Here is a 55059-nt window from a genome sequence, read left to right on the forward strand (position 1 = left end):
TGCCGCGGTGGCCGGCGGCGAGTGGGAAGAGTTCTGAGCTGTATAGGCCGCTACTGGTCTCGACTTGATACAGCCGAGATCGGCAGCGGTTCCATCCAGTCGGATTTTGTCAACGAATTTATATTAAGTTATTGCGCATATTAGAGGGAAGATATCGTGCCCTGGCAAGTCTTGATCGGAAATGTGGCGGCGGTCTCGCTCGTTATTTCGGTATGGATGCACCTGCATTACAAGCTTTACCGTCTTTCCAAGGTCCAGGCAGAACTCGGCTTCGGCTTGATGATGGGGCTTGGAGCCGTCTTGTCGATGCTGCTGTCGGTCGAGGTCGACAGCGGCTATTTTCTCGACCTCCGTTCGACCTTGCTGGCGGTCTCGGCCGTCTACGGCGGTCCATTGGCGGTTCTGATGACGGCAGCTCTCACGTCGGTGCAGAGGATCTCCATGGGTGGCGCCGGTGTCGAGCCGGCATTGATCTCGATCTTGCTGGTCTCCGTGTTCGGACTGGCGGTTCACTTCCGGTTCGGCAGAGGCTCGGCGGATGTCAAAAAAGCTCTGGCCTGTGCCGTCATGGTGGCCGCGGTCACATTGACGTTGAGCATTTTCCATCGCGGCGGCTGGTCGCATATCACGACCGTCAGCCTTGCCGTCATCGGCGTGAAATTCGCAGCGACTTTGGCCGCGGCATCCGTCATTACCTATTTCCATGCCTTTACCCTCGAGCGGGATATCTTGAAGGCCGCGCTGACCCAGGCGCCTGATTTCCATTATGTCAAAGACCGCAACAGCCGGTTCGTCGTCACCAACCTCAACGTCGCGCGAAACCACGACCGCACCAAGTCTTCGGAGATGGTCGGCCTGACCGATTTCGATCTCTATCCCAGCGAAATGGCGCAGATATTCTTCGATCGCGAACAGGAGATCATGGTGACCGGCGAGCCCATCGTGGACTTCGAGGAACCGCTCGTCGAAGATAACGGCCGGGAACGCTGGTTCGTGACGTCGAAGATCCCGTTGAGAAACCGCCACGGCGATCTGATCGGGCTTTCCGGCGTGACCCGCGATGTCACCGAGAAAAAGCGTCTCATTCAGCAGGCCCTCGACAGCAAGAATGTGCTTTCCCAGGCAATGACGGAAATGTCCGATGGCCTTGCCATGTTCAATTCCGAGGGCCGGCTGGTGTTCTGCAACGATCAATATCGTGCCGCCTTTCCCCGCTCCGCCGATGCCAGGCAGCCCGGCGCCGATATAACCGACATCCTGCGGGCCGTGATGCGAAACGGCGAGCGGATCGACGTCGGCCCGGAGGCCGGCGAGGGCTGGATAGAGACGGAAGCAGCACAGCTTTTCCTGACCCACGATAGTGAAATGCCGATGTTCGATGGACGCTGGCTCAGGCAGCGCACGCGTTTGGCGGCCGACGGCTCCGCCTTGGTGGTGGTTTCCGACATCACCGCGATGAAGCATTCCGAGGAACGGCTGACGCAACTCGCCCTGAAAATGAAAGGGCTGGCGGACACCGACGCATTGACCGGTATTGCCAATCGACGCGTATTCGACGAGGCGATCTCGGAAGAGTTTGCGCGCGCCCGCCGGGCCGAATCCGCTCTCAGCCTGCTATTGATCGATGTCGATCACTTCAAGGCCTACAATGATACCTACGGTCACCTCGAAGGAGACAATTGCCTGAGGATGATCGGCGAGGTTCTCCGCTCGATTGCCAAGCGGCCCTCAGACCTCGCGGCGCGATTTGGCGGGGAGGAGTTTGCCATTCTGCTTCCCGGCACCGACCGGGATGGCGCGCTGCGGCTCGCCAAAATGCTGCGTTCGACATTGCATCGGCGGGCAATCCCGCACCGTGAAAGCAGCAAGACGATCGTGACGGTCAGTATCGGTGTGGCGCACATGTCGGATCGATTTGCGACGTCGGCAGAATTGGTCGAGGCTGCGGACCGGGCGCTTTACGCGGCAAAGAAACATGGCCGCGACCGCGTCGAGGCCGCCGCCGCTCAAGCAAGAGCGGCGTGACTTCGAACACTTCGAACGCAATTCCGTCTCTGCGCAAACGTCATTTCGCAAGCTTGCCGATCGCCTCGATCTCGTTCGTCCATATGCCCGCCGCATAGTCTTGCGGCAGTCGCGCCAGCAGCAAGGGGTCGTCGATGCCGGTCGAAAAATCGCTGCCGCGATAGGGGCCGAGCACGAAGACCTCGGTTCCCGCATCCGCCATCCGGTTGAGAAAACGGTCCGGCCAGCCCCAGAGCCACGGGGCGATATTGATCGGCACCAGCATCGTCCGATGCTTGCAGGCGTCCGGCAGCACGCCGGTCCAGCCATAGCCGATATAACCGAACAGGCAGCCCTTCAGGCTCTGGCGCGAGGCGGTCCTGATATCGGGCGAAAGCCGACGGACGACGTCGATCGGCTCGTCGCCGCCGTAAACGATGATCTCAGCTCGCCGTGCGGCGGGAAGCCCGTTGAGCACGGCGGCGAGCTTTTCGCCTTCGGAAGGGTCACGGCTCTTGACGTTGATCAGGAAGCGCCGATCCGGAAAGGTCGACAGCACCTCGGCAAGCGTCGGCATCATGCCGATGCCCCGGCCGCGGAAGGGAAAGCTCTTGCCGCCATCGGCGGTATAGCCGTAACCGATGTCGAGCTTCTTCATGTCGGCCATCGCATGCGCACGCGTGACCCCGTGCCCATCGGTGCGGCAGTCGAGCGTCCAGTCGTGAAAGACGGCGAATTCGCCGTCCGTCGTCGGATGCACGTCGATCTCGACAATATCGGCGCCGGCGGCAAAACCGGCCTGCATCGAGCGGACGGTGTTTTCGAGATAATCATGTTTCGGCGGCAGCATGCGGGCGGCCGTGCAGGTGTCGTTCTTCAGATCGGTTTCGTCGAACCGCTGGGCGATGCCGCGATGGGCGAGCAGCACCGGCTTTCCCGGCCGATGCTCCGCTAGAAGGCTGGTATTGTTGAGGTAGATGCCGGCCGCAGCGAGTGCTACGGCCGCCGCGCAATAGAAAAGCTTCCTGCCCAATTCTGCCCCTCCTGATTGCATCGAGGGATATGACAGCTGGAAAGCGATTCTGGTTGTTGTTGGGCTGTTTTCCGGCTTTTCTGGAGCAGGGCTGGGAAAAGGCGAAACGATTTGCCGCGCAAGAGCATAGGATGTCGGAATCTCGTTTAGCCGGTCGTCTTCAAGACGGACAGGCCATGGAGAACACCAATGACGATTACCATTACCGCCTTTGAACGGTCACCCGATCGCGGCAAGGGGCTGGCGCGCGACATGCGGGTTCGCTGGGCGCTCGAGGAAGCGGGTGAGCCTTACGAGGTCCGCCTTGTCTCGTTCAAGACGATGAGAGAACCCGCGCATCTGACCCTTCAGCCTTTCGGGCAGATTCCCACCTATGAGGAAGGCGATCTCGCGCTCTTCGAGTCCGGGGCGATCGTCTTCCATATCGCCGAGCGCCATGCCGGCCTGCTGCCGGAGGAGGCGAATGCCCGGGCGCGGGCGATCGCCTGGATGTTTGCCGCGCTCAACACGATAGAGCCGCCGGTCTTCGACCGCGCCCTCGCCACAATCCTGGAGCGCAACGAGCCCTGGTACGAGCAGCGCCTGCATGCCCTCGAAGTCAGCATCCGGAAACGGCTGGACGATCTTTCCCGTCGGCTTGGCGATGCCGACTGGCTTGACGGCGCCTTCAGCGCCGGCGACCTTCTGATGGTAACGGTTCTGCTCAGGCTGAAGGGATCGGATCTATTGGCCGACCATCTCAACCTTGCCGCCTATGTCGCCCGCGGCGAAGCGCGGCCGGCTTACCAACGTGCCTTCGCCGCGCAGCTGGCGGTTTTCACCGCCGCATCGGCCGGCTGATCACTGCCGCAACAATCGAGTGTTATCGCCATGGAACCACACGACGACGAGCTCATCCGTTTCGAAGCGCAGGGCGCAGCAACTTTGCCGGCGGCAGCAGTCGAAGGGCATGTCGCGCGCGACGGTGCCCGCATCTGGTATGCATCCTGCGGCGCAGGTCCCCCTGTCATTCTGCTGCATGGCGGCCTTGGTCACAGCGGCAACTGGGGCTATCAGGCCCCGGCTCTGTTGCGCCGCGGCCGCCGCGTCGTACTGATTGACAGCCGCGGCCATGGAAGAAGCACCCGCGATGCCCGTCCCTATACGTATGAGCTGATGGCCTCCGACGTGCTCGCCGTCATGGACGCACTGCATCTCGACAAGGCGGCCATCGTCGGCTGGAGCGACGGCGCCTGTATCGCCCTGATTCTTGCCATGACGGCGCCCTCACGTGTCGAGGGGGTCTTCTTTTTCGCCTGCAACATGGATCCGAGCGGCACGCTGGAATTCGTCCCGACCCCGGTCATCGACCGATGCTTCAGCCGGCACGCCAAGGACTATGCCGCATTGTCCACCACGCCTGACGATTTCAATCTATTCGTCGAGGCGGTCAGCCTGATGATGCGGACGGAGCCGAACTACCAGGCCGCCGACCTGGGCCTGATCCGGGTGCCGGTGGCCATCGTCCTCGGCGAGCACGACGAATTCATCAAACCCGACCATGCCGAATATCTTGCCCGCAGCATTCCCGACGCACGGATGATCTATCTCAAAGGTGTGAGCCATTTCGCGCCGCTGCAGCGGCCGACGGCGTTCAACGCGGCGGTGGCGGCCTTCCTGGATGGGATCGGTTCATGAAACGATCCCTCTGGCCTCGCGTCCATTTCCCGCTATCTCTAGCCTCATGAGACCTGATGCGCTGCTCTATCCCACCCCCGAAGGGCTCTATTGCCCGGAAGGCGGCTTTTATGTCGATCCGGTACGGCCCGTCGAGCAGGCGCTCGTCACCCATGGTCATTCCGATCACGCTCGGCCGGGCCATGTGAACGTGCTTGCCACCCGCCAGACGCTCGACATCATGCGCCTGCGTTATGGCGGCGGCTTCTGTGCCAGCGAGCAGGCTGCTGCCTTCGGCGAGGAACTGCTGATCAACGGCGTCAAGGTGAGCTTTCATCCGGCTGGCCATGTACTCGGCTCGGCCCAGATCGCCATCGAGAGGAACGGCACCCGCATCGTCGTCTCCGGCGATTACAAGCGCCGCCCCGACCCGACCTGCGCCGCCTATGTGCCGGTGCCCTGCGACGTCTTTATCACCGAGGCGACCTTCGGCCTGCCGGTCTTCCATCATCCCGATCCGATGGATGAGATCGGCAAACTGCTGGCTTCGCTCCGGCAATTTCCCGAGCGCACCCATCTCGTCGGCGCCTATGCGCTGGGCAAGGCCCAGCGCGTCATCCGGCTGCTGCGTGACGCCGGTTATGCCGAGCCGATCTATATCCACGGCGCCATGGAAAGGCTCTGCGACTATTATGTCGGGCAGGGCATCGATCTCGGCGACTTGCTGCCGGCGACGATCGAAAGCCGCGACAAATCCGCCTTCACAGGCGCCGTCGTCATCGGCCCGTCCTCGGCCTTTGCCGATCGCTGGGCCCGCCGCTTCAACGAACCGCTGCCGGCCTTCGCCTCCGGCTGGATGATGGTGCGACAGCGCGCCAAACAGCTCGGCGTCGAATTGCCGCTGGTCATCTCGGATCATTGCGACTGGCCGGAATTGACGGAAACCATCCGGGAACTGCACCCCGCCGAAGTCTGGGTGACCCATGGCCGCGAGGAGGCCCTGGTGCGCTGGTGCCAATTGCAGGGCATCAAGGCAAAGCCGTTGCATCTGGTGGGTTATGAGGATGAGGGCGATTGAGGAGATGAGCAGCATCCTGCGCCAAAACCCCTCCCCAACCCCTCGCCACAAGGGGGAGGGGCTTAACGTGTGGCCCTCGCCGCATTCATTCTTGAGCGCAGCATATGCAGCCGCCTTGTTGGTTTGCGAGCTGGTGCCACAGCTTAGTCCCTCCCCCTTGTGGGGAGGGGTTGGGGAGGGGTCTTTTTCCCGAATTGGGAGGCTTCCATGAAAGCCTTCGCCGATCTCCTCGACCGCCTGGTCCTCACCCCCAGCCGCAACGGCAAGCTGAAGCTGCTGACCGATTATTTCCGCGACACGCCGGACCCCGACCGCGGCTACGGCCTTGCCGCCATCGCCGGCACGCTGGAGGTGCGCAACGTCAAGCCGGCCATGCTGCGCGAGCTGGTGCTGGAGCGCATGGACGAGGTGCTGTTTCGCTATTCCTACGATTATGTCGGCGATCTCGCCGAAACCATTTCGCTCGTCTGGGACAATGAGCGGGATATCGACCGTTCGGCCCTATCCCAGCCGCGTCTCGGCGAGGTCGTCACCGGCATGAATGCGCTCGGCCGCACCGAAGTGCGCGGCTTCGTCCGCGATCTGCTCGACCGGCTGGATGCCTCCGGCCGCTTCGCCTTCATCAAGCTGGCGACCGGCGCCATGCGCATCGGCGTTTCCGCTCGCCTCGCCAAGCAGGCGCTGGCCGATCTCGGCGGCAAGGACGTCACCGAGATCGAAACCCTCTGGCACGGACTGCAGCCGCCCTACGAGGCGCTGTTTGCATGGCTGGCTGGGGGCGGCGAGAAACCGGTCCTCGCCACACCGGCAATCTTCCATTCCGTCATGCTCGCCAATGCGGTGGAGGAGGGGGATCTCACGGGTCTCGACCCGGCCGACTACGCCGCCGAATGGAAATGGGACGGCATCCGCGTCCAGCTCTCGCGCTCCGGCGACAGGCGCAAGATCTATTCCCGCTCCGGCGACGATATTTCAGGCGCCTTTCCCGACATCCTCGAGGCGATCAGTTTTTCCGGCGTCGTCGATGGCGAGCTGCTGGTTGGCGGCACCGCCCGCTCCAACAGCCCGACGCGCACCTTCTCCGACCTGCAGCAGCGCCTGAACCGCAAGACGGTGACGGCAAAGATGCTGGCCGACTACCCCGCCTTCATCCGCAGCTATGACCTGCTCTTCGACGGTGAGGAGGATGTTCGCGGCCGCGCCTATATCGATCGCCGCGCGCGCCTCGCCGAGATCATCGACCGCGCTCCGCACGACCGTTTCGACCTCTCTCCGCTCGTGCCTTTTTCGGCCTGGGACGAGCTCGACGCGCTGCGCGCGGCCCCGCCCGATCCGGTCATCGAGGGCGTGATGATCAAGCGCCGCGACAGCATCTATCAGGCCGGCCGGATGAAGGGCCCCTGGTTCAAGTGGAAGCGCAATCCGTATAATGTCGATGCGGTGCTGATGTATGCCCAGCGCGGCCACGGCAAGCGCTCCAGCTATTATTCCGATTTCACCTTCGGTGTCTGGGCCGATGACGAGGACGGCGAGCAACTGGTGCCGGTGGGAAAGGCCTATTTCGGCTTCACCGATGCCGAACTCGAAGTGCTCGACAAATTCGTGCGCAACAACACGACCGAGCGTTTCGGTCCGGTGCGGGCGGTGCGCGCCGACAAGGACTTCGGCTTCGTCGTCGAAGTGGCCTTCGAAGGCATTAACCGCTCGACCCGGCATAAATCGGGTGTCGCCATGCGCTTCCCCCGCATCGCCCGCCTTCGCCCCGACAAGCCGACTTACGAGGCCGACCGGCTGCGCACGCTGATCGCCATGATCGACGCCAAGCCGCCGTGATCTCGACCGACCGGCCGGAAAACGCGACGCTGTACCCTCTGTGCTGGACCCCCTGCGCAACAATGACGCAGGGCCAATTTTCAACATGATGTGTATTGGCGGCAACGATCTTCCGGTGCAGATTTTGCTCTGCTGTTCCAGGCCGGGGAAATGATTGGGTGCTGCCTTATGAGCTCGCGTGAACTAAATTCCTTTTTCCTTCAGCGCCGTGCAGTGCTTGCCGGTATCGCCGGTGCACTCGTCCTGCCGCAAATGGCCGCCGCTTTCGATGTCCCGGATGAACCGCGGCTTGCCAAGCATGACTACGCCCAGGTCCGCCACCATTTCCGCACGAAGCTGTTGCAGAAGGGCCCGGCGCCCGACAAATACGAGCCGCTGGCAGCGCCTGCCGATGCCGAGAAAATCTTTTACCGTTCCGGTTACGGCGGCGAGCTCGAACTTGCGGCCTGGGTTTCCAAATACAAGCGCGAGCGCGCGCCCAAGCCCGCCGTGCTCTTCCTGCACGGCGGCAACGCCATGGGCATCGGCCACTGGCAGTTGATGAAGCCCTATATGGATGCCGGCTACGTCGTGATGATGCCGTCGCTGCGCGGCGAAAACGGCCAGATGGGCAATTTCTCCGGCTTCTATGACGAAGTCGACGATGTGCTTGCCGCCACCGAGCGCCTGGCGCACCTGCCGGGCGTCGATTCCCAGCGCCTGTTCATCGCCGGCCATAGCATCGGCGGCACGCTCACCATGCTGACGGCGATGAGCACCCATAAATTCCGCGCCGCCGCGCCGATTTCGGGCAATCCCAATGCCTTCCGCTTCTTCAGCCGCTATCCCCAGGATATCCGCTTCGACGACAGCAATGCGCATGAATTCGAGGTGCGGTCGGCGCTGTGTTATGCCCAGAGCTTCAAATGCCCGGTCCGTGTTGTCCACGGCACCGAAGAGGCCCATTTCAACGACCGCGCCGATCTGCTCGCCCGCCGCGCCCGCGCCGCCGGCATCCATATCGAGACCGACACCGTCGCCGGCAATCACACCTCCGCGCTGCCGGCCGAGATCGAACAGAGCATCCGCTTCTTCCACGGGGTGGCGGCCTGATTTTTCGCGGCCGCTTCAAATACAGGCCCATTGGGCCTATATTCCCGGCATGACGACGGACGCAGAGACAATGATCGTGCCGAACGACTTCCCCGAGCTGAAATCGCTCGTCTGGAATCGTGATCCGGCCTGCCTGCGAGGCTTTCGCGCTGTATGAACGCAATGGCGTTTCGTCGATACCGGCGCTGACCGAGCGAGAGGTGCAGCTGATCCGCGATCTGGCTGCCACCTATGGCAATGGCGTCCTGCTCGTTTCCTGATTTTCCGTTCGCGCCGGCTCTGGTCGTCTTAGCTCCCGGCCTTCCCACCCCAACGCCAGCCTCGCGCCAGCCGCATATGCCATCGTCCCGGCAGATATCGCTGTCTCGCCGATCGTTGATAAGGGTGGTTCCATGAATTTTCTGCGCCGGGTCTTCCCGATTGCCGGGCTGGTGATCGCAGTTGCGTCGCTCAGCGGCTGCAACATCCTCATTCCCGATGTCGCCGCCGATTCGCCGGCCCGCTTCGTTCAGGAAACCTCGCCGGTCTTCTATCAGCCGCCCGGCGTCGATCCGCGCCGGGTGCGGCCGATCCCAGATCAGCCGGTGCCCCAGACGCGTGAGCTCTACAAGACACAGTTCCACCAGACCTACGGCCTGCCGGTCACCAATCCCGTGCACATGGCGATGTATGGCGAGCTGCGCGACGCGGATTTCACCCTGCCGGCGATCCCGATCAGCCGCGTGCAGCCGCAGTTCCTGCGCCAGGAGGTCGATTACCAGACGACCGAGCGGCCCGGCACCGTGGTCGTCGATACCAAGGCGCGTTTTCTCTATTTCGTCGAGGGCAACGGCAAGGCGATGCGCTACGGCGTCGGGCTCGGCCGCGACGGTTACGCCTGGTCAGGGCGCGGCACCATTCAATGGAAGCAGAAATGGCCGCGCTGGACGCCATCGGTCGAAATGGTCTCGCGCCAGCCTGAGGTTCGCCCCTTCGGAGCGGAGAATGGCGGCATGAATCCGGGGCTGATGAACCCGCTCGGCGCCCGCGCCATGTATATCTTCAAGGACGGGCAGGACACGCTTTACCGCATCCACGGCACGCCCGACTGGCAGTCGATCGGCAAGGCCACCTCGTCTGGCTGCGTGCGCATGCTGAACCAGGACGTCGTCGATCTCTACGACCGCGTTCCCGCCAAGGCCGAGATCGTTGTGATGTAGCGCTGCAACAGCGCTGCTCATATCGTCCGCTTCAGGCCGGACACGTCTGCGTGAAGCTATGGTTTATTTGGCGCAAGCCGATAGATCTTCTCTTGTTGTTATCGGCATCGGACGAATCGCTGGTTTATGCGGCGTCTCGTCCGGCTTCCCGCATCAGAGGAAATCAGTCCCGCGTCATGAGCTTCGATAGACATCTTTCCCGCCGCAGCTTCCTTTCCTTTTCGGCGTTGACCGCAGCCTCCGCGCTCACCGGCTGCGCCTCCTCAGCCAATACGGTAACATCGGGCGATACGACGATCATCTACCGTTCGCCCATGCGCCTGTTCCAGTCCCCGGCTGCGTCGAGCGTGCCGAGCGGGCCTGAGCTTGCCGTCATGTATGGCCCGGTTGAGGATGGCGGCTTCCTCATTCCCGCCGTTCCTTACGAGCAGATCGATCCGCGCTATTATCGCCAGCGTGTCGTCGATCCCACCGGCCAGCCGCCCGGCACCATCGTCGTCGATACGCCGTCGCGCTTCCTCTATCTCGTCCAGGCCGACGGCATGGCGATGCGCTACGGCGTCGGCATCGGCCGCGAGGGCTTCGCTTGGCAGGGCTCGGGCGTCATCCAGTGGCGTCAGAAATGGCCGCGCTGGAAGCCGCCGAACGAGATGGTCGCCCGCCAGCCGGAATTGGTCAAATATTCGATCGACAACGGCGGCATGGAGCCGGGCCTGAAAAACCCGCTGGGTGCCCGTGCGCTCTATATCTTCTCGAATGGCGAGGATACGCTCTACCGCCTGCACGGCAATCCCGACTGGCGCTCGATCGGCAAGGCCGTCTCGTCGGGCTGCGTCAGGCTCATGAACCAGGACATCATCGATCTCTACGACCGCGTTCCGACAAAGGCCCCGATCGTCGTCTTGCAGTGATCTCACCGGGCGGCCCTGATCCGGCCGCCGCGGACCCTTTCCTCAGGGGAAGCAGGTGCTTGCCCCAGGGGTAAGAGTTTTCATTTTGCCCCGGCAGGAGATTTATTTGTTGGAATACCATTGCTTAATTCGATAAATAACCTACATGGTGCGTATCGAATTGCTTGCGACCTTTGTCCACGCGCTGAAGCGCTCCGTCAGATATCCTCTCAACATCGATACGGCTTGTCGGACATTTTTCCGCAAGCGAAGCACAAACGGTTGAAAAGGAGATCGTTATGAATTCAGGCGTCGTCAAGTGGTTCAATGGCACCAAGGGTTTTGGTTTTATTCAGCCCGATGATGGTTCTACGGACGTTTTTGTCCATATTTCAGCGGTCGAACGCGCCGGCATGCGCGAACTCGTTGAAGGTCAGAAGATCCGTTACGATCTCGTCCGCGACAAGAAGTCGGGCAAGAATTCGGCCGACAACCTTCAGGCCGCATGATTTGTCATTCGCCCGTGCTGCCGTACCGGCAGTGAAATGGCTGAGTGACTGGAAGAGGTCGGGTGCCAGCCCGGCCTTTTTGCTTTGAGCGCGGGTCGTTCAGATTGACAGTTGAGCAGCCGAAGAGTTGAAGGGACGCTGAAATGGGCAGACCAAACTATAAAGTCGGCGACATGATCGTGCTGAAATCCGGCCTCACCCGCACGGCGAAAGCCGACAAGCGGTGCCGGATCTCCAGCATCTTGCCCAACGACCACGGGCATGTGCAGTATCGCGTCCAGTTCGACGCGGAGAATTTCGAACGCCGCATCACTGAGGCCGACATCGATACCGGGGAAACGCCATCGAGGATTTCTCCCGAGGCGGCAGCCAAGGCCGACAGCGCCGAACCCTGGCTGAAGTTTTCGAGCATCCGGACGGGCAAGTAGTCCCGCCGTTTTTCATCATTGACAGCGCGGCTTCGCCGCCGACAGGAAGGATATCGTTTTGCAGGTTCTCGTCAGGGATAACAATGTCGATCAGGCGCTCCGCGTGCTCAAGAAGAAGATGCAGCGGGAAGGCCTGTTCCGGGAAATGAAGGCGCGCAGCGCCTTTGAGAAGCCGTCCGAGAAGCGCGCCCGCGAAAAGGCCGAGGCCATTCGCCGCCAGCGCAAGCTCGCCCGCAAGAAGCTGCAGCGCGAAGGTCTGCTGCCGGCGCCGAAGAAGGTTCTCCGCGCCCGCTAACCCTAGCCGTGGGAATCACGGCTACACCCGTGGACTCACGGCCCGCCGTGGGAATCACGGCTATACCCGTGGGACCACGGTTCCAGCCGCGGAGCCACGGCTCCAGCGCGCCATCACCCGAGAAAGGGGCACATGACCGCCACCAAGGGAGAATTCTTCAATCCCGCCAAGCTTTCGTCTCGCGACAAGGCGGAAGCGACCGATCACACGGCGCGCGCCATCATCGCCGCCGAGGCATCGGCCCGTGACAAGAAGACGGAGAAGCTGAAGGCCCTGCGTCTGCAGCAGGAGGCCGAAGGCGAACCCAAGGCAGCGCCTGCCAAGAAGCGCCGGTCGCCGGCCAAGCCGGCTGCGAGGCGGCCCTGATCCTCGGCGCCGCTATTTAGGCTGGCTGGTGATGCATTCAGCCGCCCGTGCCGGCCCGCCCGAGATTGCCCCGCAGCCGATGCAGCATGTCGCGCATCTCGGCCATTTCCTTAAGCGTGCAGCCGGCGGCCTGGCCGATCGCCGTCATGATCGTATCGATCTCGCCCTTCATCGCCTCACCTCCAGGGGTCAGTGACACGATCACCTGCCGTTCGTCGCGCAGGTCGCGGATGCGCTTGATCAGCCCGCTCTGCTCCAGCCGTTTCAACAGCGGCGACAGCGTGCCGGAATCAAGATCCAGCTGCTCGCCGATTGTTTTCACCGGCAGTTCGCCGCGTTCCCACAGCACCAGCATCACCAGATATTGCGGATAGGTCAGGCCGACCCTGTCGAGGATCGGCTTGTAGGCGCGGGTGAAGGCATGCGCCGTCGCATAGACCGCGAAGCACAACTGCTTTTCCAGTCGCTTTTCCTCCTGCGGTATCTCCATGGTCTTTACCGTTTGCGCTTTCATATCCATCATCCCTGAGCCTGCGATTGTCTTCTTTTCGACGTCGAAATGCAATTTGCAAAATTCACTTGCGTACAATTTAATTGTGCGATATTAAAAATCCAACCCCATCGAAGGGCCAATCAAAAGGAGATCGTCATGCCTATTCTCTATACGACCAAAGCCTCTGCCACCGGCGGCCGCGCAGGCCGCGCCGTTTCCGAAAACGGCGTTCTGGACGTGACGCTGACCGTTCCCAAGGAGCTCGGCGGCGACGGCGCCACCGGCACCAATCCCGAACAGCTCTTTGCTGCCGGCTACTCCGCCTGCTTCCTTGGTGCCCTGAAATTTGTCGCGGGCCAGCAGAAGGTCAAGATTCCCGAAGACACAACGGTCTCCGCCAAGGTCGGCATCGGCCCGCGTGAAGATGGAACCGGCTTCGGCATCGAAGTGGCGCTGACGGTCAATATCCCAGGTCTCGACCGCGAAACCGCCGAAAAACTCGCTGCCGCAGCCCACATCGTCTGCCCCTACAGCCACGCCATGCGCACCTCGACCGAAGTTCCGGTCACGGTTGCCTGATCCAAGCGTTTCAGCAAGTGTGAGGGAGGGGCTTGCCGACCAGCCCCTCATCCGGCTGCCGCCACCTTCTCCCCGTAAACGGGGCGAAGGGACCATGCCGCGACCTCTCCGTTCCCCGCTGACCTCTCGCTTGGCGCGTCCCCTCTCCCGTAAAACGGGGAGAGGGTTAGGGGCCGCCATCGGCGCCAACCGGACAGCCGTGGCTCTCCCGGCCATCCACGCACACGCTGCGATACATGGCCGGAACGGCGACAGCTTTCTCGAAAGATCCCAGAGGCTGTCCGGCTCGCCCTATTCGCCCCTTGCCCGTTCGCTATAACGCGGCCGGCGCGGCGATCCGGCCGGCCTCGGCATTTCACTCGACATCCCCGACAACGCCTGCAGATCCTGCCGCAGCCGTCCGGCATTGCCGTCCGGCAGCGTGTCGTCGAGGGCCGCATGCGTCGCTTGCCAGATCGGCAGCGCCTTCGCCAGCGCGGCCTTGCCTTCGGCGGTGAGGCTCAGCAGCCGGCGGCGCCGGTCTTTCGGGTTCTCCATCACATCAACCCAGCCCTTGCGTTGCAGCGGCTTCAGCGCCGCCGTCAGCGTCGTCTGATCCATGGCGAGCAGGGCGGCGACCGGTCCCATCGGCGGCGGCTCCGGCCGGTTCAGCGACATCATCAGCGAAAACTGCCCATTGGTCAGTCCGGCCGGCCTCAGCGCATCGTCGAACAGCCGGGCCAGCGCGCGCGCCGCCCGCTGCACATGCAAGCAGAGGCAGGTGTCGCGCACCAGCAGCGTCGTGGAAAAGGGAATCTCGATCGAATTTGACATGCTCCATTTCTATTGATATCAATGTATTTAGTCAAGGAGAAGGAGCGTGCCGGAGGAGGGCGCATTCCATGCAGAATGAAGTTGTTTCCCGTGAGCAATGGCTGGAAGCCCGCCGCGCCTTGCTGCTGAAGGAAAAGGAGGCGACGCGGCTGCGTGACAGCGTCAACGCCGCGCGGCTGGCGCTGCCCTGGGTAAGGGTCGACAAGGATTATGTCTTCGATGCGCCGGAGGGAAAGAAATCGCTTGCCGATCTCTTCGACGGCCGCAGCCAACTGCTGATCTATCATTTCATGCTGGGTCCCGATTGGGATGCCGGCTGCCCCGGCTGTTCCTTCCTGTCCGACCATGTCGACGGCGCCCTGCCGCATCTCAACCATCATGACGTCACCTGGGTCGCCGTCTCGCGCGCGCCGCTCGACAAGATTGCCGCCTATAAGAAGCGCATGGGTTGGCAATTCCCCTGGGTCTCTTCCTTCGGCAGCGATTTCAATTTCGATTATCACGTCTCTTTCAGCCCGGAGGACCTTGCCAAAGACAAGGTCTTTTACAATTTCACGCCTATGCCGCCTGATGATGCAAATGACGAACTGCCGGGCCTCAGCGCCTTCTACCGCAACGACAAGGGCGAGGTCTTCCATACCTATTCGAGCTATGCCCGCGGGCCGGAGGAACTGATCGGCACCCTGATGATCCTCGACCGGGCGCCGAAGGGCCGCAACGAGGACAGCACGATGAATTTCGTGCGCCGCCATGACGAATATGAGGAGGCTCAAAAGGCGCCATCCTGCTGTCACTAAACTGGAGCAATTCCAGGCCACCATCACTCAAGGGAGAAGGATGATGAAGACCGCAGAAGTGCTAAAGGAACATTCCTTCCTGGAAAGGCTGGTCGGCGACTGGACCGTCAGTGCACCCGAAATGTCTGGCGGCGAGGACTGGACGGAGACCGTGCGCTCGCTGCACGGCATCTGGTTCGTCGCCGAAGGCACCGGCCGCATGCCGGATGGCAAGCAGGCGACCAGCATCCTGACGCTCGGCTACAACGCCGCAAAAGGCAAATATATCGGCAGCTGGATCGGCAGCATGATGGACTATATGTGGGTCTATGAGGGCGAGCTCGATGCATCCGGCGACGTGCTGGACCTCTACACGACAGGGCCCGACTTCAACGGCGAGGGGCTTGCCGATTACCGCGAGCAGATCGCCTTCGCCGACGCCGATCACCGCACCTTCATCTCCAGCGCCAGGCAGCCCGACGGTTCCTGGAAGCAATTCATGGAAGCACATTACGCCCGCAAGATCTGACAATCGCGGCGCTCAACCTTGAGAAAGGGGTTTCGAAAGAGAGGCCTCGGGAAAAGGGCGTCGAAAAAGGGAGAGTATGATGTCCGAGACGCATGGAAAGTTCATCTGGTGCGAGTTGATGACCCCCGACACAGCGGCTGCCGCGAAATTCTACAGCTCGGTCGTCGGCTGGACGACCTCCGAAATGAAGATGGAGGGCATGCCGCCCTATACGATCTTCGAGGCGAACGGCATCGGCGTCGCCGGCCTGATGGAATTTCCGGCCGAACTCGAGGGTAAGGGCATTCCACCGAACTGGACGGGTTATGTCGACGTCGACGACGTCGATCAGTCGGCCAAGGATTTTGCCGCCAATGGCGGTTCGGTCCGCCGTCCGCCGGAAGACATCCCGACCATCGGCCGCTTCGCCGTCGTCGCCGATCCGGGCGGCGCGGTGCTCTGCATCATGACGCCGGCGCCGATGGAGAAGCCCATGCCGGAACTGGCCTTCGACGCGCCCGGCAATATCGGCTGGCATGAACTCTATGCCGGCAACGGCAAGGACGCTGTCTCCTTCTATTCCAAGCTGTTCGGCTGGACGAAGGACAGCGAAATGGACATGGGTCCGATGGGCGTCTACTACCTCTTCGCTCGCAATGGCCGGCAGATCGGCGGCATGATGACCAAGCCTGACAATATGCCGATGCCCTTCTGGTGCTATTATTTCATCGTGCCGGCGATCGATGCCGCGATCGAACGCGTCACCTCAGGCGGCGGCAAGGTCGTCCACGGCCCGATGGAAGTCCCCGGCGGCAGCTGGATCATCCAGGCCACCGACCCGCAGGGTGCCTTTTTCTGCCTGGTGGCGCCGAAGCGATAGGTGTTTGGGCGTGCCGTACGGCACGCCCAACATTCACTATCCCACCGAAGCAAAGAACCCTTCCGGGTTCTCGACTTCTACCAACCGCTTCTTCTCGATAAACCAGAACCGGTTGCCGACCGCCCGCACGAAGCTGCGGTCGTGCGATACCAGCAGGCAGCTCGCCTCGTGCGCCATCAACTCGCTCTCCAGCGCTTCCTGCCCCTCGATGTCGAGATGGTTGGTCGGCTCGTCGAGCAGGTAGAAGTTCGGTTCCGTCAGCCTCAGCACCAGCATGCCGAGCCGCGCCTTCTGCCCGCCGGAAAGCTGGCCGATCGGTTTTGCCTGCATGTCGATCGTCATGCCCGCCCCAACCAGCAAGGCACGCGCCCGCTGGTCGCCGACATCGAAACGGCGGATGATCGTGCCGATCGGCGTGTCGGTGTCGGTGAGATCGGCAAGCGCCTGGTCGCCGTAGCCGAGAACCAGCGACGGTGTCGCCTTGATGCCGTCCCGCACCGTCTCCGGCGTTTCGATCGCCCTCTTCAGCATCGAGATCAGCCGTGACTTGCCGGCGCCGTTGAGGCCCAGCAGCACGATGCGGTCGCCCTGGCAGATGAATTGCCGGCCGGTCCGGAAGAGCAGCGTCCCGTCAGGCGTCGTCACCGCCGCGTCTTCCAGCGTCACCAGCACCTTGGCATGCGTGCCGCGGTTGGAAAGCCGGATGGCGCCGGCCGAGTGCTCCAGATGCGCCGGTTTTGCCGCATCCTCGAGTTTTTCCGCCCGCTGTCTCAACTGCTTCGTCTTGACGACGAGCAGGTCGCTGCCGGAATTGATGCCGATATTGTTGAGCTTCGCCGCTTGCTTGCGCAGTTGCTCGGCCACCTTCATGTCGCGCTCGTAGCGCCGCGCCTCGGAGGCATCGGCCTCATCGAGTGCGGCGCGTGCCCGGGTGTAGGGCAGGGCGAAGACCGGCGATTGCTCCGGCCGCAGAAAGAGCGTCCGGTTGGTCGTTGCATCCAGGAAGGCGCGGTCGTGGCTGGACAGAATGACCGGCACGTCGCCCGGCAGCGCATTCAACCAGGCTTCCATCTGGGCGATCTTTTCGAGGTCGAGATGGTTGGTCGGTTCGTCGAGCAAAAGCACGTCGGGCTCGCTCACCCAGGTGCGGGCAAGCATGGCCAGCCGCTGCCAGCCGCCGCTCAGCTGTTTCAGCGGCCGGCCGCGCATCACCTCAGGCACCTCGAGCGATTCCAGCACCACGTCGACGCGCCAGCTTTCGCTTTCGGCCTGATCGGCCGGCAGCGCCTGCAGCACCGCATCGTAGAACGGCGTGTCGAAAAGCCCGGGCGGCACATTTTGCGCGACATGGCCGACGGTCAGCCCGCGCGCCTTGGTGATCTCGCCCTCGCTCGGCTCCAGCGCGCCGGTGATGCAGGCAAGCAGCGTCGATTTCCCTCGCCCGTTGGCGGCGACGAGGCCGATGCGGTCGCCCGTGTTGACGACGAGATTGAGCTTGGAAAACAACGGATTGCCCAGCGTCACGCCGAGATTGCGGATATTGATGAGAGTCATGATCGTTCTCTGGTCTTGACCGGGTGGTCGGCACGATCCGGGGCGTTCAGCCATCACAGGATTGCGCGTATCAGGCCCGGGAAGTTACAGGAATGCGTGCTCGAATCTTGGGATACAGCGCCGCATTGGCCACGAGGGCAGACCAGGAAGAGATGTCGAGAAACGGTCTCTGGTCAGCCCTGCAAACGCATTTGCAGGGCGTTGACGGGACCACGCTGGCGATGATGCCGGAAATAATATTGCATTGCGTGATCCTCCTTTCTCGAAAAGGTTGCAAGGTGCAAATAACATTGCCTGCAAAAAGAGGCAAGAGGCCGGGGCGTGTCAGACAGCGCCGGAAGGCAGCTCCAGCCGCCGTGTGATCCCGATATTCTCAAGGAACGTCTCGTCATGGCTGACGACGAGCAGTGCGCCATCGTAAGCCAGCAGTCCGGCCTCGACTGCAGCGATCGAGTCGATGTCGAGATGATTGGTCGGTTCGTCGAGGATCAGCAGCGGCGGCGGTGCAAACCCCAGAACGCAGGCGAGGCCGGCGCGCAGCAACTGCCCGCCGCTCAGCGTCGATACGGTTTGTAGTGCCGCATCAGCCCTGAACATGAAGCGGGCAAGAGCCGCCCGGCAGGTGTTTTCATCAGCCTGCGGATTGATCCGGCGGAAATTGTCGCGGATCGACTCTGACGGATCGAGGATGCTCACCTTCTGGTCGAGCATCGAGAAAGCGGTCATGATTTTGACCATTCCACTCCAGGGTTCGAGATCACCGGTGACAAGCGCCAGCAACGTCGTCTTGCCCGAGCCGTTTCGACCGGTGACGGCAATACGCTCCGGTCCGGTTATGTCGAAGGAGAAATCGCTGATGACAGGGTCATCAGGCTGATAGCCCGATATCACCGCATCCATCTTCAGCACGATCTTGTTCGCTGGCAGCCCGGTCGCCGGCAAAGTTACTGACAGCGGCTGGAGGATCTCGATTTTTTTGCGCGCTGCTGTTGCATCTTCCAGTGCCTGAGCCTGCCGGCGCTCGGCGAGACGGGCATTGTCGCCGCCCGTCGTTTCGCTCCGTTCCTTCATTCCGCCGAGCATGATGCGCGGGATGCCGCCCTTGGCGGCCATCTTTCGTCCCGCACGGTCCCTGTGCGCCTGCCGCTCCACCGTCGCCTGAACGCTCCTCGCAACCTCGGCCATGCGCTTTTCCGCATCGGCGAGATCGTGCTGCGCGGCGGCGAGCGCCAGTGCCCTGCGCTCGCGATAATGGCTCCAGTTGCCGCCGTAGCGCGTCGCGCCGAGCGATGTCAGCTCCACGATCGCATCCACGCTTTCGAGCAATTCCCTATCATGGCTGATGATGATCGCACCTGCCTGCCAGCTCCCGATCAGCGCAATCACGGCTTCGCGGCCCTCACGATCGAGATTGTTGGTCGGTTCGTCGAGCAGCAGGAAATCCGGTTCCGCAAAGATCAGAGCGGCAAGCCCGGCACGCGTGCGCTGCCCGCCGGAGAGTGCGGCAAGTGGTGTGTCCGGCGGCACGTCGAGCCCGGTCCGATTGAGCGCCAACGCAATGCGGGCCTCCAGCATCCAGTCCGCGGATGCAAGCTCGTCGGCAGTCGCGTCGCCGGCTTCGGCACGGCGAAGAACGGCAAGTGCCCCGGTTGCGCCGAAGAGATCGGCGACCGTTTCCTCGGGCGCCACCTGAACGCTCTGGTGCAAGATGCCGAGGCTGCCGTTGACGGATATCGTCCCCGAAAGAGGACGAACCTCACCAGATATGAGCTTGAGCAACGTCGTCTTGCCGACGCCGTTGCGACCGACGAGGCCGGTCCGCTCCGCCCCGAAGCTCAGGTCAAGATTGGAAAAAAGCGACCGCCCGTCAGGCGCGGACCACGAAAGATGCGAGAGAGTGATGGATGCAGGCATGGATATGGATTTCCCCGTTGGCAAGGCAAGTTGGCGTTGCGATCGGGTTGAAATCCATTGCGGCACACATCCTGTTGAAATGGTCGATGGCAGGGAATTTAGGGACTGTGGCGGAAGGTTCAAGGCAAAGTGCCAACTTGCTGTCCCCTTTCCTCGACTGCTTCATCCTGAGAGTGACCGTCACCCTAACTTTACCGGGGTCGAGCCACTCGTCTCGCCCCGTCTTTCGGACCTCCGCAAGCGGGGCGAGGGAGGTGCCCTGCGAGAGCGAGATGGGAGCGGAGAGGGTGCGGCTTGGTCCCTTCGCCCCGCCCTGCGGGGAGAAGGTGCCGCCAGGCGGATGGGGGGCTTGCGGCACGCCGCAAACCCTACCGCTTCAAGCTCCCCAATATCCCGCGCACCAGCGCCCGGCCGACCTGGGTCGCCACGGTCCGCGCCACGCTCTTCATCGCCGCTTCCACCACCGTCTCGCGCTGGTAGCCGGAAGCCCGGCCGCGTGATTGGCCGCGGCCCTGATTGTCGTCATTGCCGCCGCCGAAGCCCGGCAGGGACCAGCCGGAGGTCGTGCTGCCCTGCTGAGGCGCTTCTTCCTGCGCCCGCTTGGCAACCTCGGCATCCGCTGCCTTCTTCGCCCGCGCCGCCAGCAGCTCGAAGGCGGATTCGCGGTCGACATCCTCGTCATAGACGCCGAGAACCGGGCTCCTGTCCATGATCTGCCGACGCTCGTCATCCGTCACCGGGCCGACGCGGCCGGATGGCGGGCGGATCAGCGTGCGCTCGACGATCGACGGTGCGCCCTTGGCTTCCAGCGTCGAGACCAGTGCCTCGCCGGTGCCGAGATTGGTGATGACGGTGGCGCAATCGAAGGCCGGATTCGCACGGAAGGTATCGGCCGCCGTCCTCACCGCTTTCTGTTCGCGCGGCGAATAGGCGCGCAGCGCATGCTGTGCCCGGTTGCCGAGCTGGGCGAGCACCGTTTCCGGCACGTCGAGCGGGTTCTGCGTCACGAAATAGACGCCGACGCCCTTGGAACGGATCAGCCGCACCACCTGCTCGACACGTTCGGTCAGCACCTTTGGCGCGTCGTTGAAGAGCAGATGCGCCTCGTCGAAGAAGAACACCAGCTTCGGCTTTTCGGGATCGCCCACCTCGGGCAGTTCCTCGAAGAGTTCCGAGAGCAGCCAGAGCAGGAAAGTGGCGTAAAGCCGAGGGTTCATCATCAGCTTGTCGGCGGCCAGCACCGAGATCTGGCCGTAGCCATTATTGCTTGTGCGCATGATGTCGGTGATCTTCAGCGCCGGTTCGCCGAAGAAGTGCTCGGCACCCTGCTGTTCGAGAACCAGCAGCGCCCGCTGGATCGAGCCGACCGAGGCCTTGGAGATCAGCCCGTATTGGTTGGAAAGTTGGCTGGCGTTCTCGCCCATATAGTTGAGCAGCGAGCTGAAATCCTTGAGGTCGAGCAACGGCAGCCCGCCCTGGTCGGCGATCTTGAAGGCGATGTTGATGACGCCTTCCTGCGGTTCGGAGGCATCCATCAGCCGGGCGAGCAGCAGCGGTCCCATCTCGGCGATGGTGGTGCGCACCCGGTGGCCCTTCTCGCCGAACAGATCCCAGAAGATCACCGGAAACTGGTCGAATTCATAGTCGCTGAAGCCGATCTGCTCGGCCCGCTTGGTGAGAAAATCCTTGGCCTCGCCCTTGGCGGCGATGCCGGAAAGGTCGCCCTTGATATCGGCCGCAAAGACCGGGACGCCGGCCCGCGAGAAGCCTTCGGCCAGCACCTGCAGCGTCACCGTCTTGCCGGTACCGGTGGCGCCGGTGACGAGGCCGTGGCGGTTGCCGAACTTCAGGTCGAGATATTCCGGCTTGTTGATGCTGTCATCGGGATTGCGGCTCGCGCCGATGAAAATCTTGCCTTCCTCGATCATTCGGAATGCTCCCTTGGGGCTCTGCCGCCATTTATGAGAAGGCTTGCTTCCGCCGCCTTCATCGAACCATCGTTTCCCTGTTATAAGCAGGGAGATGGGTACGGACAACTGTTTGCATTAAAAGCCAAACTGGACAAAGTGCCGCCCGGGGAGGGCCGGCTTGAGTTGCTGTGGAATTTCGAATAACGTTGACGTTAACGTCAAAAATAGGAGGCTGACGATGAATGAAATTGTGACCCAGATCGCCGATCGCGTGGGTATTGCGCCTGATTTGGCCGAAAAGGCGCTCGGCATGATGCTTGGCTTCCTGCAGCGCGAAGCCGCCGATGGCCCGGTTGCCAAGATGATCGAAGCGATCCCCGGCGGCGCTGATCTCGTCGCCCAGTTCAATGGCGCAGGTGCCGGCGGCGGCGGCCTGCTCGGCGGGCTGATGAGCTCGCTCGGCGGCGGCGGCATTATGGGCCTCGGCCAGCAGCTGATGAGCGAAGGCCTCGGCATGGGCGAGATCACCTCGCTCGCCAAGGAGACCATCGCGATCGCCAAGCAATATGCCGGCGAGGAGGTCGTCGACGAGGTCGTAGGCTCTGTTCCGGGCCTCAGCCAGTTCGTTTGAAATAACAGATCATCAGGAGCCTCGCTTCGCGGCGGGCTCATTGTTCTCGCCCCGGAAGCATCGAGGTGAAGAGTAAGCGCTGTCCCTTGGATAGAAGGAGAGCCCATGACCGTCTGGCGCCCGTCGCAGCAGATCAGGGTAAAGGTGATCGGCCTTGCCTGGCGCGAGGATCGGCTGCTGGCTGCGGAAGTGGAGGATGACAGTGGCCGCATTAAGGGTGTTCGCCCGCTCGGCGGCGCAATTGAGTTCGGCGAGAGCCGCGAGAAGGCCCTGCACCGCGAATTCAGGGAGGAACTCGAGACCGCCATCCGCATCGTCGGCCCCTGGCATCTGCTGGAAAACATCTTCGAGCATCATGGCGCGACCGGCCACGAATTCATCTTCGCCGCCGACATTGAACTGGCCGACGCATCGCTCTATGAGCGCGACGAAATCCGCTATTCCGAGCTCGACGAGATGGCGGCGACGGCTCGTTGGTTCGGCCGCGATATGCTGCGTGACGCCGGCACCGACCTTTATCCGACAGGTCTCGAGAACCTGCTGCTGCGCTGGCGCGACTGAGCCTGATATCGCACCACTCCGAGGCCGCGTCGGCCGATCACCAAACTTTGATCGTCAACGCGTCGATCGGCTTCCAAGGTCTGGCCAATCCATCCGGCTGCGTGCGTCGCAAGATGGAAATCGGCATCGACCGACCCTACGTTAGGTGATGCCGGATTTTTTCACTGGTGGCCGGATCGGCTGGAACGGTGCATCCCCGCTCGTTTCATATCGGCCAGATCAGAAGGAATATGGTCATGCGTACGTTGATTGCAGCAGCCTCGATCATTCTCCTCGGCTTTGCCGCTCCTGCCTTCTCCCAGGCCCTCGGCGACATGGATAATAGCGGACGTTTCGGCGGCATGCCGCCCGGCACCGTGCCGGATGCGGAATCGGGCGGAATCAGGATTCCTCTCGATCTCGCTCCCATTGAAAGCGATAATATCACCGTCGTCATCCCGTCCGATCGGACGGCTTGCCCGCGTCCGGGAACACGCCAGTATCGCGCGGCCGAACGCGACGGCACGCTAAGCGACGCCTGCCGCTGACGGGATAGTCCCGGATCAGAAAGCAGGACCGGCTATTTGCCGTTCTTGTGCAGCAAAACGCCGAGTTCATGCCACCGCCGCCCGTCGCGCTCGATAAGCACGTCGGCACAGCCCGGTCCCATGCTGCCCGGCGCGTAGCTGTCAGGCACGCTCTCATCCTCAGCCCAGATATCGAGGAAGGGCTGCACCGCCGCCCAGCCGGCCTCGATGCCGTCGGCGCGCTGGAACAGCGTCTGATCGCCGATGAAGAGATCGTAGAGCAGCGATTCATAGCCTGTGGTCTTGCCGATATCGAATTTGTCGGCATAGCGGAAGTCGAGAGAGACCGGCGTGGTATCGACCGAAAGCCCCGGCGCCTTGATCGAGATTTCCATGCTCATGCCCTCGTCCGGCTGCACCTGGATCACCAGGCGGTTCGGCGGCAGGCGGCGCTTGACGTCGGTCTCGCGAAACTGCGCGAAGGGCACCGGCTGGAAGGTGATGACGATTTCGGTGTCGCGCGCCGTCAGCGCTTTGCCGGTTCTGAGGTAAAAGGGCACGCCTGCCCAGCGCCAGGTATCGGCATAGAGCTTCAGCGCCACATAGGTTTCGGTCCGGCTGTCGGGCGAAACATCCTTGCTGTCGCGATAGGCCGGAAGCTGAGCGCCATTGAGCGGGCCTGCCGTATAGGCGCCGCGCACGCCGTGCGTCTTGGCCTCTTCTGGCGTATAGATGCGCAGCGCCTTCAGCACCTTGCTCTTTTCGTTGCGGATCGCTTCGGCGTCGAAGCTGTTTGGCGGCTCCATGGCGATCATCGCCAGCAGCTGGAAGAGATGGTTTGGCACCATGTCGCGCAGCGCGCCAGTGGCATCGTAGAACTTGCCGCGGCTGCCGACATCGACGATCTCGGCGGCGGTGATCTGCACATGGTCGATATAGCGGCTGTTCCACAAGGATTCGATCATCATATTGGCGAAGCGCGCCGTCATCAGGTTCTGCACCGTCTCCTTGCCGAGGAAATGGTCGAGCCGGTAAACCTGGCTTTCCCCGATCTGGGCGAGGATTTGCGCATTCAGCGCCTGCGCCGAGGCGAGATCGGTGCCGAACGGCTTCTCGATGGCGACGCGGCGGAAGACCCCCTCCTTTTCATCGGTCAGGCCATGGGCGGCGAGCTTCTCGACGATCGTGCCGAAGAAGGATGGCGGCACCGCGAGATAGAAGGCGGCATTGGCATTCGGCCCCAGCCGCTTGCCGATCTCGACGAAAATATCGTCCTTGGTGAAATCCCCTGATGTATAGGAAATGCGCCGGCGCAGGCTTTCCCAGGCTTCGTCCTTCAGCGTCGGCTCTTCGCCGCTCAGATGGTCGAGGAACTGGTCGAGCCGCCCGCGCAGAAACTCGTCGTCACCCGGCTCGATGCCTATGCCGAGAATGTGGAGATCCTCGCCGACGAGGCGTTCACGCGTCAGATTGATGATCGCCGGCACCAGCAGGCGGCGTGTCAGATCGCCCGTGGCGCCGAAGATGACGAGGGTGACCGGCGGTGTTGGGGCAGCGTCCATGTGTGTCATCTCCTGAGATTTTCCGGCCGACTATAGTCCGTGCCGGTTTTGCCGCAAGCACCATGCGAGGTGAGGGATAACGAGCATTTGACACCCTCCTGGGCGGCCTCAACCCTTCACCACCACCATGAAAATCCTCGGAAACCTGAGCAGCACCCGCCCGTCCGACATCTTGGGATAGGCTTTTTCCACCTGCTTGAGGTAATCCGCCAGAAACGCCTCGCGATGCTCTTCGCCGGCCTGGGCGAGATAAGGCATCAGCCCGGTTCCCTTCACCCATTCGACGATCGCGGCAGCATCCGCCATCGGGTGATTGTAGATGGTATGCCAGATATCGACGCGCGCGGCTTTGGCGATCAGCCTGGAGTAATAGGCGGATGGCGCAGGCAGCCCCTTGCGGCGCACGCTCTTTCCTTCGAAAGCAGTCCTCCACGGACCGGCATGGGCGGTCTCCTCCATCGCCAGATGCGAGGGTTCGCCTAGATTGTCGGGCATCTGCACGGCAAGTACGCCACCTTCGGACAGCCCGTCCATCAGCCGGTCGAAAATATCGAGATGGTCGGGCAGCCATTGGAAGACGGCATTGGCAAAGAGCAGGTCGGCTGGTTCAGCTGGTCGCCAGCTGCCAAGATCGGCCTCGACGAAATCGGTGCCCGGAAGCCGTTTGCGCGCCGCCGCCAGCATGTTCGTGTCGCTGTCGAGGCCGGAGACGCCTTCGGCCCCATAACGCTCGATGATGAGTTCGGTCGAATTGCCCGGCCCGCAGCCGAGGTCGACGGCGCGGCGGATGCTTTGCAGCGGCACTTGCGCCAGAAGGTCACGTGCCGGTCGTGTGCGTTCATCCTCGAATTTCGCATATTGGCTGGCAGACCAGGCCATGGCGTTCACTCCTGATGTCAGGCCACATCCCATGTGGCGGAGGCCGATCCCGTCGATGTTGCGGCCGTCGAGCTTGACGATCTCGCAGGCGACGTTATCGGAAACGAAAGCACCCCGACCTTCACGCCGCAGACACGAGTATTTTGTCCACGCGCCTCCCGTCGAGATCGACGACTTCGAAGCGCCATCCGTCTCTCGTGAAGCTCTCACCCAGTTCCGGCAGATGTTTCAACTCTTCCAACACCAGGCCGGCCACAGTCTGATATTCGAGATCGTCATCGAGCTTGAGATTCAAGAATTCGGCGAATTCGTCGATCGGCGTCCAGCCGGACACCAGGTACGAACCGTCGTCTCGGCGAGCGATGGCCTGTTCGTCGACAGGTCCCTCCTGCAGAGCCCCCATGATCGCTTCCAAAATGTCGCCCGACGAAACAATCCCCTCGAAATGGCCGTATTCGTCGAAAACCAGCACCATGTGAACCGGCGATTTCCGGATGGCTTCAATCACATTGATCGCCGTTGAAAGGTCTGAAACCACCGGAACGTCCTGCGTCAGAGCCTTGATGTCGGCACTGCCGTGTTCGGACATCGAATCGTAAAAGTCCTTGACCGGAAGGATACCGATCACCTCGTCCGAACTGCCTTTGCGAACGGGCAGCCGCGACCGCTTCGTCCTGTGCAACTGGGTGCGGATTTCATCAAGGCTGTCGTCAATATCAATAATTTCGACGTCTCGTCTGGGTGTCATCAGCGCGCGGGCAGTGCGGTCCGCCAGCCGCATCACACCTGATATCATCGCGGACTCTTCGCTTTCGATAACGCCAGCCGACTGCGCCTCGGCCAGAACGGTCTTGATCTCTTCGTCAGAGACATTGTCTCCACCTTTTCCCGCTTGGCCCAAGAGCTTGAGGACGAGATTTCCGGAAGCGTTCAGAAGCCAGACGAGGGGCAGCGCAATTTTTGAAAGCACCGCCATAGCCGGCGCCACCTTCGCCGCAACCGCTTCGGGTTCTCGCAATGCGATCTGCTTGGGAACAAGTTCGCCGATGATCAACGAAAGATAGGTGATTGCCACGACGACCGAGCCGACGCCAACGGCATCGGCGGCCGTCGACGACAATCCCTGGGCTTCCAGCCATCCGCTCAGGCGGCCCCCGAGTGTCGCCCCCGAAAAAGCGCCGGAGAGAACACCGACCAGCGTGATGCCGATCTGCACCGTGGAGAGAAAGCGACCGGGGTGTTCGGCAAGTTTGATTGCTTGCGCTGCGCCTTTGCTCCCATTGTCGGAGAGAACCTTCAGGCGGGCTGGCCGAGAAGACACAACGGCCAGTTCCGACATGGCGAGCACACCATTCAGGATGGTGAGAAACGCCACAATTCCAATTTCCAGAAACACAGGGACCCTATTCTTTGAGGTTGCAATGCCGCATTCATCAGGCGACGCGGCGAGGCGCGGTCGTCGTCACGAAGGACCGCTCCTCTGAAGTGGAAGTCATATGCCGTCGGTAAGAGGGAGCCGGCCATACGAGGCCTGTCATCGGCAAAGCGGAAAGCGGCCCTCTCAGCGCGAACCGTGATAGACCCGAGGTGAGGCGGGCATCGCCACGCCGTCTACAGCGGTCACCCGCGTCCTCGGCCGGGAGATCCCGGTTCGAACGGGCGGAGCTTCTACTGGATGGGTCGCTGTCAGGCATGGCGTAATTTTGAAGGTGAAACGCTATCGGCGCAAGAGGCGCCGGGCGAAAATCCTTATAGCGTCTTGATGTGACAGTTTCGACAACGGCAGCAGCACCGCGTTCTGGTTGACGATTTTAGGAGATTTTTCGTGTTTCGCAGCGATGCAGGAACAACCGTGTTGGCGTATTCTGCAAGTGCCTTGGCATACCTCGCCAGTGATCGAGCACCGAACGGGCCTTAAGATTGTCTCTCCACAAATAGGGGTTGCTAACGTTTCTAGCACGTGCCGTAAGATCCTATCGTCCGATAGACAGGTGCCCTGTCGCCAATTCTGCCCGGCAAGCCTCACCAAAATCGAGGAGAAAGTTCATCGCGCCGGAACGGGCAAGATCCCGGATTTCGGAGAGTGAGCGATTGGGCGTCAAATAGGTTTCGACGATCCTTACCATTGCCAGCTCGGCTGCATCCACGACCGGACGGGATGAGATCAGACGCATCTGGGCGACCAGTGCATAAAGCAGCACGAGGTCGGAAACGTCGTCCTTCTGGTGGCTTAGTGCGTCACCGTAAAGCCGCGTGGCTTCAGCGATGAAATCGGAAAACAGCTTTTCGCGTTTGACAGCCTCGGCTTCGCGTTGCTTTTCCTTCACCTGTGATCGATGCGTCATCCAGGTGGAGGCAAACGAGGTCAGGCTGCCAATCGCGATGCCGGCGAGCCCCATCAGAGCAGAGATGTATGCGTCCATGAGATTTCTCCTCTTGGAACGAGCCGGGGTGGGCACCACGCAAATGACAGAGTGGTTGCCCGCGAGCCTCGCGGCCTATTCGGCAAGCGGAGGACCCACCCACACGCCTGATGGTATTGCGGGGATACAATTCGCCAATCCCTCGAGCATGCCTTGCAAGACGCTCTCAGTCAGCTCCTCCATCTTGTCGCTGGGGCCGACGAGGCGATCCGCCAGCAGCAAAGTTAGACCGTGCATTTGGGACCAGAAAACAAGAATCGCCCCATCGAACGTGCGGGTATTCGCCTCAGTATCTGCAATTGGGTGCCCGAGAGCGCCGTCGGAAATCGCGTCAACGATAAGGGCTTTCATGCTGTAGGCCGCAGTTCTTTCGATCAAGGGACGCCCATCGTCCTGACCGAGGTAGCCGCCGAACATCAATCTGTAGAGCGCCGGATTGTTAACGCCGCCGGAGACATATGCGCGTGCCATAGCCGCCAGCCGCTCGCTCGGACTGTCGAGTTCCTTGGTCGCTTCGGCCATCCGCTTCGCCAGTAGTTCGAACCCAACCGCCGAGACGGCTGCCAGCAATTCGCGCTTGTCGGCGAAGTGTTTGTACGGGGCGTTGTGACTGACGCCCGCCCGACGTGCGAGTTCACGAAGCGAAAACTCCGTGCTTTGAGACTCGCTGAGGACGTCGAGTGCGGCCTCTACGATGGCCCTATGCAGATCGCCATGGTGGTACGGGCGCGGGTCTTTCGTGGAAATGTCTTGGGTCATGCCATCCATTTAGATTGTTAAGTTGCTCTCGTCAACATTCTGACGGGGTATGTTGACATTGTCCACTCTAGCACTTAAGTGGGCGATGTCAACATATGCTGCGGCCGATCTGGAACGGCAGTGGGATCAACAACCGAGGTAAACTGCATGACCCCTCAACATCCCGTCAAAAACAAGAGGCACCGCATAGCGGAGCGTCCGCCATTCGAGCGTATCGCGCTGCTGTTGCAAGGCGGAGGGGCGCTCGGTTCATATCAGGCCGGCGTCTATCAAGCATTGGCCGAAGCCGGTCTGCATCCTGACTGGGTCGCCGGCATCTCCATCGGTGCCATCAACAGTGCGCTGATTGCGGGCAATCCGCCAGAAAGACGAGTGGAGGCGCTCAGGAGCTTCTGGGAGACGATAACCGCCCCGGCTCACGGGTTTCCCACTCTGTTTTCGGCGATGCTAGGGACGATGGGACTCCAGGGTGATTTCGCGCGTGGCCTGCTCAATCAGGCACACGCCTTCGCCACCCTTATGGACGGCGCCGCGGGCTTCTTCACGCCCCGTCCAGTGCCACCCTTCTTTTCCGCCGCCGGCAGCATCGAGGCGGAAAGCTTCTACGACGTCGCACCGCTGAAGGCGACGCTGGAACGGCTGGTGGACTTCGACCGCATCAATACAGGCGCCATGCGTTTCAGCGTCGGCGCCGTCAACGTGCGCACCGGCAACTTCGAGTATTTCGACACCACGACCCACACTATCCGCCCCGAACATATCATGGCTAGCGGCTCCCTGCCGCCTGGCTTCCCGGCGACGAGGATCGACGGCGAGTGTTACTGGGACGGCGGCCTCATCTCCAACACGCCGCTGCAATGGGTCCTCGATAACGCGCCGCGCCAGGACACGCTGGCCTTTCAAGTCGATCTTTGGAGTGCGAGTGGCGAGTTCCCGCGTGACCTTCTCGGAATCGAACTGCGGCAGAAGGATATTCGCTTCTCGAGCCGCACACGCGCGGCGACCGACCATTTCAAGACGCAGCAGCGGCTGCGCCGCGCACTCGGCCATCTGGTCGAACTCGTCCCGCAGGACGCGCTGCTGCAAGCCGATCCGGAGATCAAGCTGCTCGTCGATCAGGCCGACGAGAAGGTCTACAACATCGTCCAGCTCATATATCGCGCCAAGAAATACGAAGCGAGCTCCAAGGATTACGAGTTCTCCCGGCTGACGATGGAGGAGCACTGGGCCTCCGGCTACAACGACGCCCTTCAAACATTGCGCCACCCCGAGGTGCTGCAGCGGCCCGGCACGCCGGACGGCGTCGCCATTTTCGACTTCGATTGAGATTTCACCCAAAGAGAAGAGCACGACCATGAAGATCGCCGCAGTCCGCGAAAATGCCTTCGCGATGCCGCTCAACAACCCGGCCTATCCGAGGCCACCCTACAAGTTCTACAACCGCGAATTTGTCGTCATCAACTACCGGACCGATCCGGAGGCCCTGCGCGCCGTCGTGCCGGAGCCGCTGGAAGTGATCGGCGACACCGTCGCCTATGAATTCATCCGCATGCCGGATTCGACCGGCTTCGGGGACTATACGGAAACCGGGCAGGTCATTCCGGTGCGCTTCACGAGGCCATCGGGCAAGGTGCAGGAAGGCAGCTACGTGCATGCCATGTACCTTGACGACAACTCTCCGATCGCCGGCGGCCGCGAGATCTGGGGCTTTCCGAAGAAGCTGGCGACGCCGAAGCTGTCGCACGAGCAGGAGACGCTCGTCGGGACGCTGCACTACGGCTCGGTTTTGTGCGTGAGGGCGACGATGGGCTACAAACACCGCGAACTCCCGCTGGAGCCGCTGGCAAAGGCGATGGCGAAGCCCGCCTTCGTGCTGAAGGTCATCCCGCACGTCGACGGTTCACCCCGGATTTGCGAACTCGTGCGCTACTATCTCGAGGATGTGACGCTGAAGGGCGCATGGGTCGGACCTGCCGCCCTGCAATTGTTCGAACACGCAATGTGCGACGTCGCGCGTCTACCCGTGCGCGAGGTCACGTCGGCCAGCCATTATATCGCCGACCTGACGCTCGGCCTCGGCGAGGTCGTGTTCGACTACCTCCAACACGACTGATCTCCCGCAATTGAAAGGAACTATCCATGTCTGGATTTGATGGAAGAGTGGCTGTTATCACCGGAGCTGCGAGCGGCATCGGCAAGGAAATCGCGCTTCGCTTCGCAGCCGAAGGCGGCATTCCCGTGATCGCCGACCTCAATCTTGACGCCGCGAATGCAACGACGGCCGAGATCAAGGAGAAGGGCGGCGATGCCTTCGCCGTGGCGATGAACGTCGCCGACGAAGAGCAGGTGGAAAAGGCCGTCGGCGAGGTGATCTCCAGGTTCGGCAAGATCGACGTGCTGGTCAGCAATGCCGGCATCCAGATCGTCAAGCCGCTGGTCGACTTTCCCTTTGCGGACTGGAGAAAGCTGCTTTCGATCCATCTCGACGGTGCCTTTCTGACCACTCGCGCCTGCCTCAAGCACATGTATGCCGCCAAATACGGCCGGGTGATCTACATGGGTTCCGTGCACTCCAAGGAAGCCTCGAAGCTGAAGGGGCCCTATGTCACGGCCAAGCACGGACTGATCGGACTGGCCAAGGTACTGGCAAAGGAAGGGGCCGAGCACAACGTCACGGCCAACGTGGTCTGCCCCGGCTTCGTGCGCACGCCGCTCGTCGACAAACAGATCCCCGAGCAGGCGCGTGAACTCGGTATCAGCGAGGAGTTGGTGGTCAAGACGGTAATGCTCAAGGACACGGTCGACGGCGAGTTTACCAGCACCGATGACGTGGCCGACGCCGTTCTCTATTTCGCGGCGGCCAGATCCAATGCCGTAACGGGTCAGTCGCTGGTCGTGAGCCACGGCTGGTTCATGCAGTAGGACCCGACTGCGGCAAGCGGACGACACCCTTTGCGGTGCCGTCTGACAGAAACACTCCAGCACCCCGAACTACCTCTACCTCGCGCCGAGCTGCAGCGCGCTCGCGCTATCTCGTTTAGTGTCAAAGGAAATGAACATGGAAGTCTGTAATGGTTTGCACCGGCCCTTCACGAGGGCCCGGCGACCTGCGGCGGGTACGAACCGCTCTGTCGATGGCGCAGGCGCGCATGGAGTGACGACGTTGCTGCGGAATGTCGTTCAGACTGCCGCGTTCGGCGTTCTTGTGGGATTCGCCACGCTGCCGACAGCCCGCGCGGATGAACCGGCACCTCCGTTCAAGCCGGCGATCAGCGACGAGGCCGCGACTGCCATTTCGCAGATGGCAAGGGCGCTGCATGCCAGGGACATGTCGATCACGGCAAGAACGGTCAGCGTCTATCTGGACGAATCCGGACAACCGCTTCACATTTTCCATACGATCAAAATTGCCGCCCGCCGGCCCGATCGGATCGCCGTCGAGTTTATCGGCGATGACGGCAGACACGATCTATTCTACGACGGCAAGAAAGCTTCGGTCTTCTTTCCCGACAGAAAGAAATATATGACGATCCCCGCGTCGGGCGACATACCGTCCGCGCTCGACGAGATCGCAGACAAGCTGGATCTCGATTTTCCGCTCGGCGTCCTTTTTGCAGGCTCTCCGGACGAAGTTCTGCTGGGCGATGCCATGGCAGCCTGGCAGGTGGGCACGGCTACCGTCGACGGGATCGAGTGCCGGCATCTGCTTTTCTCGCAGAAGTCCGGCATCGATGTGGAATTGTGGGTCGAGAAGAATGACGCGGCGACGCCTCATCGCCTGGTCGTCACCTACCCGCTGCTGCAGGGTCAACCAAGCTTCGTTGCCGAATTCACCAGTTGGAAGACCGAGCCTCGTCTATCGGATTCCGAATTCATCTTTGAACCTCCCGCCGATGTGAAAAAGATCGACCCGACACCAGCCGTTGCGTCGGGAACGGAAGGGAGCAAGTGATGAATTATCTTAAGCGCACCTGCCTTGCTTTTCTCGCTTTAACGGCCATCACATCGGACGCAGCCTTCGCTCAGTTTGGGCCGCCTCCCGGCGGTCCGCCACCCCTGCCGTCTGGAGGGCCACCCCATTTCCCGTCGGGAGGGCCGGGCGGGTTCCCACGTCCGCAGATAGGCCGCACGCCGCGTCCGCCGATGGCGAGTCACGGTCGGCCGCCGGTGGGCGCGCAGAACCGCCCACCAGTGAACCCACGTACTCGCATGCCAGGTGTCGGCGGCGCAAAAGGGCGATTGGCGGAAGGGCCAGGCCGCAGAGGGAGTAACGTGTCCGGAAGCGTCCGCAACACGCTGAACTCGGGCGGCAACATCAACGGGAACCGCACCTTCATGAATTCCGGGGGCAATATCGTCGCGAAGGACTCGGGCAATCTCACCGTCAACAACTCAGGCGATCTCAAGGTCTCGGGCAACCGCAACGGATACTTTGGCCGTGGATATTATGGTCGTGGAGACCATGGTGTCGGCGACTATGGTCAGGGAGAGTATGGCGGTGGAGACTACGGGCGTGGATACTATCGCCGCGACGCCTATATCCTGGGCGGGTATGCGGCGGGCGTCGTCACTGGTGCGGCCGCCGCCTCGAGCACTGGCGGAAGGACGTATTCTTCCTATGGAGATCAGTCTGGATCCTCTACGGGTTCCTCTGGCGCAACGTCATCGAGTTCGTCCCAAGGCAGCGCGAGCTCTGCTAACGCGGCGTCGCCGGGTTCGTCTCACGGGGATTCTTCGGGTTCTCATGCCAGATCTTCAGGCTTTTCCGGCGGAATATATGCGAGTTCTTCCGATCAGAGCCGCTCCGGCCCGCCCGTTGGCGGCACGGAGGGCGGGACGAACCAGGGCGGCGGCAATGGCAACTCCCAGTCCGTGAATCCGCTGATTGCCGGTCTGTTCGAGACCCTGCCGCCGGAGGGCACGGCATGGACATCGGAAGATGCGGTCGGTTGGCTTCAGGCGGCGGCCGCCAATCTACGGATCGTCTATAAGATCCAGGGAAACATCTCGGTCACGGGCGAAGTCCCGCCGTCGGATGACAATCGCATTCCTAGCGGAAATTAGATTCAGCTCAGCATGGGGAAGAGGTTGAGGCCGGATCCGTCACACGACGTATCCGGCCTTTGCCAGCATCGAAAACTGCCCGGCTCCGTCCGCCGAACGGCGCACCTCGCAAATCAGACCATTTGTTTCGAACGGCGCAGAAGTCCGTTCATAACGAGGTCAATGTGCGCCTCCATAAGCGCCTTGCCGTCGATCGGCTTTCGATCGGCAAACATAAGACGCCAGACGGCAACATGAAAAATCGAGCTCGCGAGCACGTCAGGCTTATCGGCCGCCGTATCATGTCTCAACTCTCCCGATTTCACGCCTTCCTCGATCAAAGCCGTGAGCGCTGCAAGCGTCGGTGCGATGAATAGCTCATGACGGCAGTCGACCATTTCGGGAAGACGAGCTCCTTCGGCGACGGACAAGCGCAGGAGTTCTCTCGTCTTTCGGTCGTTGGCCGTGTTTTCATAAGCGATAAGCAGCAGGGCGCGGATCCGCTCGGCGCAGGATCCCCGAAGGCTGCAGATAGCGGTCGACAGGTCTGCTGATGACGTCGACGCGTGGCGAAACATCTCCTGGAAAAGAACGTCCTTGGTTGGGAAATAGAGGTAGACCGTTCCCTTTGTTATCCCCAATCGGCTTGCGACGTCTTCAACTCGCGTTGCCGCATAACCTTTTGCCGCAAACTCCTCGAACGCGGCCTCCAGTATTTCATGAGGCCGGCGCGCCTTCCGTTCCGCCCGCGATGCTTTTTTAACAACTCGTTCGATCATCCAATTGGAATTGTTCGGGTATCCGGCGGCTAACCGCATCTGCTTCACCCATGCCCATGTTGCTTGTGTCAACATTTTCCAGCGATTATGTTGACAGCGCCTACTTTAACCTCTAAGTGGGCGTTGTCAACATCGGGCAACAGCCTGGCAGCAGCAGATTGAAGCTGGCCGACCAACAACGCGGCTCTCTTCGCAAACCGTACCGGAGCAAAAAATGCAGTCCTTTCGATTGCTGGGAATTGGTCTCGCCTGCGCAGTTCTGGCTGCCTGCGAGGAGAAAGCTGAAGTGGCGCCGCCGCCGCAGCAGGTCCGCGTCGTTGCGGCGGCGGCGGCTGAGTATCAACCGGGTGCTGAAATCACCGGCGAGGTCAAGGCGAGGGTCCAGACCGAACTCTCCTTCCGCGTCAGCGGCCGGGTTCTGGAGAGGAGGGTCGACGTCGGATCGCATGTTCACGCCGGCGACGTTCTGGCGAGGCTCAACGATACCGAACAACAGGCGGACGTGAGCGTCGCCCGCGCCGCACTGGAGTCGGCGCAAGCCGTCGTTGCGCAGAGGACACTCGCCTTCGACCGGGCGAAATCACTCCTGCAGTCGCAGGCCGTTCCGAGGGCGGTCTTTGACGATGCGCAGAAGGAGCTGCTGAGTGCGCAGGCTTCCCTCGAGGCCGCCGAGGCTGCGCTCGCGACGGCCGAGGACGCGCTGTCCTACACCGACCTGAAGGCCGCCGCAGACGGCATCATCACGGCGCGCGGCATCGAAGCCGGGCAGGTGGTATCAGCAGCGCAGTCGGCCTTCACGCTCGCCCATGACGGGCCACGAGACGCAGTGTTCGACGTCTTCGAGGCGTTCTTTCTGGATGGCCGGCCGCTGAACGACGTCGAGGTCGCACCGGTCTCCGACCCCGCGAGCGACGTCCATGCCGGCATTCGCGAGGTCTCTCCCGTCATAGACGCGAAGGCAGGCACGATCCGGATCAAGGTGGGGCTGCAGGACGGCGCGCCATGGCCGCTCGGAACGCCTGTCGTGGGCAAGCTGCGCGCCGCGCCGCGCGACGGCATCGTGCTGCCCTATACCGCGATCGCATCAGCCGAAGGCGAACCAGCCGTATGGCTCGTCAACCCTCAAAACCAAACCGTTTCACTCCGGAAGATTGCGGTCGACCGATATCGCCAAAGCGATTTCGTCGTCACCGGCGGCGTCGCCGCACAAGACCTGATCGTCACCGAAGGCGGAAAGTTCCTCAAGGAAGGCCAGGCCGTCGCCTGGGAAGGCAAGTGAGATGACCCTCAATCGCATATGTACCTCTCTCCCGCTTCTTCTGTCAGTGTCGCTGCTTGCAGGCTGCGATCAGAGCTCCGTCGCGGGGGAGGAGACGGCTCCCCGTCCTGTCAAAGTCGTCATGGCCGCGGCCGAACAAGACAAAATCGCAAGCTCGCCCGGCGTGGTTCGGGCCCGCATCGAGACTGACCTGGCGTTTCGGACGCTGGGGCGAATGGTGTCCCGCAAGGTCGATGTTGGGGACCTGGTGCACAAGGGCGATGTCCTGGCGGAAATCGATCCTCTCACTCTGCAACTCGCAGTCAAGAGCGCGGAAGCCGAACTGCGCAACGCCCAGGCGCAGTTGGAGAACGCCGCGACGACGGAAATGCGCAAGCGAAAGCTTATGCAGAGCAGCGCAGTAAGCATTGCGGATCATGATCTTGCCGAACAACAACTCAAATCGGCTGCCGCCAATGTCGCGAAAGCGACGGCCAGCCTTGCGAAGGCGCACGAGCAGCTCGGCTACGCCGAGCTGAAGGCCGAGTTCGATGGTGTCGTGACCGCCACATCCGCGGAAATGGGCCAGACGGTTTCGGCCGGCCAGCCGGTCTTGAAACTGGCGCGTCTCGAGCAGCGCGACGTGGTCGTCGACGTGCCGGAAGCGCAGTTCAGTCGCATTCGCCTGGACGACCGCTTCAACGTCGCCCTGCAGCTCGACAGCAGGATCCAGGCAACTGGCGCGGTCCGCGAGATCGCACCGCAGGCCGATCCCAATACCCGCACCTATCGGCTGAAGATCGGGATCGATCAGGCGCCGGACATCTTCCGCCTTGGCGCCGTGATCACTGCGACGCCGCTTGTCGGAGAAAGGAAGCAGGCGATCACGCTGCCGCTCTCCGCCATTCGCCATGAAGGCGGTACTAGCCAGGTATGGGTGGTAGATCGCTCGACAGCCACTGTCGCTCCGAGAGTGGTTGAACTGGAAGGTCCGGCGTCCGTCCCGCGTTCCGTCTTGGTTCACGCGGGCCTGCGGGAAGGGGAAGAGATCGTCATCGCCGGAGTCGATGAACTCACCGATGGACAGAAAGTGCAACTCGGACAGGAGCCACGCCCGTGAACAAATTCAACCTTTCTGACTGGGCGCTCGAGCATCGTTCTCTCGTCTGGTACTTCATGATCATGTTCGCGGTGGCCGGCGCCTTTGCCTATCTCGGGCTCGGCCGCGAGGAGGATCCGTCCTTCACGATCAAGACAATGGTGATCCAGGCCCAGTGGCCAGGTGCCTCTGCCCAGGAGGTGACCCAGCAGGTTACCGACCGCATCGAAAAAAAGCTCCAGGAACTCGACAAACTGGAACATACCCGCAGCATTACGACGGCCGGTCAAACGATCGTCTTCGTCGACCTGCTGCCGGATACCAACGCGCGGGACGTTAAACCCACCTGGTCGCGCGTCCGCAACTTGATTGACGATATCAAGCACGAATTCCCCCAAGGCGTGGTCGGACCCTTCTTCGACGACCAGTTCGGCGACGTCTATGGCAATATCTTTGCCTTCACGGCAGACGGCCTCAGTCAGAGGGAACTGCGCGATTTCGCCGAGAATGCCCGAACGCAGATCCTCAACATCCCCGACGTCGGGAAGGTCGACATCGTCGGTGCGCAGGACGAGGTGATCTACCTCGAGTTCTCCACCCGCAAGATCGCCGCCCTCGGCATCGACCGCTCCGCCATCATTGCCACGCTCCAGGCGCAGAACGCCGTCACCCAGTCCGGCTTTGTCGAAACGGGGCCGGAGCGGGTCGCATTGCGGGTCGGCGGGCGTTTCATCTCCGAAGACACCCTGCGGGGGATCAATCTTCGGGTAAACGACCGCTTCTTCCCGCTGACCGACGTCGCCACCATCACCCGTGGCTACGTCGACCCGCCGACGTCGCTCTTCCGCTTCAACGGAAAGCCCGCCATCGGGCTCGCGATCGGCATGAAGACGGGCGGCAATGTGCTTGCCTTCGGCGAAGCGCTTGACAAGACGATGAGCAAAATCACCCAGGAGCTTCCGGTCGGCGTCTCCGTCGAACAGGTATCCGACCAACCGAAGGTGGTTGAGGAGGCAGTCGGCGGCTTTACGAAAGCCCTGTTCGAGGCAGTCGCGATCGTGCTCGCGATCAGCTTCATCAGTCTGGGGATGAGGGCCGGCCTGGTGGTGGCAATCGCGATTCCGCTCGTTCTCGCCATCACCTTCATGGTCATGTTCTACACCGGCATATCGCTGCAGCGCATCTCGCTTGGAGCGCTGATCATCGCGCTCGGCCTCCTCGTCGACGACGCCATGATCGCCGTCGAGATGATGGTTGCACGGCTGGAAGCGGGCGACAGTCTCACGAAGGCCGCCACCTACGTCTACACATCGACTGCGTTTCCCATGTTGACCGGCACTCTGGTTACGGTCGCGGGCTTCATCCCCGTCGCTTTCAACAAGAGCAACGCCGGCGAGTTCACCTTCACGCTCTTTGTCGTCATCGCGGTTTCACTCGTCGTTTCATGGGTGGTCGCGGTCGTGTTCACGCCCCTGATCGGGGTGACCATTTTACCAAAGACAATGAAGAAGCACGCCGAGCACAAGGGTCGGTTTGCGAAGGCGTTTTCGAACCTGCTGCAATTCTGCCTGCGCTGGCGCTGGATGACGATCGTCGCAACGGTCCTTCTCTTCGCTGGATCAATCGCCGGCCTGTCGATGGTGCAACAGCAATTTTTCCCGAGCTCTGACCGTCCGGAACTGATCGTCGACTGGAATCTGCCGCAGAACAGTTCGATCGCCGAAACGAGCCGCCAGATGGCCCAGTTCGAGCATGAGATGCTGACTGGCAACCCTGGCATCGAGCATTGGTCGACATATGTTGGCAGGGGTGCGCCGCGCTTCGTTCTTTCCTTCGACGTGCAGCCGGCTGACGTTTCCTTCGGCCAGACGGTCATTGTCACCAAGGGACTGGACGTCAGGGACAAGCTGAAGCAGCAGATGGAAACCTACCTTCAGAAGACGTTTCCGGGAACGGACGCTTACGTGAAGCTTCTGGACATCGGGCCTCCGGTTGGCAAGCCGATCCAGTACCGTGTGTCCGGCGAAAATCTGCAGACGGTGCGCGACCTGGCACAGAAGCTGGGCTCGATTGTCGGCACTTATCCTTCCCTCAGGAACATTGCCTTCGACTGGAACGAGCCGGCCCGTGTCGTCAAGATAGACGTGCTGCAGGACAAGGCCAGACAGCTCGGCGTCTCGTCTCAGGACATCGCAATGGCGCTCAACACTGTCGTACAAGGAAATGCCGTAACGCAGGTTCGCGATGACATCTATCTGGTCGACGTCATCGGCCGTGCCGCGGAAAAGGAGCGGGGCTCGATCGACACCCTGCTTGACCTGCAACTGCAGAGCAGCAGCGGTCAATCCGTGCCGCTGTCATCGGTCGCAACCTTCCACTACGAGCTCGAACAGCCGACGATCTGGCGGCGCGACAGAATTCCGACCATCACGATCAAGGCCGGGATCGGCGATGCGACGCAGCCGGCGACCGTTGTAAAGGCGCTCTCCGACAAGGTTTCGGCTTTCGAAAAGACGATGCCGGCCGGGTATTCCGTGAAGGTCGGCGGCGCGGTCGAGGAAAGTGCCAAGTCGCAAGGTCCGATCGCCAAGGTGGCGCCGGCCATGTTCGTCATCATGGCGACGCTGCTGATGATCCAGCTTCAGAGCTTCCACAGGCTGTTCCTGGTCTTCTCGGTCGCTCCGCTGGCGCTCATCGGCGTCGTCGTGGCGCTGCTCGCCAGCAACTCGCCGCTTGGCTTCGTCGCACTCCTGGGTGTGCTCGCGCTGGTCGGAATCCTCATCCGCAACTCGGTGATCCTGATCGTCCAGATCGAGGAGCTGCGCGCAGAGGGAATGTCGGCATGGAAGGCGGTGGTGGAGGCGACCGAACACCGCATGCGGCCGATCATGCTCACTGCCGCGGCCGCGACTCTGGCCCTGATCCCGATCTCGCATGAGATTTTCTGGGGTCCGATGGCTTACGCGATGATGGGTGGGATCGTCGTCGGAACGGCGCTGACGCTTCTCTTCCTGCCGGCGCTCTACGTCGCCTGGTTCCGGATTCCTCGCGAAGCCGAGCAGCACTGAGATGACCATATCCCTCTCACTCCCTGGGCGCATTGCCCAGGGTCTCACCGGCATTGGATTTGGGTTCGCCAAGGCGATCGCTGCCCGCGTGGGCCGAGCCGTCCCGGTCTTTGTGGCCCTGTCACTCGTTACATCGGGTTGCGCCAACCGGGTGCAGGATGTCCTGCAGCCTATCGCCGCGGCCCCGGCCGGCACGAGCCGGGTCACCATGCTCGTCGCCACGACACGCAAGCCCTCGGAGGATCCCGGCAAACTCTTTTCCGGCGACCGCGGGACGGCGATTTCCCTTAACAGCGTCGACGTATCCATCCCGCCCGATCGGAACCGCAAGATCGGAGAGGTGCAGTGGCCGTCCCGCATGCCGCCCAACCCGCAAAGGGAGTTTGCGGTCACGCAGGTTGCCAAGGTGCAATCCGAGGGCCAAGCCTTCGACTGGTACCGGAAGAATCGAAACACCAAGCATCAGGTCATCATTTTCGTGCATGGCTTCAACAACACCTATGCCGATGCCGTCTTCCGCTTCGCGCAGATCGTCCATGACTCGGGAACCGACGCCGCACCGATCCTCTTCACCTGGCCATCAAGGGGCCGTGTCTTCGATTACCTCTACGACAAGGAGAGCGCCAACTATTCGCGTCGCGCTCTGGAGGATCTGATCCTCCAGGCTGTGAAAAGTCCCGACGTCTCCGATGTGACGATTCTCGCGCATTCCATGGGCGGCTGGCTTGCGGCCGAGGCGCTGCGCGGCGTCGCCATGCGCGAGAAATCAATCCCGGCGAAGGTGAAGAACGTCGTTCTCGCATCGCCGGACATCGACATCGACGTGTTCCGTCGCCAGTTCACCGAGATGGGGCCGAAGCGGCCGCACTTTGTGATCCTGACATCGACACGCGACAAGGCGCTGGAGATGTCGAGCTGGCTATCGGGTGGCGTCAGCCGCGTCGGCGGGTCCGACCTCAGACCCTATGCGCCTCTTCTCGACGAACTCGGCGTTTCCGTTATCGACACCAGCGCCATCGCGACGAACGATCCGCTCGGCCACAATGCCTTCGCCGACAGTCCCGAGATCGTGCGCCTGCTCGGGCGGCGGCTGGCAGGGCAGAGCCTCGAGGGCGGAAAGGCAAGCGTTGCCGATCAGATCGGGATGACAGCGGCCAATTTCGCCGGCTCGGCAGCGCGCGTAGCCGTTGCGGCTCCAGTCGCGGTCATCAGCCCCGAGGCGCGAGAAATCCTGAAGCGGGAGCTCTCCTCGAATGGGGGAAAGATGGTGGATGGTCAAATTGCGTACTGATCGTCAGCCGCCTCGATCAGAGCGGTCTGAGACCCGTCCAGCATTCGGACTAGATAGGATTGGCAAATGGAAGTTGGCACGACTGTAAAAAACCAGCCGCGAGCTGATTACATCTCCTCGATCGTCGAAGCCGGCACGGCAGCGTGCCGGCTGTACGGGCCTACGAAAACAAACGTCGTCGATATCGCGCGACTGCTGGGGAAGTCGCCGGCAAGTGTGTACAAAATCTTCCCCTCCAAGGCGGCGATTTGGGATGCCATCGCCGGGAATTTTTTCGAAACTGACCTCCGCTTCACTCCGTCTGCCGACGGCGAGCTCACCAGTGCGGCGAGCCGCCTGAAAGAAACCGCGCTCGGACAACACCGCCTGATGCTGCAGGCGCGCGACGGTGACAGCCAGATGTTCAGCCTCGCTGTTCTTGCCGCTGAAGGCAGTTGGCCATCGTTCAAAGGTCATCTGAACCGACTTACGGCGACGGTGGGGGAGCTCGTTTCGGCCGGCATCGCGACTGAAGAGTTCGTTCCGAGGAATGTCGACGCGGCCGCCTCCTGCTTTTGCCTCTCGATCATCTCCTTGTGGGACCCCAGATTTATCGGCGCCCAGCCTTTGAACCACTGTGAGCTATCTGCTCAGGAACTCGCTTCCTTCGCAGTTGCAGCTCTCGGCCAAGTTCCCCCCAGGCGAGGACAGCCTGGCCGCGGGAATGAGTCGCGGTTGAGCCGGCCTGAGTTCGACGGTTCTGCATGGTCCGAAGAAATCGCGTGAAAGCATTCGTTCGATCAACCTCGCCTGCATGATGATCTCGTCCTGACCGAAACGCGCTCCCCAGTTCGCCGCGGGATGACGCCCACCAGAAGCGGCCGTCAGGCGGCGAGGATGGTGATCCCGTAAGCATTCGCCGCTGCCGTCATCCGGGCGATGGTCTCCGCCGAAGGGCTGGCCTTCGGTGGTTCGGTCGTGCCTTCCGCTTCGATGAACTCGGCCATCTCACGATCGACGACGGCGGAAAAGACTGCGGGGACGGTGCCGCGGTTGGAATAGCCGTGCACCACGAAGGGCGCGATGGTCACGATGTCGCCAGGCCTCGCCTCGATCTCTTCCGGGCCGCTGTCCGTCAGCCGCCAGACCGTCAGGCTTCCCTCGAGGATGCGGAACACCTCAGGGCTCGCGTGCGCATGTTTCGGCGTCCGGCTGCCGGGTGGTACGGTGACGTCGAAGATATTCAGCCAGGTTCCGCGGAGCCGCAACTGCCGCTCGACCCGGTCGCCGAGGACGAAAAAGCGCTTTGCCTTATCGCTGCTATGCATTTTCACAAATGAGTTGGACATCATGTCTCTTTCTTCTTCTTACGGGCTTTTTCTTGCAGGCCCTTTCTTGCGGGCGCAGCCGTTAAACCTCTACGCCGGCTTTGACAACCGCCTTGTTGTCGGGATCACCATCGCCGAACGCCGGCAACACGGCGCGTTTCGGTCGCCGAAGCGATGAACGAACGGCTTCGTTGCCGAGAGTTCAGTGCAGTCCGCGCGCCTATGCATCGCGAGCTGTCGGTGCGGATATCTGTACGGAACGTCGTTTTCGCAAGGCCCGATAATGCGGCACCAGCTATGCAGAAATGACGGAGGCCGGAGGGTTTCCGGCTCCATGCCTGTAATACCGCCGACACAGAAGGGGCGCATAGAACGCGGCGGCCGTTCTTGACCGTTCTTCCATTTTCACATTGATCATTCAAATTTATGGAGCGCATCCATGTCTTCTCTTCCCGTCGTCGGCGCTGCCATGACGCTCGATGAAGTCGAGCTTCACCGCGACTGGCTGTTCGAAAAGCCCCGCGATCTCGAACTGCAGAGCTTCGCCGATGCCGAGGTTTTGAACGGCGACTGGGCGCCGCTCGTCAAACGTGCGCGCAGGCTTCTCGACGGTCATACCGGCCGCTTGGGCATTCACGGCCCGTTCTGGGGTTTTACCATCGCCTCGAAAGATCCCGATATCCGCGCCGTCGTCACAAGGCGACTGTTGCAGGGCCTCGATGTCTGCGCCGCCATCGGCGCGACGCAAATGGTCGTCCACAGCCCTTATAGCTCGTGGTCCTACAACAACCTCGACAACAATGACGGCGCCCGCGAGGAACTGGTCGAGCGCGTGCATCTGACGCTGCGCGACGCCACCAGGCGGGCCGAGGATATCGGCTGCACCATGGTCCTCGAAAACATCGAAGACAAGGATCCGCATATCCGCGTGGCGCTGGCCGAAAGCTTCCATTCGCCCGCCGTCGCCGTCTCGATCGACACCGGCCACGCCCATTATGCCCATGGTTATACCGGCGCTCCCCCGGTCGACTATTACGTCAAGGCCGCCGGCAACCGCCTGCAGCACGTCCATCTGCAGGATGCCGACGGCTATGCCGATCGCCACTGGAGCCTCGGCGAAGGCTCGATCCACTGGCACGCCGTCTTTGCGGCTCTCGCCAAGCTCGACAGCAACCCGCGCCTGATCATCGAGATCAAGGACAAATCGAAGATCCCGGCCTCTGCCGCTTATCTCGCCTCGATCGGGGTGGCGGAATAAGGCGGTTGTTCTGTCCTCTCACGAAAACCGCGTAATCACGCTGATCCCGGTCGCCTCCGCCTTGTCGAGCGCCATCAGCGCCGGCACCGCCTCCTCAAGGCTGACGCGGCGTCCGATCAGCTTCTGCGGGGCGATCTTGCCGGCCGAAAGCATCGACAGCATGGCTTCGTAACGCCAGGCCTGCATGCCGTGGCTGCCGTAGATTTCGAGCTCGTGGCTGATCACCTGCGCCATCGGGATTTGCGGTGTCGCATGCTCGCCGAGCATCAGCCCGACCTGAACGTGCCGCCCGCGCCGGCGCAGGTTCTTGATCGAGTTGAAGCAGGTGGCGGGATGGCCGAGCGCGTCGATCGAGACATGCGCGCCGCCCTTGGTGATCTCGCGTACCGCCTCCGCCACGTCGGCGACGCCTGACGCATTGACCGTCGCCACCGCCCCGCACTCCCTGGCGAAAGCGAGTTTCTCCTCGGATATGTCGATGCCGATCGCATTGGCGCCCAGGGCGGTGGCGATCATGATCGCCGACAGGCCGACGCCGCCGCAGCCATGCACGGCGATCCATTCGCCAGGCCCGGTGCGTGCCTGGTCGGCGACGGCGCGAAACGAGGTGGCGAAGCGGCAGCCGAGGCTGGCCGCCGTCGCATCGTCGATCGTATCGGGCAGATGCACCAGATTGGTATCGGCATAATCGATCGCCACATATTCGGCGAAGGATCCCCAATGGGTAAAGCCCGGCTGGAACTGGTTGGAGCAGACCTGCTGGTTGCCGGAATGGCACTCGGCGCAATGGCCGCAGCCGGAAACGAAGGGCACGGTCACCCGGTCGCCGACCTTGAAACGCATCACGCCGCGGCCGGTGGCGACGATCCGCCCGGCAAGCTCGTGTCCCGGCACATGCGGCAGGCGGATATCCGGATCGTGGCCCATCCAGCCATGCCAGTCGCTGCGGCAGAGCCCGCTGGCGCCGACCGCGATGACGACGCCGTCCTCGGTGGGCGTCGGATCGGGCAGGGTGCGGATTTCGGGCGCCTGTTCGAAGGCTTCGTAGAACATGGCTTTCATCGGCGTCTTCCTTACTGTCTATCGGCGTTGCCCTCATCATCGCATGTGGCAGCCAGCCATTCCAATATTCCATTCCATCATTTTTGCTGATGCATCCATCGCTGAAGGCCGGCTCGCTGCGCACGAATATTGCGGCCCGCCGCCGTTCGCCGGCATTTTCTTGCTTCCGCCTTTCCGGTCGGGATTTGTCCTTGACCCGGCTTGCCGCGGAGGTTTTTGCTTTGCCGGCTTTACAGGGAGGGCAGCATGGCCGTCGATACATCACCACGTTCAACCACCTGGACTCATGTCGACGGGGAATGGCTCCCCGGCAATCCGCCGCTGATCGGGCCGACCTCGCATGCCATGTGGCTGGGCTCCACGGTCTTCGACGGCGCCCGCTGGTTCGACGGCATCGCACCCGATCTCGACCTGCATTGCCAGCGCATCAACCGCTCCGCACTTGCGATAGGCTTGAAGCCGGTAAAGACGGCGGAGGAGATTGCGACGCTCGCCTGGGAAGGCGTTGCGAAATTCGACGGCGCCACGCCGATCTACATCAAGCCGATGTATTGGGGTGAACATGGCTCGCCCGGCAGCGTCGTGTCCGTTGATGCGGAATCGACCCGCTTCGCGCTCTGCCTGTTCGAGGCGCCGATGGGCGGCCATGGCGGCACCAAGCTCACCGTCTCGCCCTATCGCCGCCCGTCGCCGGAAACCGCGATGACTGAGGCGAAGACCGGCTCGCTCTATCCGAACAGCGGCCGGATGATCGCCGAGGCGCGCAGCCGCGGCTTCGACAATGCGCTGGTGCGTGATCTCAACGGCAATGTCGTCGAGACCGCCTCGTCGAATGTCTTCCTGGTGCGCGACGGCGTGGTGATGACGCCGGCCGCCAACCGCACTTTCCTTGCCGGCATCACCCGCGCCCGCGTCATCGACCTGCTGCGCAAGGCCGGTTTCGACGTCGTCGAAGCAACCCTTTCCGTCGAGGATTTCCTTGCCGCCGATGAAATCTTCACCACCGGCAACTACTCCAAAGTCGTCGGCGTCATCCGCCTCGACGACCGCAACCTCCAGGAAGGCCCGGTTACCCGCAAGGCGCTGGATCTCTACATGGACTGGGCCCACGGCAGGAGTGAGAGCGAGGAGTGAGGAGAGGTCCCGCGAAGCGGGAGCAATCGATCCAGTGAATCGATTGCAACGACGAACGCCCGAAGCGCAAGCGCAGGGCTGCAGCGGTTCGGCGAATCAGAGCCCAGCCCGCCCCTCTCGCCTGCCGGCACCTTCTCCCCGCTTGCGGGGCGAAGGGGGATAGCCGCAGCCTCTCAGTTCTCGTGTCGTCAAAAGTACTCATCTCGCCTGTAGAAATTGCCATAGATGTGCGTCAGCACCGAATTGGCTGCCAATTTTTCTTCATCGCTGTCGCCATAAACCAGTTTGGGCGGATCGCTTTCGCTAAAGATGAGAGCGACAAAATGATTGTAACCCGCGCCGGCGATCCCTGTCGAAACGTCGCGCCCCTCGATGATCGTCCCGTTCTGTGCAGAGCCACTCGCGGCTGCCGCCGCTTCGAAACGCGATTTATTGAAAATGACGTACCATAGCCAAGGATCGAACAAAGGCACGGTGATCATCGTCCCAAAACAAACCGGAACAATGATGATAGCAATAAGACGACTCGCCATTCCACCGATACGACGACGAAATAACGCGACTAATGCGCCGATAAACCAAACGAACAGTATGCCCACGACCGAGAGAAAGAGCAGCGGCCCTCCCAATAGATCGAAGAGTCCTCGTAGCCCATTGGCCGAATCAAGCGGCCAAAAATCCAAGGCGCGATGGTAGGCGGCACACGCGGTGCCAAGAAAAGCGGCGATGACCATTCGCCGAACATTCCAAATGTCTATGGACACAACCGACGGACCTGTTGTTTTTCATAGTCGAATGGTGTCCAGCGAAGTCGAGGCATTTTTGCGGCGGAACGGCATTGCTGCAGAATTCCGTTGTGTCGCAGTGAGGGGCGACCTCCAATGTAAATTCCCCCTCGCGTCATCCACTCCCGATGCTCCGCAAATCTCTCCGCCAGGCGATCGATGAACAGTCGCACCTTCGTCGGCAGGTGCCTGCGGTTGGGATAGACCGCGTTGATGTTGAACTCCACCGGCGGGTAGTCCGGCATGATCTTCACCAGCCGCCTTCGGCGATGTCGTCGAACACCACGAAACTCGGCGCCAGGAAGATGCCTTAGCCATTGAGTGCAGGAAGCGCAGCATCTCGACGCTGTTGGAGACGACGTTGCCGCCGATCTTGAGGCTTTCCCGCCGCCGATATCCTGCCGCTCGCCGGTCTAACAAGCGCCGCGTCCGCCTGCTGGCAAAACGTCTCGGCGCTCCGGACGAGCTGGTGTTCAAGGTGCCCACAGCCGATCTCGAGGACCAGCGGCCGCTCGCCCCGACGAGGAGGCCTATGGCGTCAGCTATGACGAGATCGACGATTTTCTCGAAGGCAAGCCGGTCGGCGAGATCGCCCGCCGCCGGATTCTTGCCGCCTATCGGGCGACCGCCCACAAACCCGCTTTGCCGGTGGCCGTCAACACGGTCTGACGGTCGTCGGTCCTGCATCCGCTGCCCCCATTCTCAGGCGGCGCGGGATCTCTCCGCATCCCTCGGCCGTACCATCCAGGCATAGGCAGCGCCGGCCAGAAGCAGCACCGAGGTGCCGAGGAAAACCGAGCGCATGCCGATATGCCCGCCGACGAAGCCGCCGAGGATGGGACCGGCGACCTGGCCGACATATTGCGAGGAGATGGAAAGCCCGAGAATGCTGCCGGCCGCACTGTCCGGCACGCTGTGGCGGATGACAGCAGTGATGCAGGGCAGCAGCCCGCCGAGTGCTGCGCCCATCAGGAAGCGCAGGATGATCAGCTGCCAGGAGCTGGTAACGAGAGCCTGCGGAATCAGCAGCAGCCCGGCGACAGCGAGCGCGCCTGCGATGACAGGCCAGTGGCCGATCCTGTCGGCGAGCCTGCCGAGCCAGGAGGCGGAAAGAATGCTGCCGAGGGCGGCCGCCGACATGACGACGCCCGATATGATCGTCACCTGGGCTTCGACGGGCACGAGCTGCGCGACATAGACGGTGATGATCGGCTCGATCGACATATTGGCAAACATCAACAGCATGCCGGTTGCCAGCATGGCGATCACAGGCCGCTTGTCGGCAACGGATTTCCAGCCGCCGCTGGCCTTGGCCGCCTGCTTGCGGGCCGGCGACTTCTCCTCCTTGATCAGCAAGGCGGTGGCGAGAAAGGCGAGGAAGATCATCGCGCCGGCGGCGAGAAACGTGCCGCGGATGCCGATGATGGGCGGCAGCGCCCCGCCGATCAGCGGCCCGACGAGATTGCCGGCCATGATGCCGGAGGAGAGCACGCCGAGCGCCCAGGCCGAGCGGTCCTTCGGCGTCTGCGTCGCCACCAGCACCATCGAGCCGGAGGCATAGCCGCCGGCAAGCCCGACGAAGAGGCGCAGCGCCACCAACTGCCAGACATTGCCGGCCATGCCCATCAGCGAGATCGCCAGCGTCATGCCGAGGCTGGCGCGTACCAGCATCAGCTTGCGGCCATAGATATCGCCGAGCCGCCCCCAGAGTGGCGCGACGAGCGCGGCGGCAAAGAAGGTGGCGCCATAGGCGATCCCCGACCATTGCACGATCGCCGCATGGTCGCTGACGCCGAGTTCCTCGACATAGAGCGGCAGGAAGGGAAGCAGCAGCGTCATCGCCACGATCGTGGTGAAGGAGCCGATCAGCGAGATGGCAAGGTTGCGCTTCCAGTAGATCGAGCCCAACTTGGCGCTGGCGGCGTCCAATTGCGTATCGGTCATTCTCTCGGCCTCGGCATTGATCGTGCGGCGAAGTCCCGCGCGCCTGATGGAACCATGTGCCCATTGCCGCAGCGAGGAAATCGGCGCGGGCGAAACTGTCCTGAGATCGAGCTTTTCGAAGTCGAGCGCACGGGCCTATCGGAGCATGCGCTCGTCGTTCCAGGGCGGGCACGTGCTGATATAACCGTCTTGTCGCCGGTCCTTCAAGACGGCGTTTCCGCATCGGCGGCCTGTCTTTGAAAATAAGAGCCGTAAGCTGGACCCTCTCCGGCAAAAGTGCTAGAACAGGACTGATTGCTTTATGCAATCGGTCAATCCGAGGATATTGCCATGAGCGACATGCGCACATCCCGAGAACGGACCGTCCGTAGTCTCTACGCCGCCTATCTCGACGACCGCAAGAATGTGGTCGGCGCCATGTTGACGGAGGATTTCACCTTCTCCAGTCCGCGTGACGACCACATCGACCGAGCGACTTATTTCGAGCGCTGCTGGCCTGGGGAACCGGTCTTTCGCGGCATCCACATCGAATTCCTGGCGATGGACGGCGACGAGGCGGTCGTCCGCTACCGCGCCGAAAAACTGGACGGCGGCAGCTTCCGCAACATCGAGAATCTTCGCTTCCGCGCCGACAAGATCGCCTCCGTGGAGGTTTATTTCGGTCGGAATCTGTAAGCTCGGACGAATGCCGGCGTTATAGTGGAACCCGCGGGTGCGGGGAAAAATCCCCTCTCAGGCGGCAAGCCCGTTCTGCTTCAGCCGGACGATCTTGAAGAAGCCGTTCGGAAAGACCGGCAGGATCTCGGCAGCGGCAAAATCGCCGCGGCGCTCGGCCCAGGCGATGATGCGATGAAGGCGGAAGGCGGAGGACCAGCCGATGTGACGCACCAGCGGCGCCACCGCCGTCTCGATCGCGCCCTGCAGACCGGCACCGTCGCCGAGCTTGCTGGCGAGGATGATCTCGCCGCCCGGCCTCAGCACCCTGGCGCATTCGTCAAGCGCCCGTTCGGGCTCGGGGATGAGGGTGATGACGAAAGGCAGGCAGACCGCATCGAAAGAGTTCTCGGCAAAGCTCAGGGCATGCGCATCCATCACCTCTAGCGCCTGCACATGCTCAAGATTTTCTCGTTTTGCCTTTTCGCGCGCCCGCGCGATCATATGTTCGGAAATGTCGATGCCGGTTACCCGGCAGTGGCGCCGGTAATGCCCAAGCGTCAGGCCGGTGCCGACGCCGATCTCCAGAATATCGGTGCCGGCTGCGGCGGCGAGAGCTGCCAGCTTGCGGTGGCCATCGCGCAGGATGCCGCGATAGACCCGGTCATAGACCGGTGCCCAGCGCTGATAGATTTTTTGCTGGTCTTCCGCCCGGTTGCGAAACTCTGACATGTCGGCGCCTCCCCAAGCAATTCCAGCAAAAGTGCATAGCGGTTTTGCCGGGCAAAGCGCGAAGCGCTTTTGCCTGAATTGCGTAAAACAAAAAAGTTAGAGCGGTTCTGAGCTTTCATAAAAAGCTGAGCCGCTCTAACCCAGCCTTTGAACTCCTGAGAGTAGGTTCCGGTTCCCCATGAAGGTGACGTAAGGCACAAACCTGAATGGCTGCGACATCCTATTTTGCCGGCATCAGCCCAAGCTGTTTGGCGCCCAGCTCACTGCCGATCTCGACGGTTTTCTTCTGTTTGTCGTAGACGCAGATCTGGGCAATCAGCCCCTTGGCCCCCTTCGGCTTGCCCGTCACCAGCGCGAGCCCGTAATGCGAGCTGCCGAAGGGATCGACGGTGGCGCTGGGCTTTTCGATCGTGACCGCCGCCTTCTTGCATTTGGCCTCGACGTCGGTAGCGAGCTGCTTCCAGGCCTCGTCGGAGGAGGCATGCGCTGCAGTTGAGAGCGAAAGCAGCGCGGCGGCGGCGAGAAGCTGGATTATATTCCTGTTCATATCGGGTCTCCCTTGATCTCTCACAGGCAAAGCGGTTTTCGCGGGCGGGCAAGCCAGGCGATTTGTCCAAACGATTCAAGCCCCGCAACTGAGGCAAATTTTCCTCCGGCCGGTCGTTTTTTGATATTTCGCCGGTTGCCTCTCCCCCTTTCCCCTCCTATGTTCCGCCTCACCTGCCGAGACGCAATCTATTGCCAAGAGGAGATCTGACATGGCTTTCGAATTGCCTGAACTTCCCTATGACTACGAAGCGCTTGCTCCCTTCATGTCGAAGGAAACACTGGAGTTTCACCACGACAAGCACCACAAGGCCTATGTCGACAACGGCAACAAGCTCGCCGCTGAAGCAGGTCTGTCGGACCTCTCGCTCGAAGACGTCGTGAAGAAGTCCTTCGGCACCAATGCCGGCCTCTTCAACAACGCCGCCCAGCACTACAACCACATCCATTTCTGGAAGTGGATGAAGAAGGGCGGCGGCGGCAACAAGCTGCCGGGCAAGCTCGAAGCGGCCTTCGCCTCCGATCTCGGCGGCTACGACAAATTCAAGGCCGATTTCGCCAATGCCGGCGCCACCCAGTTCGGCTCCGGCTGGGCCTGGGTTTCCGTCAAGAACGGCAAGCTCGAAATCTCCAAGACCCCGAACGGCGAAAACCCGCTCGTTCACGGCGCCACGCCGATCCTCGGCGTCGACGTCTGGGAACACTCCTATTACATCGACTATCGCAACGCCCGACCGAAATATCTCGAAGCCTTCGTCGATAGCCTGATCAACTGGGACTACGTCCTGGAACGCTACGAAGCAGCCACGAAGTAAGCGGCGCCGGATTCGCCGCCATCGGCGGCGATGTCAAATCGCTTCTTTGGGTTTGGCACCCGGCGTCTCAAGCGCCGGGTGTTTTGTTTTCACGCGAAAGCCGTCACATGCCTGTCACCGGCCGCTCCTAATCACGCCCCATGTCTTCTTCCGCTTCTCCCCTGTTCCGCTTCGGCATCATCGCCGACCCGCAATATGCGGCGATCGCGCCGCATATTGCGATGGACCGCCACTACGCCAACAGCCTTGCCAAGGTTGCCGAAGCGATCGAGGTGTTTAACGGCGAGGAGCTCAGCTTCATCATGACGCTCGGCGATGTCATCGACCGCAGCTTTCCAAGCTTCGACGATATCCTGCCGGTCTATGACAAGCTGCGGCACGAGGCGCTGTTCCTGCTCGGCAACCACGATTTTTCGGTTTCGTCGAGCCATCTCTGCGAAGTCGCCACGCGTCTCGGCATGCCGTCGCCCTATTACCGCTTCTCCCGCCACGGCTGGCGTTTCATCGTGCTCGACGGCAACGAGGTCAGCACCTTCGCGCCGCCCGAAGGCCATCCTCATCGCGCGCTGGCCGCCGAGATGCTGGCGGCGCTGCAGGCCAGGGGTGCGGCGAATGCTCATCGCTGGAATGCTGCGCTGAGCGATGAGCAGTTCGCCTGGCTCGGCGATGAAATCGCAAATGCGGCCGCGGCCGCCGAGAAAGTGATCGTCATGAATCACTATCCCGTGCATCCCCCAAGTGAGCACGGCATGTGGGACAGCGAGCGCATCGTCGAGTTGCTTGCCTCCAGCAGCAATGTCGTCGCCTATCTCAACGGCCACGACCACGTCGGCAACTACGGCAAGGCCGGCGCTTGCCACTTCGTCAATTTCAAGGGCGTGGTCGACACCGAAACGCAAAACGCCTTCGCGATCGTCGAGGTCCATGCCGACCGCATCGAAATCCGCGGCTTCGGCCGGGAGGAGAGCCGTACGCTGGCTTATTAGCGGCGAAAGATTGCTGACGAAGTCTGCCAACCTCGTCATGCTCGGGCTTGTCCCACGGCTGTCCGGTTCGCGCCGATAGCTGCCCCTCACCCTAACCCTCTCCCTGTAAAAACGGGGCGAGGGGACGTGTCCTGCGAGAGGGGGCGAGGAACGGAGAGGCTGCGGCTATCCCCCGTATACGGGGAGAAGGTGGCGGCAGCCGGATGAGGGGCGGGCGCCGCACATCAAACCGTCACCGGTGCCTCCCTCCATCCGCTCGTCCACAGCTCCCGCAACCCGTCGCCTTCACCCTTGAAGAAGCCATCAGCCTCCTCGCAGCGCTCCACCCGGTCGCTGCGGAAATTGCGGATCGCCTGGCGCAGCTCACACCAGGCGACGATATTGGCGGTCTGCGAATAATAGATCAGCGCGATCGGCCGGACCGTTCGCTCCGTCGCGCGGCCGAGCTCGTCGCGGTAGCCGAGCGTCAGCTTGCATTCGTCGCGGATCGCCCGGCGCACGATCGCCAGGTCGAAGCCGGCCGGTTGCGCGATCGAGCCCCAGGCATAAAGCGCCTTGGTGTCCATCGCCTGGCGCAGCGGCGCTGGCACGGCGCCTGATATCTTCCGGTTGACCCGGCGGGCGGCCTGTTTCAGCTCCTCGTCCGCCGTCCGGTCGAGCAGCGCCAGCGACAGCACGATCGCCTCCATTTCCTCGATCGAGAACATCAAGGGCGGCAGATCGAAGCCCGGCCGCATGATGTAGCCGATGCCGCGCTCGCCCTCGATCGGTACCCGCATCGCCTGAAGGGCGGCAATGTCGCGATAGATCGAGCGCACGGTCACCTCGAGCGTCTCGGCCATGACAGCCGCCGTCATCGGTTTTCTGGCCAGCCTCAGGATCTGGATGATCTCGAAAAGCCGCGAGGCCTTGCGCATTTAACCTCTCCCATCCCCTACGCTCCTGACAATACACTGTCAGTTGGGTTCCCGTATAGAGCCGCCTATCGGATTGAAATCAATCAGGGTCTTTCAAAACAGCCCGCAGACCGACAAGGCGATAACTGACATGAACTACCATGAAAACCTCTGGCTCTTCTTCACCCTTCTGTTCGGCATCATCATCGTTCCGGGCATGGACATGCTCTTCGTGCTCGCCAATTCGCTGACCGGCGGCGTCCGGCGGGGGCTGGCGGCAACCGGCGGCATCATGGCCGGCGGTGCCGTCCATTCGGCCTATGGCGCGGCCGGCGTCGGCGTGCTCGTCACCATGCTGCCGCAACTTTTCAACGTGCTGCTCTTTGCCGGCGTCGCTTACATGATCTGGATCGGCATTTCGCTGATCCGCAGTTCGATCACCGTCGAGGCGGTCGGGCCGGGAACGGCGCGCTCCGGCTGGCGCGCCTTCCGCCAGGGCGCCGTCACCTGTCTCGTCAATCCGAAGGCCTATATCTTCATGTTTGCCGTCTACCCGCAGTTCCTGAGACCGGAATATGGCCCGATCTGGATGCAGGGCCTGATCATGGGCGCCATGACCGTCGTCACCCAGTTCGCCATCTACGGCACGCTGGCGATGACGGCCGGCCGCAGTCGGGACCTGCTGGTCGCCAACCCCGACGTCACCGCCTTTGTTGGCCGCTTTGCCGGCCTACTCTTGGTTGCGGTCTCCGCGTTCAGCCTCTGGCAGGGTTGGAAAAGCGCCTGAGTCTGCATATATCACATTGTTTTTATGGTGATCCGGCAAAACGTGACTGCCTTCCGCCATGGATTTTGTCATGCTCCCAGTGCAGATTGGCCGCCGGCCGCCTTGGCCTTCAGAAAATTGGAGAGGAATATGAATTGGAAAGCAGTAGCTGCCGCCGCAGCGATGGCCGGAATAGCCTTCGGTTCGGTGACCGCCGCCGATGGCACGCATGATTCGCGCATTGCCCTGATGAAGCAGATCGGCGGTTCGGCCGGTGCGTTGGCAGCCATAGCCAAGGGCACCAAGCCCTATGACGCCGAGGCGGTGAAGGCGGCGCTGACGACGATCGCCGCAACGGCCAAGGTCTTCCCCGACCAGTTCAAGCCGGGCACGGAAACGGGCGACGAAGAGGCGAGCCCGAAAATCTGGGAAAACATGGATGATTTCAAGGCGCGCGCCGCCAAGCTCTCCACCGACGCCGAAACCGCGCTGGCGCAGCTTCCGG

At 61.9% G+C, this 55059-nt stretch carries 57 protein-coding genes and 2 pseudogenes (2 of these 59 cut by a window edge); 39 read left to right on the top strand and 20 right to left on the bottom strand.

The annotated features are described in order from the left end of the window. Both PO860_RS03890 and PO860_RS03895 read left to right on the top strand, forming a co-directional pair. A protein-coding gene (locus PO860_RS03890; RefSeq protein WP_183606120.1) for a methyl-accepting chemotaxis protein crosses the window boundary here: on the top strand, positions 1 to 37 show its 3' portion. The gene continues 1757 nt to the left of window position 1, outside the view; only the last 37 of its 1794 coding nucleotides appear in the window; the start codon falls outside the window, past its left edge; its stop codon occupies positions 35 to 37. A gap of 119 nt (positions 38 to 156) precedes the next feature. Continuing rightward, positions 157 to 2025: a diguanylate cyclase gene (locus PO860_RS03895; RefSeq protein ID WP_275038183.1), complete on the top strand. Its 1869-nt coding sequence runs from the start codon at positions 157 to 159 to the stop codon at positions 2023 to 2025. 40 nt (positions 2026 to 2065) lie between these two features. Here the strand turns inward: PO860_RS03895 and PO860_RS03900 are convergent, their stop codons facing one another. Then, positions 2066 to 3037 (bottom strand): glycerophosphodiester phosphodiesterase family protein, encoded by a 972-nt coding sequence (locus tag PO860_RS03900; protein ID WP_275038184.1) that lies wholly within the window; start codon positions 3035 to 3037, stop codon positions 2066 to 2068. A gap of 189 nt (positions 3038 to 3226) precedes the next feature. Between PO860_RS03900 and PO860_RS03905 the strand changes: the two genes are divergently transcribed. The 12 genes from PO860_RS03905 (at position 3227) to PO860_RS03960 (ending at position 12383) form a co-directional block, all read left to right on the top strand. Next, entirely contained in the window at positions 3227 to 3877 is a 651-nt protein-coding gene (locus PO860_RS03905; RefSeq protein WP_183606123.1) for a glutathione S-transferase family protein, read from the top strand. Between the two features lie 30 nt (positions 3878 to 3907). Further along, a complete protein-coding gene (locus PO860_RS03910) occupies positions 3908 to 4714 on the top strand; it encodes an alpha/beta fold hydrolase (protein ID WP_183606124.1) in 807 nt (268 codons plus the stop codon). Positions 4715 to 4760: 46 nt separating this feature from the next. Then, positions 4761 to 5771: a ligase-associated DNA damage response exonuclease gene (locus tag PO860_RS03915; RefSeq protein WP_273883292.1), complete on the top strand. Its 1011-nt coding sequence runs from the start codon at positions 4761 to 4763 to the stop codon at positions 5769 to 5771. Between the two features lie 207 nt (positions 5772 to 5978). Beyond that, complete coding sequence (locus PO860_RS03920; RefSeq protein ID WP_183606126.1) at positions 5979 to 7604, top strand: cisplatin damage response ATP-dependent DNA ligase; 1626 nt, start codon at positions 5979 to 5981, stop codon at positions 7602 to 7604. 168 nt (positions 7605 to 7772) lie between these two features. After that, positions 7773 to 8696 carry an alpha/beta hydrolase family protein gene (locus PO860_RS03925; RefSeq protein WP_097621510.1) on the top strand — a complete coding sequence of 308 codons (924 nt, stop codon included), beginning with the start codon at positions 7773 to 7775 and terminating at the stop codon, positions 8694 to 8696. A 119-nt stretch (positions 8697 to 8815) separates the two neighbouring features. Continuing rightward, the gene (locus PO860_RS03930) at positions 8816 to 8956 is read left to right on the top strand and encodes a hypothetical protein (protein WP_246718201.1); all 141 of its coding nucleotides are present in this window, start codon (positions 8816 to 8818) and stop codon (positions 8954 to 8956) included. A gap of 132 nt (positions 8957 to 9088) precedes the next feature. Continuing rightward, a complete protein-coding gene (locus PO860_RS03935) occupies positions 9089 to 9895 on the top strand; it encodes a L,D-transpeptidase (protein WP_183606127.1) in 807 nt (268 codons plus the stop codon). Positions 9896 to 10071: 176 nt separating this feature from the next. Next, entirely contained in the window at positions 10072 to 10806 is a 735-nt protein-coding gene (locus PO860_RS03940) for a L,D-transpeptidase family protein (RefSeq protein WP_183606128.1), read from the top strand. Between the two features lie 278 nt (positions 10807 to 11084). Next, positions 11085 to 11294, top strand: coding sequence for a cold-shock protein (locus PO860_RS03945; protein WP_003546468.1), 210 nt, complete (start codon positions 11085 to 11087; stop codon positions 11292 to 11294). A 143-nt stretch (positions 11295 to 11437) separates the two neighbouring features. Beyond that, positions 11438 to 11722, top strand: a complete 285-nt coding sequence (locus tag PO860_RS03950; RefSeq protein ID WP_183606129.1) for a cold-shock protein — start codon at positions 11438 to 11440, stop codon at positions 11720 to 11722. A 58-nt stretch (positions 11723 to 11780) separates the two neighbouring features. Further along, on the top strand, positions 11781 to 12017 hold the full coding sequence (gene rpsU, locus PO860_RS03955; protein ID WP_003569533.1) for a 30S ribosomal protein S21: 237 nt from the start codon (positions 11781 to 11783) through the stop codon (positions 12015 to 12017). Positions 12018 to 12149: 132 nt separating this feature from the next. After that, the gene (locus PO860_RS03960) at positions 12150 to 12383 is read left to right on the top strand and encodes a hypothetical protein (RefSeq protein WP_183606130.1); all 234 of its coding nucleotides are present in this window, start codon (positions 12150 to 12152) and stop codon (positions 12381 to 12383) included. A 37-nt stretch (positions 12384 to 12420) separates the two neighbouring features. On the opposite strand, the gene PO860_RS03965 is transcribed toward PO860_RS03960, so the two are convergent. Further along, complete coding sequence (locus PO860_RS03965; RefSeq protein ID WP_183606131.1) at positions 12421 to 12906, bottom strand: MarR family winged helix-turn-helix transcriptional regulator; 486 nt, start codon at positions 12904 to 12906, stop codon at positions 12421 to 12423. Positions 12907 to 13032: 126 nt separating this feature from the next. On the opposite strand from PO860_RS03965, the gene PO860_RS03970 reads away from it, so the two are divergent. Next, positions 13033 to 13455 (top strand): organic hydroperoxide resistance protein, encoded by a 423-nt coding sequence (locus tag PO860_RS03970; RefSeq protein ID WP_003580247.1) that lies wholly within the window; start codon positions 13033 to 13035, stop codon positions 13453 to 13455. A gap of 291 nt (positions 13456 to 13746) precedes the next feature. Here the strand turns inward: PO860_RS03970 and PO860_RS03975 are convergent, their stop codons facing one another. Then, positions 13747 to 14268, bottom strand: a complete 522-nt coding sequence (locus tag PO860_RS03975; protein WP_272783229.1) for a MarR family winged helix-turn-helix transcriptional regulator — start codon at positions 14266 to 14268, stop codon at positions 13747 to 13749. 68 nt (positions 14269 to 14336) lie between these two features. Here PO860_RS03975 and PO860_RS03980 point away from each other — a divergent pair, with 68 nt between their 5' ends. From PO860_RS03980 to PO860_RS03990, 3 genes are all read left to right on the top strand, one after another. Then, a complete protein-coding gene (locus PO860_RS03980; RefSeq protein WP_273883287.1) occupies positions 14337 to 15065 on the top strand; it encodes a DUF899 domain-containing protein in 729 nt (242 codons plus the stop codon). Positions 15066 to 15105: 40 nt separating this feature from the next. Then, positions 15106 to 15573, top strand: a complete 468-nt coding sequence (locus tag PO860_RS03985) for a DUF1579 domain-containing protein (protein WP_275038185.1) — start codon at positions 15106 to 15108, stop codon at positions 15571 to 15573. 79 nt (positions 15574 to 15652) lie between these two features. Continuing rightward, positions 15653 to 16432, top strand: coding sequence for a VOC family protein (locus PO860_RS03990; RefSeq protein ID WP_272783232.1), 780 nt, complete (start codon positions 15653 to 15655; stop codon positions 16430 to 16432). Positions 16433 to 16468: 36 nt separating this feature from the next. On the opposite strand, the gene PO860_RS03995 is transcribed toward PO860_RS03990, so the two are convergent. From PO860_RS03995 to PO860_RS04005, 3 genes are all read right to left on the bottom strand, one after another. After that, positions 16469 to 17986 carry an ABC-F family ATP-binding cassette domain-containing protein gene (locus PO860_RS03995; RefSeq protein WP_272783233.1) on the bottom strand — a complete coding sequence of 506 codons (1518 nt, stop codon included), beginning with the start codon at positions 17984 to 17986 and terminating at the stop codon, positions 16469 to 16471. A gap of 324 nt (positions 17987 to 18310) precedes the next feature. Continuing rightward, positions 18311 to 19900 (bottom strand): ABC-F family ATP-binding cassette domain-containing protein, encoded by a 1590-nt coding sequence (locus tag PO860_RS04000; protein ID WP_272783234.1) that lies wholly within the window; start codon positions 19898 to 19900, stop codon positions 18311 to 18313. A gap of 368 nt (positions 19901 to 20268) precedes the next feature. Continuing rightward, entirely contained in the window at positions 20269 to 21828 is a 1560-nt protein-coding gene (locus PO860_RS04005; protein ID WP_275038186.1) for a helicase HerA-like C-terminal domain-containing protein, read from the bottom strand. 220 nt (positions 21829 to 22048) lie between these two features. Here PO860_RS04005 and PO860_RS04010 point away from each other — a divergent pair, with 220 nt between their 5' ends. The 3 genes from PO860_RS04010 (at position 22049) to PO860_RS04020 (ending at position 23529) form a co-directional block, all read left to right on the top strand. Continuing rightward, positions 22049 to 22441: a hypothetical protein gene (locus tag PO860_RS04010; protein WP_272783236.1), complete on the top strand. Its 393-nt coding sequence runs from the start codon at positions 22049 to 22051 to the stop codon at positions 22439 to 22441. A 105-nt stretch (positions 22442 to 22546) separates the two neighbouring features. Further along, a complete protein-coding gene (locus PO860_RS04015) occupies positions 22547 to 23002 on the top strand; it encodes an NUDIX hydrolase (RefSeq protein ID WP_272783237.1) in 456 nt (151 codons plus the stop codon). Between the two features lie 236 nt (positions 23003 to 23238). Then, positions 23239 to 23529 carry a hypothetical protein gene (locus PO860_RS04020; RefSeq protein WP_183606141.1) on the top strand — a complete coding sequence of 97 codons (291 nt, stop codon included), beginning with the start codon at positions 23239 to 23241 and terminating at the stop codon, positions 23527 to 23529. A 32-nt stretch (positions 23530 to 23561) separates the two neighbouring features. Here PO860_RS04020 and zwf read toward each other — a convergent pair whose 3' ends face one another. From zwf to PO860_RS04045, 5 genes are all read right to left on the bottom strand, one after another. Further along, positions 23562 to 25070, bottom strand: coding sequence for a glucose-6-phosphate dehydrogenase (gene zwf / locus PO860_RS04025; RefSeq protein WP_275038187.1), 1509 nt, complete (start codon positions 25068 to 25070; stop codon positions 23562 to 23564). 108 nt (positions 25071 to 25178) lie between these two features. Beyond that, a complete protein-coding gene (gene tam, locus PO860_RS04030; RefSeq protein WP_273884174.1) occupies positions 25179 to 25949 on the bottom strand; it encodes a trans-aconitate 2-methyltransferase in 771 nt (256 codons plus the stop codon). 121 nt (positions 25950 to 26070) lie between these two features. Continuing rightward, positions 26071 to 27345 (bottom strand): hemolysin family protein, encoded by a 1275-nt coding sequence (locus PO860_RS04035; RefSeq protein WP_183606144.1) that lies wholly within the window; start codon positions 27343 to 27345, stop codon positions 26071 to 26073. A gap of 577 nt (positions 27346 to 27922) precedes the next feature. Continuing rightward, entirely contained in the window at positions 27923 to 28372 is a 450-nt protein-coding gene (locus PO860_RS04040; RefSeq protein ID WP_183606145.1) for a hypothetical protein, read from the bottom strand. A gap of 75 nt (positions 28373 to 28447) precedes the next feature. Then, a complete protein-coding gene (locus PO860_RS04045; protein ID WP_183606146.1) occupies positions 28448 to 29131 on the bottom strand; it encodes a TetR/AcrR family transcriptional regulator in 684 nt (227 codons plus the stop codon). Between the two features lie 147 nt (positions 29132 to 29278). Between PO860_RS04045 and PO860_RS04050 the strand changes: the two genes are divergently transcribed. The 5 genes from PO860_RS04050 (at position 29279) to PO860_RS04070 (ending at position 34195) form a co-directional block, all read left to right on the top strand. After that, positions 29279 to 30457 carry a patatin-like phospholipase family protein gene (locus tag PO860_RS04050; protein WP_275038188.1) on the top strand — a complete coding sequence of 393 codons (1179 nt, stop codon included), beginning with the start codon at positions 29279 to 29281 and terminating at the stop codon, positions 30455 to 30457. Between the two features lie 28 nt (positions 30458 to 30485). Then, positions 30486 to 31244: an acetoacetate decarboxylase gene (locus PO860_RS04055; RefSeq protein WP_275034574.1), complete on the top strand. Its 759-nt coding sequence runs from the start codon at positions 30486 to 30488 to the stop codon at positions 31242 to 31244. 26 nt (positions 31245 to 31270) lie between these two features. Further along, the gene (locus PO860_RS04060) at positions 31271 to 32053 is read left to right on the top strand and encodes a 3-hydroxybutyrate dehydrogenase (protein ID WP_275034576.1); all 783 of its coding nucleotides are present in this window, start codon (positions 31271 to 31273) and stop codon (positions 32051 to 32053) included. Positions 32054 to 32189: 136 nt separating this feature from the next. Beyond that, positions 32190 to 33083, top strand: coding sequence for a DUF2092 domain-containing protein (locus PO860_RS04065; protein WP_183606659.1), 894 nt, complete (start codon positions 32190 to 32192; stop codon positions 33081 to 33083). Between the two features lie 320 nt (positions 33084 to 33403). After that, a complete protein-coding gene (locus tag PO860_RS04070) occupies positions 33404 to 34195 on the top strand; it encodes a hypothetical protein (RefSeq protein WP_275034577.1) in 792 nt (263 codons plus the stop codon). 113 nt (positions 34196 to 34308) lie between these two features. Here the strand turns inward: PO860_RS04070 and PO860_RS04075 are convergent, their stop codons facing one another. Next, the gene (locus tag PO860_RS04075) at positions 34309 to 35028 is read right to left on the bottom strand and encodes a TetR/AcrR family transcriptional regulator (protein WP_275038189.1); all 720 of its coding nucleotides are present in this window, start codon (positions 35026 to 35028) and stop codon (positions 34309 to 34311) included. Between the two features lie 139 nt (positions 35029 to 35167). Here PO860_RS04075 and PO860_RS04080 point away from each other — a divergent pair, with 139 nt between their 5' ends. The 5 genes from PO860_RS04080 to PO860_RS04100 all read left to right on the top strand — a co-directional run bounded on the left by PO860_RS04080 (position 35168) and on the right by PO860_RS04100 (position 42434). After that, complete coding sequence (locus tag PO860_RS04080) at positions 35168 to 36232, top strand: efflux RND transporter periplasmic adaptor subunit (protein ID WP_273884167.1); 1065 nt, start codon at positions 35168 to 35170, stop codon at positions 36230 to 36232. Position 36233: 1 nt separating this feature from the next. After that, on the top strand, positions 36234 to 37331 hold the full coding sequence (locus PO860_RS04085; RefSeq protein WP_273884166.1) for an efflux RND transporter periplasmic adaptor subunit: 1098 nt from the start codon (positions 36234 to 36236) through the stop codon (positions 37329 to 37331). Next, a complete protein-coding gene (locus PO860_RS04090) occupies positions 37328 to 40378 on the top strand; it encodes an efflux RND transporter permease subunit (RefSeq protein WP_273884165.1) in 3051 nt (1016 codons plus the stop codon). The genes PO860_RS04085 and PO860_RS04090 overlap by 4 nt, the downstream gene beginning before the upstream one ends. A gap of 1 nt (position 40379) precedes the next feature. Next, positions 40380 to 41669 carry an alpha/beta hydrolase gene (locus PO860_RS04095; protein ID WP_273884164.1) on the top strand — a complete coding sequence of 430 codons (1290 nt, stop codon included), beginning with the start codon at positions 40380 to 40382 and terminating at the stop codon, positions 41667 to 41669. A gap of 66 nt (positions 41670 to 41735) precedes the next feature. Next, entirely contained in the window at positions 41736 to 42434 is a 699-nt protein-coding gene (locus tag PO860_RS04100; RefSeq protein WP_273884163.1) for a TetR/AcrR family transcriptional regulator, read from the top strand. Between the two features lie 98 nt (positions 42435 to 42532). On the opposite strand, the gene PO860_RS04105 is transcribed toward PO860_RS04100, so the two are convergent. After that, positions 42533 to 43000 carry a cupin domain-containing protein gene (locus PO860_RS04105; RefSeq protein ID WP_183606155.1) on the bottom strand — a complete coding sequence of 156 codons (468 nt, stop codon included), beginning with the start codon at positions 42998 to 43000 and terminating at the stop codon, positions 42533 to 42535. A gap of 415 nt (positions 43001 to 43415) precedes the next feature. Here PO860_RS04105 and PO860_RS04110 point away from each other — a divergent pair, with 415 nt between their 5' ends. Then, entirely contained in the window at positions 43416 to 44234 is an 819-nt protein-coding gene (locus tag PO860_RS04110) for a sugar phosphate isomerase/epimerase family protein (RefSeq protein WP_273884162.1), read from the top strand. Positions 44235 to 44252: 18 nt separating this feature from the next. On the opposite strand, the gene PO860_RS04115 is transcribed toward PO860_RS04110, so the two are convergent. Beyond that, positions 44253 to 45296, bottom strand: a complete 1044-nt coding sequence (locus tag PO860_RS04115) for a zinc-dependent alcohol dehydrogenase family protein (protein ID WP_273884161.1) — start codon at positions 45294 to 45296, stop codon at positions 44253 to 44255. A gap of 246 nt (positions 45297 to 45542) precedes the next feature. On the opposite strand from PO860_RS04115, the gene PO860_RS04120 reads away from it, so the two are divergent. Further along, positions 45543 to 46430, top strand: a complete 888-nt coding sequence (locus PO860_RS04120) for a branched-chain amino acid aminotransferase (RefSeq protein ID WP_097621535.1) — start codon at positions 45543 to 45545, stop codon at positions 46428 to 46430. A gap of 188 nt (positions 46431 to 46618) precedes the next feature. Here PO860_RS04120 and PO860_RS04125 read toward each other — a convergent pair whose 3' ends face one another. Then, positions 46619 to 47164 (bottom strand): hypothetical protein, encoded by a 546-nt coding sequence (locus PO860_RS04125; RefSeq protein WP_273884160.1) that lies wholly within the window; start codon positions 47162 to 47164, stop codon positions 46619 to 46621. Between the two features lie 164 nt (positions 47165 to 47328). Further along, a pseudogene (locus PO860_RS04130) lies at positions 47329 to 47599 on the bottom strand (LysR substrate-binding domain-containing protein); the annotation flags it as partial. Here PO860_RS04130 and nadE point away from each other — a divergent pair. Beyond that, a pseudogene (gene nadE / locus PO860_RS04135) lies at positions 47593 to 47884 on the top strand (NAD(+) synthase); the annotation flags it as partial. The pseudogenes PO860_RS04130 and nadE overlap by 7 nt on opposite strands. 33 nt (positions 47885 to 47917) lie before the next feature. Here nadE and PO860_RS04140 read toward each other — a convergent pair. Then, on the bottom strand, positions 47918 to 49159 hold the full coding sequence (locus tag PO860_RS04140; protein ID WP_272783254.1) for a multidrug efflux MFS transporter: 1242 nt from the start codon (positions 49157 to 49159) through the stop codon (positions 47918 to 47920). Positions 49160 to 49489: 330 nt separating this feature from the next. Here PO860_RS04140 and PO860_RS04145 point away from each other — a divergent pair, with 330 nt between their 5' ends. Continuing rightward, on the top strand, positions 49490 to 49834 hold the full coding sequence (locus tag PO860_RS04145; RefSeq protein WP_183606160.1) for a nuclear transport factor 2 family protein: 345 nt from the start codon (positions 49490 to 49492) through the stop codon (positions 49832 to 49834). Positions 49835 to 49891: 57 nt separating this feature from the next. Here the strand turns inward: PO860_RS04145 and PO860_RS04150 are convergent, their stop codons facing one another. Together PO860_RS04150 and PO860_RS04155 are read right to left on the bottom strand one after the other, a co-directional pair. Continuing rightward, on the bottom strand, positions 49892 to 50545 hold the full coding sequence (locus tag PO860_RS04150; RefSeq protein ID WP_273884159.1) for a class I SAM-dependent methyltransferase: 654 nt from the start codon (positions 50543 to 50545) through the stop codon (positions 49892 to 49894). A gap of 220 nt (positions 50546 to 50765) precedes the next feature. Then, complete coding sequence (locus PO860_RS04155; RefSeq protein ID WP_183606162.1) at positions 50766 to 51092, bottom strand: hypothetical protein; 327 nt, start codon at positions 51090 to 51092, stop codon at positions 50766 to 50768. 211 nt (positions 51093 to 51303) lie between these two features. On the opposite strand from PO860_RS04155, the gene PO860_RS04160 reads away from it, so the two are divergent. Together PO860_RS04160 and PO860_RS04165 are read left to right on the top strand one after the other, a co-directional pair. Further along, positions 51304 to 51906, top strand: coding sequence for a superoxide dismutase (locus tag PO860_RS04160; protein ID WP_138387752.1), 603 nt, complete (start codon positions 51304 to 51306; stop codon positions 51904 to 51906). A gap of 140 nt (positions 51907 to 52046) precedes the next feature. Further along, positions 52047 to 52892, top strand: coding sequence for a metallophosphoesterase (locus PO860_RS04165; RefSeq protein ID WP_273880523.1), 846 nt, complete (start codon positions 52047 to 52049; stop codon positions 52890 to 52892). A gap of 224 nt (positions 52893 to 53116) precedes the next feature. Here the strand turns inward: PO860_RS04165 and PO860_RS04170 are convergent, their stop codons facing one another. Then, positions 53117 to 53809: a helix-turn-helix transcriptional regulator gene (locus PO860_RS04170; RefSeq protein WP_183606164.1), complete on the bottom strand. Its 693-nt coding sequence runs from the start codon at positions 53807 to 53809 to the stop codon at positions 53117 to 53119. Between the two features lie 130 nt (positions 53810 to 53939). Here PO860_RS04170 and PO860_RS04175 point away from each other — a divergent pair, with 130 nt between their 5' ends. After that, on the top strand, positions 53940 to 54575 hold the full coding sequence (locus PO860_RS04175) for a LysE family translocator (RefSeq protein ID WP_273884157.1): 636 nt from the start codon (positions 53940 to 53942) through the stop codon (positions 54573 to 54575). Positions 54576 to 54704: 129 nt separating this feature from the next. Further along, positions 54705 to 55059, top strand: partial view of a c-type cytochrome gene (locus tag PO860_RS04180; RefSeq protein ID WP_183606166.1) — the 5' portion only. The gene runs 86 nt beyond the window's last position; the window shows 355 of its 441 coding nt (coding positions 1–355); it begins with the start codon at positions 54705 to 54707; its stop codon lies off the right edge, out of view.

Source organism: Rhizobium binxianense (assembly GCF_028994275.1).
Taxonomy (GTDB): Bacteria; Pseudomonadota; Alphaproteobacteria; order Rhizobiales; family Rhizobiaceae; genus Rhizobium; species Rhizobium binxianense.

Bases quoted from the DNA above. Each gene is read 5' to 3' on its own strand.
- PO860_RS03905 (WP_183606123.1), top strand. From the start codon at position 3,227: ATGACGATTACCATTACCGCCTTTGAACGGTCACCCGATCGCGGCAAG.
- PO860_RS03910 (WP_183606124.1), top strand. From the start codon at position 3,908: ATGGAACCACACGACGACGAGCTCATCCGTTTCGAAGCGCAGGGCGCA.
- PO860_RS03915 (WP_273883292.1), top strand. From the start codon at position 4,761: ATGAGACCTGATGCGCTGCTCTATCCCACCCCCGAAGGGCTCTATTGC.
- PO860_RS03920 (WP_183606126.1), top strand. From the start codon at position 5,979: ATGAAAGCCTTCGCCGATCTCCTCGACCGCCTGGTCCTCACCCCCAGC.
- PO860_RS03925 (WP_097621510.1), top strand. From the start codon at position 7,773: ATGAGCTCGCGTGAACTAAATTCCTTTTTCCTTCAGCGCCGTGCAGTG.
- PO860_RS03935 (WP_183606127.1), top strand. From the start codon at position 9,089: ATGAATTTTCTGCGCCGGGTCTTCCCGATTGCCGGGCTGGTGATCGCA.
- PO860_RS03940 (WP_183606128.1), top strand. From the start codon at position 10,072: ATGAGCTTCGATAGACATCTTTCCCGCCGCAGCTTCCTTTCCTTTTCG.
- PO860_RS03945 (WP_003546468.1), top strand. From the start codon at position 11,085: ATGAATTCAGGCGTCGTCAAGTGGTTCAATGGCACCAAGGGTTTTGGT.
- PO860_RS03950 (WP_183606129.1), top strand. From the start codon at position 11,438: ATGGGCAGACCAAACTATAAAGTCGGCGACATGATCGTGCTGAAATCC.
- PO860_RS03960 (WP_183606130.1), top strand. From the start codon at position 12,150: ATGACCGCCACCAAGGGAGAATTCTTCAATCCCGCCAAGCTTTCGTCT.
- PO860_RS03965 (WP_183606131.1), bottom strand. From the start codon at position 12,906: ATGATGGATATGAAAGCGCAAACGGTAAAGACCATGGAGATACCGCAG.
- PO860_RS03970 (WP_003580247.1), top strand. From the start codon at position 13,033: ATGCCTATTCTCTATACGACCAAAGCCTCTGCCACCGGCGGCCGCGCA.
- PO860_RS03975 (WP_272783229.1), bottom strand. From the start codon at position 14,268: ATGTCAAATTCGATCGAGATTCCCTTTTCCACGACGCTGCTGGTGCGC.
- PO860_RS03980 (WP_273883287.1), top strand. From the start codon at position 14,337: ATGCAGAATGAAGTTGTTTCCCGTGAGCAATGGCTGGAAGCCCGCCGC.
- PO860_RS03985 (WP_275038185.1), top strand. From the start codon at position 15,106: ATGATGAAGACCGCAGAAGTGCTAAAGGAACATTCCTTCCTGGAAAGG.
- PO860_RS03990 (WP_272783232.1), top strand. From the start codon at position 15,653: ATGTCCGAGACGCATGGAAAGTTCATCTGGTGCGAGTTGATGACCCCC.
- PO860_RS03995 (WP_272783233.1), bottom strand. From the start codon at position 17,986: ATGACTCTCATCAATATCCGCAATCTCGGCGTGACGCTGGGCAATCCG.
- PO860_RS04000 (WP_272783234.1), bottom strand. From the start codon at position 19,900: ATGCCTGCATCCATCACTCTCTCGCATCTTTCGTGGTCCGCGCCTGAC.
- PO860_RS04005 (WP_275038186.1), bottom strand. From the start codon at position 21,828: ATGATCGAGGAAGGCAAGATTTTCATCGGCGCGAGCCGCAATCCCGAT.
- PO860_RS04010 (WP_272783236.1), top strand. From the start codon at position 22,049: ATGAATGAAATTGTGACCCAGATCGCCGATCGCGTGGGTATTGCGCCT.
- PO860_RS04015 (WP_272783237.1), top strand. From the start codon at position 22,547: ATGACCGTCTGGCGCCCGTCGCAGCAGATCAGGGTAAAGGTGATCGGC.
- PO860_RS04020 (WP_183606141.1), top strand. From the start codon at position 23,239: ATGCGTACGTTGATTGCAGCAGCCTCGATCATTCTCCTCGGCTTTGCC.
- zwf (WP_275038187.1), bottom strand. From the start codon at position 25,070: ATGGACGCTGCCCCAACACCGCCGGTCACCCTCGTCATCTTCGGCGCC.
- tam (WP_273884174.1), bottom strand. From the start codon at position 25,949: ATGGCCTGGTCTGCCAGCCAATATGCGAAATTCGAGGATGAACGCACA.
- PO860_RS04040 (WP_183606145.1), bottom strand. From the start codon at position 28,372: ATGGACGCATACATCTCTGCTCTGATGGGGCTCGCCGGCATCGCGATT.
- PO860_RS04045 (WP_183606146.1), bottom strand. From the start codon at position 29,131: ATGACCCAAGACATTTCCACGAAAGACCCGCGCCCGTACCACCATGGC.
- PO860_RS04050 (WP_275038188.1), top strand. From the start codon at position 29,279: ATGACCCCTCAACATCCCGTCAAAAACAAGAGGCACCGCATAGCGGAG.
- PO860_RS04055 (WP_275034574.1), top strand. From the start codon at position 30,486: ATGAAGATCGCCGCAGTCCGCGAAAATGCCTTCGCGATGCCGCTCAAC.
- PO860_RS04060 (WP_275034576.1), top strand. From the start codon at position 31,271: ATGTCTGGATTTGATGGAAGAGTGGCTGTTATCACCGGAGCTGCGAGC.
- PO860_RS04065 (WP_183606659.1), top strand. From the start codon at position 32,190: ATGGAAGTCTGTAATGGTTTGCACCGGCCCTTCACGAGGGCCCGGCGA.
- PO860_RS04075 (WP_275038189.1), bottom strand. From the start codon at position 35,028: ATGTTGACACAAGCAACATGGGCATGGGTGAAGCAGATGCGGTTAGCC.
- PO860_RS04080 (WP_273884167.1), top strand. From the start codon at position 35,168: ATGCAGTCCTTTCGATTGCTGGGAATTGGTCTCGCCTGCGCAGTTCTG.
- PO860_RS04085 (WP_273884166.1), top strand. From the start codon at position 36,234: ATGACCCTCAATCGCATATGTACCTCTCTCCCGCTTCTTCTGTCAGTG.
- PO860_RS04095 (WP_273884164.1), top strand. From the start codon at position 40,380: ATGACCATATCCCTCTCACTCCCTGGGCGCATTGCCCAGGGTCTCACC.
- PO860_RS04100 (WP_273884163.1), top strand. From the start codon at position 41,736: ATGGAAGTTGGCACGACTGTAAAAAACCAGCCGCGAGCTGATTACATC.
- PO860_RS04105 (WP_183606155.1), bottom strand. From the start codon at position 43,000: ATGATGTCCAACTCATTTGTGAAAATGCATAGCAGCGATAAGGCAAAG.
- PO860_RS04110 (WP_273884162.1), top strand. From the start codon at position 43,416: ATGTCTTCTCTTCCCGTCGTCGGCGCTGCCATGACGCTCGATGAAGTC.
- PO860_RS04115 (WP_273884161.1), bottom strand. From the start codon at position 45,296: ATGAAAGCCATGTTCTACGAAGCCTTCGAACAGGCGCCCGAAATCCGC.
- PO860_RS04120 (WP_097621535.1), top strand. From the start codon at position 45,543: ATGGCCGTCGATACATCACCACGTTCAACCACCTGGACTCATGTCGAC.
- PO860_RS04125 (WP_273884160.1), bottom strand. From the start codon at position 47,164: ATGGTCATCGCCGCTTTTCTTGGCACCGCGTGTGCCGCCTACCATCGC.
- PO860_RS04140 (WP_272783254.1), bottom strand. From the start codon at position 49,159: ATGACCGATACGCAATTGGACGCCGCCAGCGCCAAGTTGGGCTCGATC.
- PO860_RS04145 (WP_183606160.1), top strand. From the start codon at position 49,490: ATGAGCGACATGCGCACATCCCGAGAACGGACCGTCCGTAGTCTCTAC.
- PO860_RS04150 (WP_273884159.1), bottom strand. From the start codon at position 50,545: ATGTCAGAGTTTCGCAACCGGGCGGAAGACCAGCAAAAAATCTATCAG.
- PO860_RS04155 (WP_183606162.1), bottom strand. From the start codon at position 51,092: ATGAACAGGAATATAATCCAGCTTCTCGCCGCCGCCGCGCTGCTTTCG.
- PO860_RS04160 (WP_138387752.1), top strand. From the start codon at position 51,304: ATGGCTTTCGAATTGCCTGAACTTCCCTATGACTACGAAGCGCTTGCT.
- PO860_RS04165 (WP_273880523.1), top strand. From the start codon at position 52,047: ATGTCTTCTTCCGCTTCTCCCCTGTTCCGCTTCGGCATCATCGCCGAC.
- PO860_RS04170 (WP_183606164.1), bottom strand. From the start codon at position 53,809: ATGCGCAAGGCCTCGCGGCTTTTCGAGATCATCCAGATCCTGAGGCTG.
- PO860_RS04175 (WP_273884157.1), top strand. From the start codon at position 53,940: ATGAACTACCATGAAAACCTCTGGCTCTTCTTCACCCTTCTGTTCGGC.